Origin of the sequence: Bordetella genomosp. 13 (assembly GCF_007679965.1) — a bacterium.
GTDB lineage: Bacteria > Pseudomonadota > Gammaproteobacteria > Burkholderiales > Burkholderiaceae_B > Bordetella.
On sequence record NZ_VEHL01000009.1, the window covers coordinates 56181 to 112790 of the forward strand.

Genomic DNA, 56610 nt, shown 5'->3' on the forward strand with positions numbered 1-56610 from the left:
AACGTGGACCGCCTGGCGCAGGACCACGCCAACGCTGAGCGCCTGGCCCGCGGCCTGACGGACATCGACGGCGTGCGCATCGCTGCGCAGGACACCAACATGGTGTTCGCGGAGTTCGACGCGGCGAAGTGCGACGGCCTGACCGAGGCCCTGGGCCAACAGGGCATCCTGATGCGGGCCGTCTACAACGGCCCGACCCGACTGGTCACGCACCTGGACATGTCGGAAGCGGACGTGGACCGGGTGGTCGCTGCCGTCCGCGCGCACGTCGCGGGGCGCTAGGCGCCGGGCGCCGGTCGGCGGGGCCCGCGCGGGCTATCGCCGTGCGGGCGCGGACGGCAGCGCGGTGGGCCTGCGCGGGCCAGGCCCCCGAAAAAAACGCCTCCGGCAAAAGCCGTGCCGCGCGCCAGGCGGACCGCGTCAGCTGGCTCGCACCAGCGCCGCATACCCCTCGCGCGAATCCGGCCATTGCAGCGCCAGCCCGCTGGCGCGCAGCCGCGCATTGGACAGCCGCTTGCTGCCCACGCCCGGGGGCGGCGGGCCTTCCGCGGGCGCCGGGGCGCCCAGCAGGTCGGCCAGGTAGCCGTACAGCACGTGCAGCGGCAGCGGCGTGTCGTCGCAGCCGATGTACACGGGTTCGACGTCCGGCGCGTGCAGCAGGTGCGCCACCGCGGCGGCGGCATCCTCGATGTGCATGCGGTTGGCCCAGTGCGGCGGATCGACCGGCGCGCGTGCGTCGCCCGCGCGCAGCCGCTCCAGCAATTGCGCGCGGCCGGGGCCGTACAGTCCCGCCAGCCGCAGCGACGTGGCGGGCAGGCCCTGGCGGGCCAGCCACTGCTCGGCCTGCAGCAGAATCTCGCCGTTGAAGCCCTTGGGCTCGGGCGTGGCGCTTTCGTCGATCCACGCGCCGCCGTGGCCGCCGTATACCGCCGAGGACGAGACGAACACCACGCGCTTCAACACCGCGCGGTCCAGCGCGCCGAACACGTGGGGCAGGGGATCGGTGAAGACGCGCGCATAGGCCTGTGGATCACGCTTGCCCGGCGAAGGCAGCCAGGCCACGCGCGTGATGCCCTCGGGCAGCCGCGCCAGCGTGTCGGGCCGGCCGAGATCGGCCTGGATCCATTGCAGGCCGGCGGGGGCGTCGGCCGGCAATGCCGAGCGGCGCAGCGCCCAGACTTCGTCGCCGCGGGCCAGCAGGCGGCGCGCGGCGCGCATCCCCAGGTCACCGCAACCGACCATCAGCACGCGTTCCATGCGCGACTCCTGTAAGCGTTGGCGCGGCCGCGCAGCGCATGCCATGCAGGGTCATGCCCCATATTGCATGCCGCGCATTGCATGCCGCGCACCGCCATCACATGCCGCTGTAGACCGGGCCCTCGCCGCCTTGCGGCGCCACCCAGACGATGTTCTGGGTCGGGTCCTTGATGTCGCAGGTCTTGCAGTGCACGCAGTTCTGCGCGTTGATCTGCAGCTTGTCGGCGCCGTGGTCGTCCTTGATGAACTCGTACACGCCCGCCGGGCAGTAGCGCGCCTCGGGGCCGCCGTACTGCGCCAGGTTGATCGCCACCGGCACGCTGGGATCCTTCAGCGTCAGGTGCACGGGCTCGTTCTCGTCGTGGTTGGTGTTCGAGATGAACACCGAGCTGAGCTTGTCGAACGTGAGCTTGCCGTCGGGCTTGGGGTAGTCGATGCGCGCGCACTGCGAGGCCGGCTGCAGATAGGTGTGGTCGGCCTTGGTGCGGTGGATGGTCCAGGGAAAATTGCCCTTGAGCAGCCACTGCTCGATGCCGGTCATCAGCGTGGCCACGGTCTGGCCCTTCTTGAACCACTGCTTGAAGTTGCGCGCCTTGTGCAGCTCGGCGTGCAGCCACGAGGCTTCGAACGCGGCGGGGTAGGAGCTCAGCTCGTCCTGCTTGCGGTCGGCGCCCAGGGCCTCGAAGGCGGCCTCGGCGGCCAGCTTGCCGGTCTTGATGGCGGCATGGCTGCCCTTGATGCGCGAGGCGTTCAGGAAGCCCGCTTCGCAGCCGATCATGGCGCCGCCCGGGAACACCAGCTTGGGCAGCGACAGCAGGCCGCCCGCCGTGATGGCACGCGCGCCGTAGGCGATGCGCTTGCCGCCCTCGAACGTGGTGCGGATGGCGGGGTGCGTCTTGTAGCGCTGGAATTCCTCGAAGGGCGACAGCCAGGGGTTGGCGTAGTCCAGGCCCACCACCATGCCGACGGCCACCAGGTTGTTGTCCAGGTGATAGAGGAACGAGCCGCCGTAGGTGTCGCTGTCCAGCGGCCAGCCTGCGGTGTGCGTCACCAGGCCGGGACGCGACTGCGCCGGATCGACTTCCCACATTTCCTTGATGCCGATGCCGTAGGATTGCGGATCGCGGCCATCGTCCAGCTTGTAGCGGGCGATGAGCTGGCGGCCCAGCTGGCCGCGGGAACCTTCCGCGAACATGGTGTAGCGGGCCAGCAGCTCCATGCCCGGCTGGTAGTGGTCGGTGTGCGAGCCATCGCGCGCCACGCCCATGTCGCCCGTGGCCACGCCGCGCACGGCGCCGGCGTCGTCGTACAGCACCTCGACGGCGGCGAAGCCGGGGAACACGTCCACGCCCAGGGCTTCCGCCTGCTCGCCCAGCCACTTCACCACGTCGCCCAGGCGGACGACGTAGTTGCCCTCATTGTGGAAACAGGCCGGCAGCATCCAGTTGGGCGTGCGGCGCGAGCCGGTGCGCGTCAGGAACAGGAACTGGTCCTGCGTGACGGGCACGTTCAGCGGCGCGCCCTTTTCCTTCCAGTCGGGAATCAGCTCGGTCAGGGCCTGGGGGTCCATGACGGCGCCGGACAGGATGTGCGCGCCCAGCTCGGCGCCTTTCTCCAGCACGCAGACGCCGACCTCGCGATTGTTTTCTGCGGCGAGCTGCTTCAGACGGATCGCGGCGGCCAGACCGGCGGGCCCGCCTCCGACCACGACCACGTCATATTCCATCGATTCCCGTTCGGACATTGCAAAGTTCCCCTCTATCGGCTTCGGTATGGCAAGAAGTATCATCGGCGATTGTATTGCAGCCGGCGAGGCTCGTCGGCGCGCGATCCCCACATCAGGAGTACCACGCTTGTCCCCCGACAACCCGACGATGCGCCTCTTGGCCGAAGGCGACGTCCACCAGGTCGATCTGCCCTTGCGCTGGGGCGATTCCGACTCGCTCAACCACCTGAACAACACCGTCTATTTCCGCTTGATGGAAGAGGCGCGCATGCGCATCCTGTACGGCGCCGGCATGCAGTTGCCGGGTCCGGGCGCCGGTGCCATCCTGGCGCATGCCTCGTGCGATTTCATGCGGCCGCTGACCTATCCCGCCGACGTGCGCGTCACGCATAGGGTGGCGCGCATCGGCCGCTCCAGCATCGATTTCGAGCTCACGCTCGAGAAGCTGGGCGACGATGCCGGCGTTTATGCGCGCGGCCGCAACGTGCTGGTGTGCATGGATTTCGCGGCGAACCGCTCGCAGCCCTGGCCCGAGGACCTGCTGGCGAAATTCGGCGCGCAATTCCGGGCCGCGCCCTGAATGGTGCGGCGCGGCATCAGCCGCTACAATCGTCGGCAAAATGAAATACGCGACGCCCGCATCGGCGGGCGCCTTTCGTACGGTTTCGAACTCTAAAGGAGCTGGAGCAATGGACAAGGTTTATGCAAGCGCCGCCGAGGCGCTGGCAGGCGTCGTCAAGGACGGCCAGATGATCGCCGTCGGCGGTTTCGGGCTGTGCGGCATTCCCGAGGCCCTGATCGCCGCGCTGCGCGATTCGGGCGTGAAGGGCCTGACCTGCATCAGCAACAACGCCGGCGTCGACGGGTTCGGCCTGGGCCAGTTGCTGAACACCCGCCAGGTCCGCAAGATGATCGCGTCGTACGTGGGCGAGAACAAGGAATTCGAACGCCAGTACCTGGCCGGCGAACTCGAGCTCGAGTTCACGCCCCAGGGCACGCTGGCCGAGAAGCTGCGCGCCGGCGGCGCCGGCATCCCGGCCTTCTTCACCCGCACCGGCGTGGGCACCATCGTGGCCGACGGCAAGGAAATCCGCGAGTTCGACGGCGAACAATACGTCATGGAGCGCTCGCTGGTGCCCGACGTGTCGCTGGTCAAGGCCTACAAGGCCGACCGCAGCGGCAACCTGCTGTTCCGCAAGACTGCGCGCAACTTCAACCCCAACGTGGCCATGGCCGGCAAGGTCACCATCGTCGAGGTCGAGGAAGTGGTCGACACCGGCGCCTTCGACCCCGACCAGATCCACCTGCCCGGCATCTTCGTGCACCGGATCGTGGTCAACGCCAGCCCGGAAAAACGCATCGAACAACGCACCACGCGTGCCGCCTGAGGAGACGAAACATGGCATGGTCCCGCGATGAAATGGCGGCGCGCGCCGCGCAAGAACTGAAAGACGGTTTCTACGTGAACCTGGGCATCGGCCTGCCCACCCTGGTGGCCAACCACGTGCCCAAGGGCATCGAGGTCTGGCTGCAGTCCGAGAACGGGCTGCTGGGCATCGGCCCGTTCCCCACCGACGCCGAAGTCGATCCCGACCTGATCAACGCCGGCAAGCAGACCGTCACCACGCTGCCTGGCTCGTCCATCTTCTCGTCGGCCGACTCGTTCGGCATGATCCGCGGCGGCAAGATCAACCTGGCCATCCTGGGCGCCATGCAGGTGTCCGAGAAGGGCGACCTGGCCAACTGGATGATCCCCGGCAAGATGGTCAAGGGCATGGGCGGCGCCATGGACCTGGTGGCCGGCGTCAAGCGCGTGGTCGTGCTGATGGAACACGTGGCCAAGAAGAAGGACGGCACCGAGGACATCAAGCTGCTGGCCGAGTGCAACCTGCCGCTGACCGGCGTGGGCGTGGTCGACCTCATCATCACCGACCTGGGCGTGATGGAAGTCACCGAGGACGGCCTGAAGCTGCTGGAAACGGCGCCGGGCGTCACGGTCGACGAAATCAAGTCCAAGACGCACGCCAAGCTGGACGTGTCGCTGGTGGCCTGACGCGAAAATGGCGGATGGGCCGGCCGGCCCACCCGCCATCGTGATGTACCGAACGCCTTGCCCGGTCCTGCCGCGCAAGGCGTTTTCACGTGAGGGGCCAATGGCGCGGCCGGATGCGAAGGCGCCAATGAAAACGCCCTGTCCCGGGGATCCGGGGCAGGGCGTTGCGCATCGTCCCCGCCTGCGGGGGCGCGCCGGGGGTCAATTGCGGTGGCAGATGCCGGCGGGCAGGTCCGAGGATTCCCGGTTGAAACGGGACAGCAGCATGACGCTGGAGGACATCGGCAGCAGCACGCCCGACAGGCGGGGCTCGGGCGCTTCCGCTTCCTCGTCGTTGGGATCGGCAGCGGGCGTCGTCACCAGGGACACCAGGGCCTTGAACGGCACGTTTTCCTCCTCGCTGTTATAGATCTGGTCGTAGTACAGCGTTCCGGTCTGCTGGACGCTGGCGGTGTCGGTAAAGACCAGGTTCGTGGCGCTGATGCTCGCGGTGCCGGCCAATTCGCCCTTCTGGCTGCACGTCCACGAGCCGTCGAGTTCGGTGCCGGCCAGCGTGCGCTGGGTTACCAGGTACGCGACGCCGGCGGAGTCGTCGCCGAAGACGCCGCTCGCCGCCGCCAGGTCCAGCGTCAGCACGGGGCCGAAGTCGCCCGCCTGCACGCGCAGGATGCCGAAATCGATGGCCTCTTCTTCGTCCTCGTACTTGGCCCTCAGGTGATATTCGCCATCGGCCGCGTCGATGGCCAGCTTGCCGGTCAGGCCAGGGTAGGTGTCGTCGTCGAACGGCGTGGTGCACAGGCCTTCCGCGTTGACGCTGTAGCTTTCCGGGCAGATGACCGCGCTGCCGTCGGCGCGCAGCATGACCGCGCCGGGCAGCAGCTGGTGGTACGTCTCTTCGGGTTCTTCGCCCGGCTGGGGTTCGGGCGGAATGTTATGCGCCGCGATCAGCATCGAATACGTGCCGGCGAGCACCGACACGTCGGCGGGCACGGTGTAGCTGGTGCCGGACACCGTCGCCGTCTTGCCGCCCAGGGCCATGGCGCCCGCGATGGTGCGCGTGCGTTCGTCGATCAGCAGGGTGAAGGCGCCGCTGGCGCCCGTGAGCGTGATGAACGATCCGTTGGTCGATTGGGTGAAGGTGCCGCTGGTGTCGGTCAGTCCGTAGACGGTGTGCAGCACCTTCAGCCCGTAGGCGCCGGTGCCCATGTCCAGCGTCAGGCGCCAGGTGTCGCCGATGTCGGCCACGACGTCGTAGACACGGACGTTGCCCGCATTGCCCGCAATGGGCGCCAGGCCGAGACGGGCGGCCGTGTCCAGCGAGGCTTGCGTGACCGCGTCCACGGGAGGGGGGGGATTCTCGGGCGTGGTGGGCGTCTCGGGAGGCGGCGTCTGTTCGTCGTCGTCATCGCCGCCACCGCCGCCGCAGGCGGCCAGGAACAGCGGGAACAGCAGGGTTGCAGCCAGTTTCTTGTTCATCATTCGTAGGGTTCGACAAAGGATTATGGGACAGGCTTTTGTTTCCTGCTGCGGCGCGCGTGATTGCGGTCTTCGCAATACGCTATTTTTTTCGCAGGCTGCGGCGAGGGACGCGGCAGAATAGCGCCCAGAATCTTGCTGCCTGACAACCAAATGTTACCGCGTCTTGCTCCTGGACTGTCATGAAAAAGTAATGGAGCAAAAGGGCCGCCGCTACGCCTTCCGCATGCCGACATGCGCGATGCCGTCTTCCATATAAACGTCGGTGGCCGATACGAACCCATGGCCCGCATAGAACGCCTGCAGACGGTGCTGCGCGCCCAGGTAGATGGGAGCTTCCGGCCATAGCCGCCGCACCGCCTGCAGCGCCTGGCGCATCAATTCGTGGCCCAGCCCGCGGCCGCGCGCCGCGGCGGCGGTGACCACGCGGCCGATCACGGCGTCGCCGTCATGGCCGGCGGGGTCCAGCAGCCGCGCCCCGGCGACCAGCGCGCCGTTCTCCCAGCCCATCAGGTGCCAGGTGTCGCCGGCCAGGTCCTGGCCGTCCAGATCGAGGAAGACGCATTGCTGTTCCACCACGAAGACCTCGCTGCGCAGGCGCAGCAGGGCGTACAGCTCGGTCGTGGTGAGGTCGGCGTGGGGTTTGCAGGTCCAGGTGGGCACGGCGTGAACGGTGTATGTGCCACGCAGGCATCGGGCGCCTGCTTCGATGAAGCAGGCGCCGCGCGCGGGATCAGTTCCCGCTGATGTGGCAGGTCGACATCGTACCGGGATACCGGTAATCGGCCACCAGCAGCAGGCTGGCCGACAGCGGCAGGAGGTACTCGGAATCGAACTCGGGTTCGGTGCCGTCGGTCGGCGTGGCCGTGAAGACGGCGCTGGCCAGGCCGGGCAGCGCCGTGGGGTCGTCATCGCGATAGGCGTGCTGGTTGTATTGCAATGTGGTGCGCCGGGTGGCGCCGTCCGCGTCGGTCCAGGCCAGCGCGGTGCCCGAGATGCTCAAGGTGCCGGTGGGCTTGCCGCTGCTGCTGCACGTCCAGGCGCCGTCCATTTCCGTGCCTTGCAGGGCCTGCTGCCTGACCAGGTAGGTCACGCCGGTGATCGGGAAGATGGCATCGCCCTCGCGCGGCACGTCCAGCGCCAGCACGGGGCCGCGGTCGCCGGCCTGGACGCGGATGGGGCCCAGGTCCAGGGTCTGCTCGTCGGACTGGGTGACGACCGCGTGCAGCAGCCCGTCCGCCTGGTTCAGCGACACTTCTGCCGGGAAGGGCGGGTTCTCGTCCCCATCGGGATCCACGCAGCGTCCCTCGGCATTGAAGGTGCTTTCCACGCACAGCGCCGACGCGCCATCGGCGCCGATCCGCAAGGCGCCGAAGGTCGCCTGGTATTCCACGGGCAGGGGAGGCGTTCCGTCGTCCGACTCGCTCGGCAGGGCGCGGGCGTAGAGGTCGAGCAGATAGGTGCCGGCCAGCACGGCCCGATCGACCGGCGCGGCGTAGGCGGTGCCGCTGACCGAGGCGGTCATGCCGCCCAGCGCCACGGTGCCCGCGATGGTGCGCGTGCGGTCGTCGATCAGCAGCGTGAACACGCCGCCCGCGCCCGTCACCGTGGAGAATGCGCCGTTGGCGGTCCGCGCGAAGGTCCCGCTGGTGCCGGTCAGGTCGTAGGCGGTGTACAGCACGGCCAGCGTGTAGGCGCCGGTATCGAGGTTCAGCGTCAGCCGCCACGAATCGCCCATGTCGGCGACCAGGTCATACACGCGCACCGAGTCGGTGTTGCCGGCGATGGGCGCCAGGCCCAGCTGGGCGGCCGTGGCCAGCGATGCCTGGGTCACGGGGTCGACGGGAGGCGGCGGCGCGGAATCGTCGGGAGGCGGCGTTTCGGTGACGGGGGGCGGCGTGTCGTCATCGTCCGAACCGCCGCCGCCGCCGCACGCGGCCAGGAATACGGGAAAAAGCAAGGTGAGGGCCAGCTTCTTTCTCATGGAATCCGCCTGAGGGATGAGGGAAAAACGTAGGGAGGTCTCGCGGCGTCCGGCAGGGTATGGGGGAGGGGCGCGACGAGGGCAGACGGAGCATAGCCGGCCAGGTTTTGCCGCCTGCCGACATTGTGTTACCGCCTTTTAGTGGGCGCTGAACGAGAGCTGAACCGCCCCGGAGGCGCATGCGGCAGGGCCGTCCTTTCGATGACAACGGAAAGACAGAGGCCACGGGTATACCCTCGGTATGAAAATTTATTTTCTTTAATACAATGTGTGTGTAAACAGATTTACACGCACCGTCGCCAGCCCTCCGCGTTTCTCTCCTTAACCCCCTCGTGTCCCCCTCCAAGGCCAAGGCCGCTCCCTCGATCGCCGACCGCATCGCCCGCGCGCAACCGGAATTCAGTCCGGCCCAGCACGCCATGGCCGAGTACGTCCTGGCGCATCATTTCCGGGCGGCCACCATGACCATCGACGAATTCGCGGCGGCCGCCGGTGTGTCGGTGGCCAGCGCGAACCGGTTCGCGAAGGCGCTCGGCCTGCCGGGTTACCCGCAGTTCCGCGCCGAGCTGGCGCGCGGTTTCGAGGCCGCGCTCGAGCCCGTGGAGAAGCTGCGCACCGAGCTGGCCCAGTCGGCCAGCGCCGCCCAGATCTTCGCCGCGTCGCTGCAGGAAGACATCGCCAACGCGCAGCGCACGCTGCAGTCACTGGACGCCAATGCCTGCGAGCGCGCGGTCGACGCCATCCTGGCGGCGCAGCGCGTGTTCATCATCGGCTTCGGCGCCAGTGGGTTCCTGGCCGGCATGCTGCACCGCGCGCTGTGCATGCACCTGAACATGGTCGAATCGCTGGCCAGCGCGGGCGGGGTGTCCCACGCCGCGCGCCGCATGTCGCGCATGACGCGCGACGACCTGGTCATCGCCATCGCGTTCCCGCGCTACCTGTCCGACACCGTCACGCTGGCCCGCGCGGCGCAGCAGGCCGGCGTGCCGGTGCTGGCGCTGACCGACAAGCCCACTTCGCCGCTGGCGCCCACCGCTTCCGTCGCGCTGTACGCGCACAGCGGCCGCCAGCTCAGTCCCAACTCCGAAAGCGCGGCCCTCGGGCTCATCGAGGCCCTGGCGGCCGCGGTGGCGTACCGCGCCAAGAATTCCGTTGCCGCGGCGGCCGGCGTGACCGAGTCCGTGATGCCGTGGCTCATCCATGGTGTAGGAAAACGATGATTCAACCTGTGATCGCCATTCATGGCGGCGCCGGCGCGATGTCGCGCGCGGCCATGTCCCCCGAGAAGGAACAGGAATACCTGTCCGCGCTGACCCGCATCCTGGCCGCGGGCCAGGCCGTGCTGGCGGCCGGCGGCAGCGCCCTGGACGCCGTCACCGAGGCCGTGCGCCTGCTTGAGGACTGTCCGCTGTTCAACGCGGGTCACGGCGCCGTGTTCACCAGCGCCGGCACCCATGAGCTGGACGCGTCCATCATGGACGGCGCCACGCTGCGCTCGGGCGCCATCGCCAACGTCGATTGCCTGCGCAATCCGGTGCTGGCCGCACGCAAGGTGATGGAAGAAAGCAAGCACGTGTTTTTCGTGGGCGAGGGCGCGGAAGCCTTCGCGCGCGAACACGGCCTGGAAGTCGTCGACCCTTCGTACTTCTCCACCGAGGCCCGCCGTGAGCAGCTGCTGCGCGTGCAGCGCGAGACGCCCGACGCGGCCGTGCTGGACCACGACGGCCAGGCCCTGGTGGCACGCGGCCAGCCCGCCCCGGCCGATCCGCTGGATGCCGACAAGAAGCTGGGCACCGTGGGCGCCGTGGCGGTGGACGCGCAGGGCAACGTGGCTGCGGCCACGTCCACCGGCGGCATCACGAACAAGCAGGTGGGCCGCGTGGGCGACGCGCCGATGATCGGCGCGGGCTGCTACGCCAGCAACCGCACCTGCGCGGTGTCCACCACGGGCACCGGCGAGATGTTCATCCGCATGGTCGCCGCGTACGACGTGGCCGCCCAGATGGAATATTGCGGCACGCCGCTGGCCGAGGCCGCGCGCCGCGTGGTCGAGGACAAGCTGCCCACCATCGGCGGCAAGGGCGGCCTGATCGCCGTCGACGCGCAGGGCAACGTGGCCTTGCCGTTCAACACCGAAGGTATGTACCGTGGCTATGCCCGCGTGGGCGAGCCTCCCGTGGCGTCCATCTATCGATGACCGCCGCCGATTTACGTAGTCTGCAAGATAGGAACAATCAAGATGGTTGAGCGCGCATCCTCCCTGGCGCTGCCCGAGAATCGCGTGGTGCAGGTGGACGACCTGAGCGTGAACTTCGTGTCGTCTGAGCGCACGGTGAACGCCGTGCGCAACCTGTCCTTCCACGTCGACCGGGGCGAGACCCTGGCCATCGTGGGCGAGTCGGGTTCGGGCAAGTCGGTGACCTCGCTGACGCTGATGCGCCTGGTCGAGCACGGCGGCGGCCGCGTCGTCAGCGGCCGCATGGCCCTGCGCCGCCGCAACGGCGCGGTCATCGACCTGGCCGGCGCCAGCCAGCGCGCCATGCGCGGCGTGCGCGGCGCCGACATGGCGATGATCTTCCAGGAGCCGATGACCTCGCTGAACCCGGTGTTCACGGCAGGCGACCAGATCGCCGAATCGATCCGCCTGCACCAGGGCATGGACAGCGCGGCCGCGCGCGCCGAGGCGCTGCGCATGCTGGAACAGGTGCGCATCCCCGAAGCCCGTTCCGTGATGGACCGCCACCCGCACCAGCTCTCGGGCGGCATGCGCCAGCGCGTGATGATCGCCATGGCGCTGGCCTGCAAGCCCGCGCTGCTGATCGCCGACGAACCCACCACCGCGCTGGACGTGACCATCCAGGCGCAGATCCTGCAACTGATCCGCCAGCTGCAGGAAGAGATGCAGATGGGCGTGGTGTTCATCACCCACGACATGGGCGTGGTGGCCGAAGTGGCCGACCGCGTGCTGGTGATGTTCCGCGGCGACAAGGTCGAGGAAGGTCCGTCCGAGCAGATCTTCTCCGCCCCGCAACACCCGTATACCAAGGCCCTGCTGTCGGCCGTGCCGCGCCTGGGCGCCATGCAGGGCACCGACCTGCCGGCGCGCTTTCCGCTGCTGCACGTCGAGGACAAGGTGCAGGTGCCCGAGCCCGCCACGCAGGTGGCGCCGTCGGCCTCCAAGACCCCGGTGCTCAGCGTGCGCGACCTGGTCACGCGCTTCGATCTGCGCGGCGGCATCCTCAGCCGCGTGCAGCGCCGCGTGCATGCCGTCGAGCACGTCAGCTTCGACCTGTATCCCGGCGAAACGCTGTCGCTGGTGGGCGAGTCCGGCTGCGGCAAGTCCACCACCGGCCGCTCGCTGCTGCGCCTGGTCGACAGCCAGTCGGGCAGCATCCAGTTCGGCGGCCGCGACATCGTCAAGCTGCGCCCGGCCGAGCTGCAATCGCTGCGCCGCGACATCCAGTTCGTGTTCCAGGATCCCTTCGCGTCGCTGGACCCGCGCGTCACCGTCGGCTTCTCCATCATGGAGCCGCTGCTGGTGCACGGCGTGGCCAGGGGCCGCGAGGCCGAGCGCCGCGTGGCCGAGCTGCTGGAGCGCGTGGGCCTGCCGCCCGAAGTCGCGGACCGCTATCCGCACGAATTCTCGGGCGGCCAGCGCCAGCGCATCTGCATCGCGCGCGCCCTGGCCCTGAACCCGAAGGTGGTGATCGCCGACGAGTCCGTGTCCGCGCTGGACGTGTCCATCCAGGCGCAGATCGTCAACCTGCTGATCGACCTGCAGCGCGACCTGGGCATCTCGTTCCTGTTCATCTCGCACGACATGGCCGTGGTCGAGCGCGTCAGCCACCGCGTGGCCGTGATGTACCTGGGCCAGATCGTCGAGATCGGCCCGCGCCGCGCCATTTTCGAGAACCCGCAGCACCCCTACACCAAGAAGCTGATGGCGGCGGTGCCCATCGCGGACCCGGCCCGGCGCCATCGCAAGCGCACGCTGTTGTCCGACGAGATCCCCAGCCCCATCCGCAAGCTTGGCGACGACCCGCTGGTGCAGCCGCTGGTGGCCGTGGGTCCCGACCACTTCGTGGCCCGCCACAGCATCGGCGGCGCTTACTGATTTTTCCTAGCAGTCCTCTTCCACCAAAACCGACCTCTCCGAGAAGACAGGAGCCTTACATGAAATTCGTATCGCGCCCGACCAAGATCATGGCCGCCGCAGCGCTGGCCTTTGGCGTGCTGGCGTCGCCCATGGCGATGGCTGCCAAGGACGTTACCCTCGCGGTTGCCATCGCGCTGGAAACGCTGGATCCCTACAACACCAACAGCACCCTGAACCAGGCGGCCGGCAAGGCCTACTACGAAGGCCTGTTCGAGTTCGACAAGGACCTGAAGATCCAGAAGGTGCTGGCCACCGACTACAGCGTCACCGAAGACGGCCTGGAATACACGTTCAAGCTGCGCCAGGGCGTGAAGTTCCAGGACGGCACCGACTTCAACGCCGAAGCGGTCAAGATCAACTTCGACCGTCCTGCCAATCCGGACAACCGCCTGTCGCGCTACATCCAGTTCAGCGTGATCAAGCAGATCGACGTCATCGATCCCTACACCGTCAAGATCACGCTGAAGAAGCCGTTCTCGGCCTTCATCAACGCGCTGGCCCATCCCGCCGCCATGATGATCTCGCCGGCCGCCCTGAAGAAGTGGGGCAAGGACATCGGCTTCCACCCCGTGGGCACCGGCCCCTTCGAATTCGTCGAATGGAAGCCCGCCGAGTACCTGAAGGTCAAGAAGTTCGACGGCTACTGGAAGAAGGGCTACCCGAAGATCGACACCCTGACCTTCCGCACCGTCACCGACAACAACACGCGCGCCGCGGTGGTGCAGACGGGCGAGGCCCATTTCGCCTTCCCGGTGCCGTTCGAGCAGGCCGCCGTGCTGGCCAAGAACGACAAGATCGAACTGGTCGACCACCAGAACTCGATCATGGCGCGCTACCTGTCGATGAACGTGCAGCAGAAGCCGTTCGACAACGTCAAGGTCCGCCAGGCCATCAACTACGCCATCAACAAGCAGGCCCTGGCCAAGGTGGCTTTCGCCGGCTACGCCACCCCGGTGGACGGCGTGGTGCCGCAAGGCGTGGATTTCGCGCACAAGATCGGCCAATGGCCGTACGATCCCAAGAAGGCCAAGGCGCTGCTGGCCGAGGCCGGCTTCCCCAACGGCTTCGAAAGCACGCTGTGGTCCGCCTACAACGACGGCACGTCGGTGAAGGTGGTGCAGTTCCTGCAGCAGCAGCTGGCCCAGGTCGGCGTCAAGGTCTCGGTCGAGGTGCTGGAATCCGGCCAGCGCGTGCAGCGCGTGCAGCAGGTGCAGAAGCCCGAGGAAGCCAAGGTCCGCATGTACTACGCCGGCTGGTCCTCGTCGACCGGCGAGGCCGACTGGGGCCTGCGTCCGCTGCTGACCACCGCCGCGTTCCCGCCGGTGCTGAACAACGTGTCGTACTACTCGAACAAGAAGGTCGACGACGACATCGCCAACGCGCTGGCCACGGTCAACCGCGACGAGAAGACCAAGCTGTACAAGGATGCCCAGGAAACCATCTGGAACGACGCCCCGTGGGCCTTCCTGGTGACCCAGAACAACCTGTACGTGCGTTCGAAGAACCTGTCCGGCATCTACGTCGAGCCCGACACCTCGTTCTGGTTCGGCGATATCGACCTGAAGCAGTAAGCAGCAAGGCAGCAAACCCGCGAGCGTAAACCCGCGAGCTTTCAATCGCGTTATGCCGCATCGGCCGGGAGGCGAGTCCTCCCGGCCTTTGCCGCAGGAATTCTCAATGTTCACCTACATCGTCAAACGTCTATTGGGCATGATCCCCACGCTGCTGCTGGTGGCCGTGGTCGTGTTCCTCTTCGTGCACATGCTGCCGGGCGACCCCGCGCGCCTGGCCGCCGGCCAGGAAGCCGATCAGACCACCGTCGAGCTGGTCCGCAAGGAACTGGGCCTGGACCTGCCCCTGCCGCAGCAGTTCGTGCGCTACTTCAGCCACATGATGCAAGGCGACCTGGGCACCTCGCTGCGCAGCAAGCGACCCGTCGCCACGGAGATCGCCGAGCGCTTCATGCCCACCCTGTGGCTCACGCTGGCCGCGATGGCCTGGTCCGTGACCTTCGGCATGGTCATCGGCATCGTCTCGGCCGTCTGGCGCAACAAGTGGCCCGATCGCCTGGGCATGACGCTGGCGGTGTCCGGCATTTCGTTCCCCGCCTTCGCGCTGGGCATGGTGCTGATGCAGATCTTCTCCGTCGAGCTGGGATGGCTGCCCACGGTGGGCGCCTCCAGCTGGCAGCACTACATCCTGCCGTCCATCACGCTGGGCGCGGCCGTGGCCGCGGTGATGGCCCGCTTCACGCGCGCCTCGTTCGTCGAGGTCATCCAGGAAGACTTCGTGCGCACCGCGCGCGCCAAGGGCCTGTCCGAACGCGTGGTGGTGACCAAGCACACGCTGCGCAACGCGCTGATCCCGGTGGTCACCATGATGGGCCTGCAGTTCGGCTTCCTGCTGGGCGGCTCCATCGTGGTCGAGACCGTGTTCAACTGGCCCGGACTGGGCCGCCTGCTGGTCGACGCCGTCACCCAGCGCGACTATCCGGTGATCCAGGGCCTGGTGCTGCTGTTCTCGCTGGAATTCATCCTGATCAACCTGATTGTCGACGTGCTGTACGGCGTCATCAATCCCAGCATTCGCTACAAGTGAGGGCGGGCATGAGCAATATCGAAACCGCCTCGGCCACCACCGAAGCCGCCGCCGCCGGTCCCGGCGCGGCGCCCGCCGTGGCCGCGCAGGCCGCGGTGCGTACCCCCGCCACCGAATTCTGGCGCAAGTTCCGCAAGCAGAAGCTGGCATTGGCCGCCGGCCTGTTCGTGCTGCTGCTGGTCCTGGCCGCGGTGTTCGCGCCCTGGCTGGTGCCGTTCGACCCGGAAAACTTCTTCGACTACGACGCGCTGAACGCCACGCCCTCGTGGACGCACTGGTTCGGCGTGGATTCGCTGGGCCGCGACATCTTCAGCCGCGTGCTGATGGGCGCGCGCATCTCGCTGGCCGCGGGCTTCCTGTCGGTGGCCATGGGCGCCGTCGTGGGCACGCTGATGGGCCTGATGGCCGGCTACTACGAAGGCTGGTGGGAGCGCATCACCATGCGCATCTCCGACGTGCTGCTGGCCTTCCCGGGCATGCTGCTGGCCATCGGCGTGGTGGCCATCCTGGGTTCCAGCATGGTCAACGTGATCGTGGCCGTGGCCGTATTCAGCGTGCCGGCCTTCGCCCGCCTGGTGCGCGGCAACACGCTGGCCATCAAGCAGATGACCTACGTCGAGGCCGTGCGCAGCGTGGGCGCGTCCGACTGGACCATCATCATGCGCCACATCCTGCCGGGCACCATCTCGCCCATCGTGGTGTACGGCACCATGCGGATCGGCACATCGATCATCACGGCGGCCAGCCTGTCCTTCCTGGGCATGGGTGCGCAACCGCCCACGCCCGAGTGGGGCGCCATGCTGAACGAAGCCCGCGCCGACATGGTCATGGCCCCGCACATCGCGATCTTCCCCGCGCTGGCGATCTTCCTGACCGTGCTGGCCTTCAACCTGCTGGGCGACGGCCTGCGCGACGCGCTGGACCCCAAGATCGACCGCAAGTAAGCGGACCGCGGCGCCCTGGCGGCGCGCGCCGTCCCGCGGCAATCGTGCTGCCGGCCGGCCCCGGTGGGGCCGGCCGATTCTTTTCCAGGAGGCTGTGCGGCCACGCACGGAAGCATTCATGCAGGACTCTACCGCCAACCAGCCGCGCATCGGCATGCTGCCCGCCGGCCCGCGCGACGCGATCAGCGACGTGCCCGGCGTCACCGTCGGCCACTGCACGCTGGCAGAAGGCCCGCTGCAGACCGGCGTCACCGTGGTGCGTCCGCACGCGGGCGATCCCTACCGGGACAAGGTGCCCGCGGCCGCCACCGTGCTGAACGGATTCGGCAAGACCACCGGCCTGGTGCAGGTGGCCGAGCTGGGCGTGCTGGAAACCGACATCGCGCTGACCAACACCTTCGGCGTGGGCACGGTGGCCAACGCGCAGATCCGCCATGCCGTGGCGGCCAACCCCGAGATCGGCCGCCGCCTGCCCACGGTCAATCCGCTGGTGTTCGAGTGCAACGACGGCTACCTGAACGACATCCAGGCGCTGGCCGTGACGGAGGACCATTATCTGCAGGCGCTGGCAGGCGCGTGCGCCGAGTTCGCGCAGGGCGCGGTGGGCGCGGGCCGCGGCATGTCCAGCTTCTCGATGAAGGGCGGCATCGGCTCGGCCTCGCGCCTGGCCGAGGTGCAGCCCGGCGAGCGCTACACGGTGGGCGCGCTGGTGCTGTCCAACTACGGCCGCCTGCCCAACCTGACGGTGGCGGGCCGTCCCTTCGGCCGCCTGCTGGCCGAAAGCATGGACCGGCAGGGTTCGGCGCCGGCGCCCGCCACGGCCGAACCCGAGAAGGGCTCGATCATTCTGCTGGTGGCCACCGACGCGCCGCTGGACGCGCGCCAGCTGCGCCGCCTGTCGCTGCGCGCGGGCGCGGGCCTGGCCCGCACGGGCTCGGTGTTCGGCCACGGCAGCGGCGACATCGCGCTGGCCTTCACCACCGCCTATACCGTGCCGCATTTGGCCGAGCGCGGCATGCCCGCGGTGGCGTTCCTGCACGAGACCCGCATCGACCGCCTGTTCGAGGCGGCGGCCGACGCCACCGAGCAGGCCATCATCGCCGCGCTGTGGCATGCCGAGAGCGTGACCGGCCGCGACGGCCACGCGCGCCGCGCGATCCGCGAGGCGGCGCCGCAATGGCGCCGCTGGCTGGCGGACACGCAGCTCTGACCTTTCACCGCAATCCCTGATACCGACGAGTCCGTCATGAAGATCCTGATTTCCACCGACATCGAGGGCGTGGCCGGCGTGTTTCACGCCGAGCAGATCCGCGCCGGCAACGGCGAATACGAGCGCGCGCGCGCCTGGATGACCGGCGAGGCCAACGCGGCCGTGCAGGGCGCTTTCGCCGGCGGCGCCACCGAGGTGCTGGTCAACGACTCGCACGGCGGTTTCCGCAACCTGCTGCCCGACCAGATCGACGAACGTGCCCGGCTGGTGCTGGGCAAGCCTCGCTACCTCGGCATGATGGGCGGCCTGGAAGAGCAGTGCGACGGCGTGTTCATGATCGGCTATCACAGCCGCGCGCAGGGCCGCGGCGTGCTGGCCCATACCATCAACAGCTTCGCATTCGCGCGCGTGTTCCTGAACGGCATGGAGCTGGGCGAGGCGGGCCTGTACGGTGCGCTGGCGGGCGAACTGGGCGTGCCGGTGCTGCTGGGCACGGGCGACGACGCGTTCCTCGAGGAAACGCAGCCCATCTTTCCCGGCGCGCGCTGGGTGCAGACCAAGGTGGCGCACGGGCAGGGCAGCGGCGTCACGCTGTCGCCCGCCGCATCGCGCCGCGCGATCGCCGAGGCGGCCGAGCAGGCCGTGCGCGCGGCCGTGGGCAAGACCGTCCAGGCGGTTCCGTTCCGGATCCCCGGCCCGATAGAATGCCGGTTGCAGACGCAGAGCTCGGCACTGGCCGACCTGTTCTGCATGTGGCCGACACTGCAGCGCGTGGACGGCGTCACGCTGGGTTTCACGACCGACAGCGTGCAGGCCGCCATCCGTACGCTCAACAGCCTGGCGGCCATGTCCTTCATGTTGCGCTGAGGAACCTCCATGTCACCCATCCCCACCCGTCTTGCCGACCTGCGACTGGCCATGCGCCGCCGCGGGCTGGACGCCTGCATCGTGCCGTCCGCCGATCCGCACCTGTCCGAATACCTGCCAGAGCGTTGGCAGGGACGGCGCTGGCTGTCGGGCTTCACGGGATCGGTGGCCACGCTGGTGGTCACGGCGGATTTCGCGGGCCTGTGGGTAGACAGCCGCTACTGGGTGCAGGCCGAGGCCCAGCTGGCCGGCACCGGCATCACGCTGATGAAGATCGCCGCGGCCAACCAGCCCGGCCACGTCGCCTGGCTGGCGGCCAACCTGCGCGCCGGCCAGGCGGTCGGCGTCGATGGACAGGTGCTGGGCCTGGCGGCCTGGCGCGGACTGTCGGCGGCGCTGTCGCCCGCGGGCATCACGCTGGACATCCTGGCGGACCTGCTGGACGAGGTCTGGGCCGACCGTCCCGGCCTGCCGCAGGCGCCGGTGTACGAGCACCAGCCGCCGCAGGCGGTCGAATCGCGCGTCGAGCGCCTGGCGCGCGTGCGCGACGCCATGGACCAGTACGGCGCCGACGTCCACCTGGTCAGCACGGTGGACGACATCGCCTGGATCTTCAACCTGCGCGGCGCCGACGTCGACTACAACCCGGTGTTCCTGGCGCATGCGCTGATCGGCCATGACTACGCGTCGCTGTTCGTGGGCGCGGGCAAGATCGACGACACGCTGCGCGCCGCGCTGGCGGCCGATGGCGTGGAGGTGCTGCCCTACGAGCAGGCGGCCGAGGCGCTGGGCTCGCTGGAATCCGACCAGACCCTGCTGATCGATCCCGCGCGCGTCACCTGCGGCGTGTTCCAGCAGATGGATCCGGCCGTGCCGCGCGCGGAGGGCATCAACCCCTCCACGCTGTTCAAGTCGCGCAAGAGCGACGAGGAACTGTCCCACGTGCGCGCCGCGATGGAGCAGGACGGCGCCGCGCTGGCCGAATTCTTCGCCTGGTTCGAGGGCGCGCTGGGACACGAGACCATCACCGAAATCACCGTGGACGAACGCATCACCGCCGCGCGCGCGCGCCGTCCTGGCTATGTGTGCCCCAGCTTCGCCACCATCGCCGGCTTCAACGCCAATGGCGCCATGCCGCACTACCGCGCCTTGCCCGAATCGCATGCGGTCATCGAGGGTGACGGCCTGCTGCTGATCGACTCGGGCGGCCAGTACGTGGGCGGCACCACCGACATCACGCGGGTGGTGGCGATCGGCACGCCCAGCGCCGACCAGAAGGCCGACTTCACCGTCGTGTTGAAGGGCATGATCGCGCTGTCGCGCGCGGCCTTTCCGCGCGGCATCGCCTCCCCCATGCTGGACGCCATCGCCCGCGCGCCCATCTGGGCCAGCGGCGCCGACTATGGCCATGGCACCGGCCACGGCGTGGGCTATTTCCTGAATGTGCACGAAGGCCCGCAGGTCATCTCGTACCGGGCCGCACCCGGCCCGCACACCGGCATGCAGCCGGGCATGATCACCTCGAACGAGCCAGGGCTGTACCGTCCGGGCCGCTGGGGCGTGCGCATCGAGAACCTGGTGGCCAACCGTGCCTGGCTGGACGGCGAGTTCGGCGAGTTCCTGTGCTTCGAGACGCTGACGCTGTGCCCGATCGATGCGCGCTGCATCGAGCTGTCGCTGCTGAATGCCGAAGAGCTCGCCTGGCTGAACGACTATCACGCCACCGTGCGTCGCCGGGTGGCGCCGCTGGTCGAGGGCGAAGCGCTGGCCTGGCTCGTCGCGTCCACCGAGCCGCTGGGCGGCTGAGGCGCGCCGCGGTCCGCGCGCGCCCCTTCCCGGGCAGCGTGGTCGCCGTCGAGAGAAGGGTGGGCTCGCGCGCCGGCGCCCCGCCGGTCATCGCATTTTTGTAAGCAACCGTAGCCGGCACGGCCGTGGTTGCCGGCTGGCACGGGAAAACCCGCTGTCCGTCATGCGTCATGGCTATAATCACAATTTCCCGCTAGCACCCGCGGGGACGCAAACCTGCAGGGTGCCCTTCACGATGACCAAATACGTATTTGTCACCGGCGGCGTCGTCTCTTCCCTGGGCAAGGGAATCGCCGCCGCCTCGCTGGCTGCCATCCTGGAATCCCGCGGCCTGCAGGTCACGATGCTCAAGCTGGATCCGTACATCAACGTCGATCCGGGCACCATGAGCCCCTTCCAGCACGGCGAGGTCTTCGTCACCGAAGACGGCGCCGAGACCGACCTGGACCTGGGCCACTACGAGCGCTTCATCTCGGCCAAGATGCGCAAGGTGAACAACTTCACCACCGGCCAGATCTACGAATCGGTGCTGCGCAAGGAGCGCCGCGGCGACTACCTGGGCAAGACCGTCCAGGTCATTCCGCACATCACCAATGAAATCCAGGACTTCGTCGCGCGCGGCGCCGATGCCGCCTGGAACGGCAACACCGACGTGGCCATCGTCGAGATCGGCGGCACCGTGGGCGACATCGAGTCGCTGCCGTTCCTCGAGGCCGCCCGCCAGATGAGCCTGCGCATGGGCCGCAACAGCGCGGCCTTCGTGCACCTGACGCTGGTGCCGTACATCGCCTCGGCCGGCGAACTGAAGACCAAGCCCACCCAGCACTCGGTGCAGAAGCTGCGCGAGATCGGCATCTACCCGAACGCGCTGCTGTGCCGCGCCGACCGACGCATCCCCGACGACGAGCGCGCCAAGATCTCGATGTTCTCGAACGTTCCTCTGGACGCCGTCATCTCGGTGTGGGACGTCGATTCCATCTACAAGATTCCCGCCATGCTGCACCAGCAGGGCGTGGACAACATCGTGTGCGAGGCTCTGGGCCTGACCCCGCCGCCGGCCGACCTGTCCATGTGGGACAACCTGGTCGACGCGCTGGAGCACCCGCAGGACGAAGTGCTGATCGGCATGGTCGGCAAGTACGTCGACCTGACCGAGTCGTACAAGTCGCTGAGCGAAGCCCTGGTGCACGCCGGCATCCACACGCGCTCGAAGGTCCGCATCGAGTACATCGACTCGGAAGACATCGAGACGCGCGGCACCGACCAGTTGAAGCACCTGGACGCCATCCTGGTGCCGGGCGGCTTCGGCAAGCGCGGCACCGAAGGCAAGATCGCCGCCATCCGCTACGCCCGTGAAAACGGCGTGCCTTACCTGGGCATCTGCCTGGGCATGCAGCTGGCCGTGATCGAGTTCGCGCGCCACGTCGCCGGCCTGGGCGGCGCCAACAGTACCGAGTTCGATCCCGCCGCGCCGCATCCGGTCGTGGCCCTGATCAGCGAATGGATGGACCGCGAGGGCAACGTCGAGCGTCGCGACGACAAGTCCGACCTGGGCGGCACCATGCGCAAGGGCGCGCAGCGCTGCCCCGTCAAGGCCGGCACGCGTGCGCAAAGCATCTATGGCAACGAAGTGAACGAGCGCCACCGCCATCGCTACGAAGTCAACAACGTGTACGTGCCGCGCCTGGAAGAGGCCGGCCTGGTCATCAGTGCGCGCACGCCCACCGAGAACCTGCCCGAAATGATGGAGCTGCCGAACCATCCGTGGTTCGTGGGCGTGCAGTTCCACCCCGAGTTCACCTCGACCCCGCGCGACGGCCATCCGCTGTTCTCCAGCTACATCCGGGCAGCGCTTGAAAACAAGTCGCGTCGTACCAAGGAGGCATGATGCAACTGTGCGGATTCGAAGTCGGCCTGGACAAGCCCTTTTTCCTGATCTCCGGTCCGTGCGTGATCGAGTCGCGCGAGATGGCGTTCGACACGGCCGGCCGACTGAAGGAAATCACCGGCAAGCTGGGCATTCCGTTCATCTACAAGAGCTCGTTCGACAAGGCCAACCGCAGTTCGGGGTCGTCCTTCCGCGGGCCCGGCATGGACGAAGGCCTGCGCATCCTGGCCGACGTGCGTGATCAGCTGGGCGTGCCCGTGCTGACCGACGTGCACGACACGCCGCAGGTCGAGCCCGTGGCTGCCGTGGTCGACGTGCTGCAGACGCCGGCCTTCCTGTGCCGGCAGACCGACTTCATCCGCGCCTGCGCCGCGACGCTCAAGCCCGTCAACATCAAGAAGGGCCAGTTCCTGGCGCCGCACGACATGGTGCAGGTGGTGAACAAGGCCCGCGACGCCGCGCGCGAAGCCGGCGGCGATGGCAGCAACATCATGGTGTGCGAGCGCGGCGCGTCGTTCGGCTACAACAACCTGGTGTCCGACATGCGCTCGCTGGCCATCATGCGCGAGACCGACTGTCCGGTGGTATTCGACGCCACGCATTCGGTGCAGCTGCCCGGCGGGCAGGGCACCTCGTCGGGCGGCCAGCGCGAGTTCGTGCCGGTGCTGGCGCGCGCGGCCGTGGCCGTGGGCGTGTCGGGCCTGTTCATGGAAACCCACCCCAATCCGGCCAAGGCCATGTCGGACGGCCCCAATGCCGTCCCGCTGGACCGCATGGCCGACCTGCTCGCGTCGCTGGTCGAGATCGACCGCGTCACCAAGCGCAACGGCTTCCTCGAAAACCAATTCTGAATCCGACCATCGTTCTGGGAACATAAAGACATGAGTGCTATCGTCGACATCATTGGCCGCGAAATTCTCGATTCGCGCGGCAACCCCACCGTCGAATGCGACGTGCTGCTGGAATCGGGCGCCATGGGCCGCGCCGCGGTGCCGTCGGGCGCCTCCACGGGTTCGCGCGAGGCCATCGAACTGCGCGACGGCGACAAGGGCCGCTACCTGGGCAAGGGCGTGCTGCGCGCCGTCGAGAACGTCAACACCGAGATCTCCGAAGCGCTGATGGGCCTGGACGCCCAGGAGCAGACCTTCGTCGACCGCACCCTGATCGAACTGGACGGTACCGACAGCAAGCAGCGCCTGGGCGCCAACGCCATGCTGGCCGCCAGCATGGCCGTGGCCCGCGCCGCCGCCGACGAGTCCGGCCTGTCGCTGTACCGCTACTTCGGCGGCAGCGGCCCCATGAGCATGCCCGTGCCGATGATGAACGTCATCAACGGCGGCGCGCACGCCAACAACACCCTGGACCTGCAGGAACTGATGATCCTGCCGGTGGGCGCATCCAGCTTCCGCGAGTCGCTGCGCTGGGGCGCCGAAGTGTTCCACATGCTGAAGCGCCTGATCCATGACCAGGGCATGTCCACCGCGGTGGGCGACGAGGGCGGCTTCGCGCCCAACGTGGCCAACCACGAAGCGGCCATCCAGCTGATCCTGAAGGCCATCACCGAAGCCGGCTACGAGCCTGGCACGCAGATCGCCCTGGGCCTGGACTGCGCGAGCTCGGAATTCTTCCGCGACGGCAAGTACACGCTGGCCGGCGAGGGCGGCGTGTCGCTGACCTCGCAGGAATTCGCCAACCTGCTGGCCACGTGGTGCGACAAGTACCCGATCATCTCGATCGAGGACGGCATGGCCGAGAACGACTGGGACGGCTGGAAGCTGCTGACCGACCAACTGGGCAAGAAGGTGCAGCTGGTGGGCGACGACCTGTTCGTCACCAACACCCGCATCCTGCGCGAAGGCATCCAGAAGGGCGTGGCCAACTCGATCCTGATCAAGATCAACCAGATCGGCACGCTGACCGAGACCTTCGCCGCCATCGAGATGGCCAAGCGCGCCGGCTACACCGCCGTCGTGTCGCACCGCTCGGGCGAAACCGAGGACTCGACCATCGCCGACATCGCCGTGGCCACCAACGCCATGCAGATCAAGACCGGTTCGCTGTCGCGTTCCGACCGCATGGCCAAGTACAACCAGTTGCTGCGCATCGAGGAAGAACTGGCCGAAGTCGCGTCGTACCCCGGCATCGAGGCGTTCTACAACCTGCGCTGACGTGTGACGGCGCCGCCGCCTGCGCAAGGCGGACGGCGCCCGCCACGCGCTTGCCGCGCTGCCAAGGACACGTATGCGACTGCTGCTGATCGTGCTGGTCGCCCTGGTGGGCCTGATCCAGTATCCGCTGTGGATGGGCAAGGGCGGCTGGTTTCGGGCATGGGAACTGCAGGAGCAGGTTGCCAAGCAGCGCGAAACCAACGACAGCCTGCGCGCCCGCAACGCCGCGCTGCAGGCCGAAGTGAACGACCTGGCCACCGGCACCGAGGCGCTGGAAGAGCGTGCCCGGGGCGAACTGGGCATGATGAAGGACGGCGAGGTGTTCGTGCACATCCTGCCGCCCGGTGCCGCCATTCCCGTCAAGCCGCCCGAAGCGCCCAAGCCGGGCGCCAAGCCGCCCGCGCGCGCCGCCGCGCAGCCCGCCAGGCCCGCCGCGCAACCTACACGCTGATCCGCGTTTCCGGCATCCGGCCCGCGTGCCGCTTGCCCGGCACGCGGCCACGGGACTACCGGGCCGATTCCCGGATCGCCAGGGCCGCGGCTGCCACGGCCCCTGCCGTGCTTGCGCGCCTTTCCCGCCGTCGTCCAGAGCCCCTGGTTCACTGGGCCGGCGTTTTCGTCAACACGCATCGTCGTCCTCGCCGATTTGCGGATGGACGCCCGCCGGCCATTGCACCGGGTGGGATTGCATGTCCATCGTCAGGGTCATGTCCAGGGGCAGCACGCCTGCTGATAGCGCCCGGACCGCGCAGCCGCCGCCCGCGCCGGGCAGCGCGGCCAGCATCCGCGTGGCCAACTGGCCCACGGGCGTGATGGGTTCGACCAGATAGCGCAGCCGCAACCGCAGCGTATTGGCCTGGAAGATGGTGAGGCCCGAACGCGGTCCCTTGCCGTCCGGCCATTTCGACAGATAGGCGGCGTGCTGTTCCGCCTGGTATTCGTTGCGCACTGCGGGCAGCCCCGGCGCGGCGGGCACGCGCAGGCCCGGATGCGCGAAGTCGGCATAGGCAGCAGCGCCGGGCCGCAGCACGGCGATGTGCCAGGCCGGCATGCCCGTGCGTTGGGCCGTGCGCGCCTGCGCGGCGTGTAGCATCAGCGTGGCTTCCAGGGAACCGCCGGGCGAGGCGTAACGCGGCAGCAGGGCCGCTTCAAAGGATTGGGCGATGAGGGCAGGGCGGGCGTTCCCGGTGGCGCCCGCACGCGCGGCCTCGGTCAGGGCGACATAGGCCAGCTGCCGCATGAGCTGCCAGTGCATGGCCTCGATGGCGGCCAGCGCGACCAGCAGTACCGCGCCCAGCGCGGCCGCGGACTCGACCAGCGCCGCACCGCGTTGGCGGGGCGGACGGCGTAAGCCGCAGAAGGAAAGGTGTGCGCAAAGCATGATGCCCGGCAGTGTGCCGGGCATCATGGGGAGCGTCGATTGTGGAATCTACGCCAATCTTTGTAGGACTGAATCGCTTGATTTCGCGCTCAGTCTGGTGGTGTCTGGCCGTGTGGCACACGGCACATTGCAGGTCGCACGTAGCACGCCGTACGCCACGAGCCGTACGCCACAAGGCGCCCAACCGCGAACGGAGCCCAGGCCCCGTCCTGGCTTCAATGCACCGTGGGCGGATTCTGCTGCGGCATCGGCGTGCTGGGCGCGAACAGCCCGGCGCAATCGACCGGATCGAAGGTATAGGGCTTGCCGCAGAAATCGCACGAGACTTCGACCTTGCCCTGTTCCTCGAGGATGTCGCGCACTTCGGCCTCGCCCAGCGAGCGCAGCATGCCGGCCACGCGCTCGCGCGTGCAGGGGCAGAACCAGCGCACCGGCTGGGGGTCGAAGGCGGTGAGGGTCTCTTCCCAGTACAGGCGATGGATGAGGGTGTCCACCTCGGTCTGCAGCAGCTCTTCGCCGGACAGCGTGCCGGCCAGGTGCGTGGCGCGCGCCCAGGTGTCCGAGTCGGCGCCGGCTTGCGCCATGCCACCCTGCTCGGGCAGGCGCTGCACCAGCAGGCCGGCGACGTGCTTGTCGTCGGCCGCCAGCCACAGGCGCGTGTCGAGCTGTTCGGAGGCCTTCATGTAGTGCTGCAGCGCCTCGGCCACCGTGTCGCCTTCGAGCGGCACGATGCCCTGGTAGGCCTGTTGGCCTGGCACCTTGCGCTTGGGGTCGAGGATGACCATGAAGCGGCCTTCGCCGCGGGCATTCAGCAGGCCCTGCATGGTGCCTTCTTCGGGCACTTCATGGCCCTCGCGCACCTTCACGGTGGCCCGCAGGCTGAGATCGGAGCGGCATTCGACCACCACCAGGGCGATCGGGCCATCGCCCTGGATCTGCAGCAGCAGCGAGCCGTCGAACTTGATGTTGGCGGCCAGCAGCGTCGAGGCGGCCACCAGTTCGCCCAGCAGGCGCTTGACGGCCGGCGGGTACCGGTGGTGCGCCTGGGCCTGCTGCCAGGTGTCGTGCAGACGCACGGCCTGCACGCGCACCGTACGGTCTTCGAGCAGGTATTTTTTCAGCGAATCGGTCATGCAGGCATCTTAGCCGATTCCGGGGGCGCCGCCCGCGCAGCGCAGGCTCAGCCGATGCGCTTGAGCGACGTCCGGTACTGCCTGCCGCGTTCGGCGTAGCGGGCGCTGCCCGCGTGCATGCCGGCGATCTCTTCGGCCGACAGTTCGCGCACGATCTTGCCGATGCCGATCACCAGCGAGTTGTCGGGGATGACGCGGCCCTCGGGCACGATGGCCCCCGCGCCGATCAGGCAGTTGCGGCCCACCACGGCGTTGTTCAGCACGATGGCCTGCATGCCGATCAGTGCGCCTTCCAGGATGGTGCAGCCGTGCAGCATGGCCTGGTGGCCGACCGTGACGTTCTCGTGCACGGTCAGCGGACAGCCTTCGTCCACGTGCATCACGGTGGACTCCTGGATGTTGCTGTTGCGGCGGATCACGATGGGGGCGTTGTCGGCCCGGATGGATACGTGCGACCAGATGCTGACGCCGGCTTCCAGGACGACGTTGCCGATCAGGTCGGCGCTGTCGGCCACGTAGGTGTCGGGGTCGATGGACGGCACGAGGTCGTCCAGTTGATAGATGGGCATTGCGGGGGTGTCTCCGTCTGGGCGCGCCGCCCGGCCGTCAGGCCGTGCCGGGATCGGTGCGCGCGCGTTCCGCGCGTTCTTCCTCGCGGCGCCGCAGCACCGCGCGCTGGACCTTGCCGGTGGTGGTCATCGGCAGCTCGTCCAGGTATTCGATTTCCTTGGGATATTCGTACGGCGCCAGGCGCTCGCGCACGTGATCCTGCAGGGACTGGGTGATCTGTTCGGGCGGCTGGCCGGCGTAGTCGGCGGTCAGCACCACGTACGCCTTGACCAGCGCGCCGCGCTCGGCATCGGGCTTGGGCACCACGGCGGCGTTGGCCACCGCCGGGTGGCCCAGCAGACAGTTCTCGATCTCGCCCGGCCCGATGCGGTAGCCGGCCGATTTGAACACGTCGTCGGCGCGGCCGGCATACCAGAGGTAGCCGTCGGCATCCCGGCTGGCCAGGTCGCCGGTGCGGCACCAGTCGCCGGTGAACTTGCCCTCGGTGGCGATGGGATTGCGCCAGTAGCCCAGGAACATGACCGGGTCGGGGTGCCCGTGGGCGTCGGTCCGGTTGACGGCGACCTCGCCGATCTCGCCCGCGGGCGCCTCGTTGCCCAGGTCGTCGATCACCGCCACACGGTGGCCCGGATAGGGACGGCCCATGCTGCCAGGCCGGGCGGGCCAGCGCTTGCTGCTGTTGCCCACCACGTAGTTCATCTCGGTCTGGCCGAACATCTCGTTGGGCGTGACGCCCAGCGCGGACTCGCACCAGGCGAACACGGTGTCGCCCACGCTCTCGCCGGCGCTCATCAGCGCCCGCAGCGCCAGCTTGTAGCGCTCGCGCGGCTGCGGCACCGTCTTCATCATCATCTTGAGGGCGGTGGGGAACAGGAACGCGTTGGTGACCTGGTAGCGCTCCAGCAGCTCGAACGCGCGCTCGGGCGAGAACCGGCCGCGCGTGCCCACGATGGGGTGGCCGAAATACAGGGTCGGCAGCAGGGCGTCCATCATGCCGCCGGTCCAGGCCCAGTCGGCCGGCGACCAGAACACGTCGCCCGGGCGCGGGAACCAGTCCTGCGAGGCCACGAACCCCGGCAGGTTGCCGATGAGCACGCTGTGCGGCAGCAGGGCGCCCTTGGGCGCGCCGGTGGTGCCGGAAGTGTAGAGCAGGATGGCGGGGTCCGACGCGCGCGTCATGACCCGCTTGAATTCGGACGGCTGGCGCGCCAGCAGGCTGCGCCACGGAAGGACGCGCTCGTCGGCGAAGCCGATGCCGATGATCTGCTGCAGTTGCGGGCAGTTGTCGCTGACGCCCAGCAGGTGGGCGCTGGAGGCGTAGTCGACGATGGCCACGCGGGCCTCGGCATCGCACAGCCGGGATTGCAGCGCCTCGGGGCCGAACAGCGAGGACAGGGGCAGCACCACCGCGCCGACGCTGTAGATGGCCATGTGGGCCACGACGGTTTCCGGACGTTGTCCCAAAACCACACCGACCCGGTCGCCGGGCTCCACGCCCATCTTGATCAGGCCGTTGGCCAACTGATTGGCCGCCTCGGCCAGGCGCGCGTAGGTCCAGACCTCGCGGTTGCCCGCCTCGTCCTCGTAGTAGATGGCGATGCGGCGGGATTCCGGCGCGCTGGCGGCCCACCGATGGCAGCAGGCTTCCGCGATGTTGAACTGGGTGGGAACCAGCCAGCGGAATGACTGGTAGAGCGCCTCGTAGTGGTCGTTCATGGCCCTATGTAGTAAGCGCGCGGTTGCTACGAAAGGGGGGGACCGCCGGTCTCCCCAAACGCAAGCATGACCTAGAGGGCCGTGAACTGCAACATGCCCGGGACCCAAACCAGGGACATATACGGGTTATTACGGACGCTTACTCTGCCGGCGTGGGGAACCGCGCGCGGAAGGCGCGGCGCGGGGGCCGCGTGGCTGCCTTATTTGCCGGACCGTCCGATCGCCGAAGGCAGGTCCGGCAGCGCCAGGGAAGGCCGGCCGCGCGCCGGGTTTTCGCGCTGGGCCAGCACACTTGCCCAGTCCAGCAGTTGCAGGCTGCCGTCCTGGGCTTCGGCCAGGGCGGACAGGCTTTCCACCCAGTCGCCGTCGTTGCAGTACAGGATGCCGTCGATGTCGCGCAGTTCGGGCTTGTGGATGTGGCCGCAGACCACGCCGTCCAGGCCGCGGCGGCGGGCCTCGCCGGCCAGCGCTTCCTCGAAGTGGGTGATGAACGAGACCGCGTTCTTCACCTTGTGCTTCAGGTATTGCGACAGGGACCAGTAGTGCAGCCCCATGCGGTGGCGCAGGCGGTTGAAATGATTGTTCAGCCACAGGGCGAACTGGTAGAGCGAGTCGCCCAGGTGCGCCAGCCACTTGCTGTGCTGGATCACGCCGTCGAACTGGTCGCCGTGCAGCACCAGCAGCTTCTGGCCCTTGGCCGTGACGTGGACTTCCTCGTCGAGTATCTCGATGTCGCCGAAGGCATAGCCGATGAACTCGCGGGCGAACTCGTCGTGGTTGCCCGGGATGAACACCACGCGGGTGCCGTTGCGGGCCTTGCGCAGGATGCGCTGGACCACGTCGTTGTGCGCGCGGGGCCAGTGCCAGTGCTTGCGCAACTGCCAGCCGTCGACGATGTCGCCGACCAGGTACAGCGTGTCGGCATCGTTGTGGTCGAGGAAATCAAGCAGGAATTGCGCCTTGCATCCACTGGTGCCCAGGTGGATGTCGGATAGCCATAATGTGCGCCAACGCGTCGGATGGATGTCGTTCACCGTGGTTTTCCGTTCAGCCCGTCTTGCCTAGGCATGAGACCAGCCAGGCATGACGTCAGCATGAAGGTTCGGTGACTGCTATGTGACGGATGTGTCCCTACCCTGTTGCACGGGGCTGGGCTGCCGCTTCGGCGCGGCGTTGCGCAGGCGGGTGCCGGCCAGGCGGTCATGCAGGAACTGGCCCTCGGCATCCACCCAGGTCCACAGGAACGAGGCGAAGGGCGCCACGACCACCAGCATGTCGACCGAGCGCCAGCCGGTCAGGGTGGAGCCCAGCGAGATCAGGCCGATCACGGCCAGCATGGGCGGCCAGATCAGCACGTAGCGCCAGGCCAGGCGTGCCGCGCCGGGCCGCTGGCCGTCGCGGTCGACCAGCCGGATGTGCCAGGTCTTCATGGGCAGCGTCTGCCCGCCGCGCCGCCAGCACAGCACGAAGTAGATGCCGATGACCAGGAACAGCCAGGCCTGACGCTGCGGGCGCAGCGCCAGCGCGTGGCGGCTCTGCGTCAGCGTGTCCAGCAGGTAGTCGGCCAGGAACACGATGCCGAACAACAGCACGCCTTCGTACATCATGCAGGCGAAGCGCCGGGCACGGCTGGGGGTGGCGGTAAGGTCCAGGGCGGTCGTCATGGGCGCACATTATCGCGCGGCGGCGGGCGGCGTAAACAAAAATGCGCGTCCGGCGCCGGGACGGCGACCGCGATGCTTCCGGCGTCCCGGCCCGGGCATGCCCGCCCGGGATCAGAGCCGGCCCTGCGCCAGCAGCTCGCGCGTGCGCGCCAGCGTCGACAGCAGGGCGCTCCTGTAGCCCTTGTCGCCGTCCAGCCACTGCTGTTCGGCCTGTTCCTCCGGTCCGTTCGGCGCCTTGCCGCGCAGGCCCAGGTAGCCATAGAAGCGCAATTGCAGCGCGCCGTCCCCGTCTTGAAAAAGCTCGTTGATGATCGCGCCTTCGCGCGGTCCCGTGGCCTGGAAGAAGGTGATCTTGCTCTGCGGCTCGAAGGTGATGATCTCGCGCAGGTCGCTGCCGCCGATGGTGGCTTCGCGCACGATGTGCGTCGGGCTGTCCTGCACCACGTCGCAGCGGGTGCACAGGCCGGGGGGCAGGAACAGGCGGGCATCGCGCGCCTTCAGCACGAGGCCCTGCCAGGCCTGCTGGCGAGTCAGCGGCGCCTGGCCTTCGGGGTTCACGGGAACGGTGGCGGTCGAATAGATCATGATGGGGTCCTTGGAAAGGTTCGCCTGCACGGCGGCGCGCGGCAGGCCGGTCGTTGGGAAGCAAGCCGTTCGGGGGCGTGCGACATCCATGGCTCCACGATAAGTGTTCCGATATCGAAAGCGAAGACCCTAAAATATAGACATTACGTATCAAAAGTGAGACGGTATGGACCTCAACGCGCTGGCGGACTTCCAACTGGTGGCCGCGCAAGGCGGCTTCGGAAAGGCCAGCCGCGCCAGCGGCCGGTCCAAGGCGACCTTGTCCCGGCGCATCGCCGATCTCGAGGACGCGCTGGGCATCCGGCTGATCGAACGCGGCGCGCGCAGCCTGGCGCTGACCGAGGCCGGTCAGGTACTGCTGGCCCGCACGCAGGGGCCGATGCATGAGATCGCCGAGGCGGTGGCGGCGGCGCGAGACGGGCGGGATACGCCGCGCGGCGTGCTGCGCATCGCGGCGCCGGTCCTGTTCTCGCAACTGGCGCTGGGGCGTCTGGTGGCCCGCTTCCGGGCCCGCCATCCCGACGTGCAGGTCGAGGCGGTGGCCGAGGACCGCTTCGTCGATCTGGTCGAGGAGCATTTCGACGTCGCCATCCGCGTCAATCCGGGCCAGGAAGGCGCGCTGGTGGGCAGGTGCTTCGCCCGGGACAGGCTGGTGCTGGCTGCCGCGCCGTCCATCGCGAGGCCGGCGGCGTCCGGCGGCGTCCGGCTCGTGCAGGCACCCGCCGTCGTCACGCAGGCCCATCGCGAGGGAGACATCTGGTCGGTGGACGGCGGGCAGTTACAGGTCGAGCCCCGTCCCGTCCTGCGCCTGTCGTCGCTGCTGATGGTGCGCGACGCCATCGCGGCCGGTGCGGGGGTGGCGATGCTGCCGCATTCCATCGTCGCCACGCTGCTGCAAAAAGGAACGCTCGTGTCATGGGGCGCCGCCGGCGACGAGGTCGAGCTCTGGGTGCTGCATACGTCCCGGCGCCTGCAAAGTCCCAAGGTGCAAGCGTTCGTGGCCTTCATGTGCAGCCAGTATCCGGGCGGGTCGTTCAGCCTTCCGGCGGATTGAATCGCCGCGGGGCCGGCGCGACACTCGCGCAATGGCGTTGCGCACAACCGTCCGCGGCTGCGCACGAGCGCAGGGCCGCCTTGCGGCGCACAAAAAAAACCCGCCGGTTAGGGCGGGTTGAGAAAGGGGCTATGCAGCCCCCAAGGGGAAATCGGTACTGCGCCGCGAAATCAGGCGGAAGCCGCGGCGGTCTTGACGGGGGCCGGCTGTTCGGCGCGGGCCATCAACTTGCGCAGGCCGGCGAGCAGGGCGCGCAGCGGGTGCGGACGGAATTGCTCTTGCATGGCTTGCACCATCAATTGGCGTTCGAGCTCGTCGCTCATCACGACGCCTTGCGTAATCTTGATCACTTGCTTTACGCCACGATTTTCACAACCGGGCGGTCTTTTGTCTAGGGTTAACCCGGATTTTAGGGTTAACCCTGGATTTGTGCAAGTGCATGGTGCAAGACGCGCGATCCTGGTGCTGATGATGCCCCAATTCCGCGCCGTTGTGGCGCACCAGGGCACGATAGCGGGGCGACATTGCTGCCCTTTTACAACGGCGCGGCACACGCCCGGGCTCGCAGGGCGCCCGGGCAGGCGCTCAGGTCGCGTCGCGGTAGCTGCCGGCGGCCAGTTCGAAGCCGAACAGGCGGCAGTCCAGCGCGCCGTTGTGCAGCGGGATGCGGCGCTGCGGCTTCAGGCGCAGGCGCTGGGGCAGGGTCATGTCGCTGGAGATGACGTGCAGCTGCCAGCCGGCGAAGCGACGCTTCAGGCAGGCCGACCAGTCGCGCCACAGGGTGTCGTCGTGCTCTTCCATGCGCTCGCCGTAGGGCGGGTTGGTGACGATCCAGCCAGACTCGGCCGGGGGCTCGATGTCGCGCGCATCGCCCGTCTCGAAGCGTATGGTCTCGTCGGTCAGCCAGGCACGTTCGGCATTGGCGCGCGCGAAGTCGATGGCCTGCGGGTCCAGGTCGTAGCCCACCAGCGGCGTTTCCAGTTTGGTGAGGATGCGGGCGCGCGCATCGTCCTTCAGGTCGCGCCAGCGGCGCGGGTCGAAGCCGCGCAGGCGCTCGAAACCGAAGGGCCGCGAGACGCCGGCGGGCACGCCCAGCGCGATCCAGGCGGCTTCGATCAGGATGGTGCCGCTGCCGCAGAAGGGGTCCAGCAGCGGGGCGGCCGGATCCCAGCCGGCCAGCGCCAGCATGCCCGCGGCCAGGTTCTCGCGCAGCGGCGCCTCGCCCTTGTCCAGGCGCCAGCCGCGCTTGAACAGCGATTCGCCCGTGGTGTCCAGGTACAGCGTGGCGGTGGTGCCGAACAGGAACAGGTGCACGCGCGCGTCGGGGCGCACGGTGTCGATGTCGGGGCGCGCGCCTTCGCGATCGCGCAGGCGGTCGCAGATGCCGTCCTTGGCGCGCAGGTTGCAGTACTGCAGGCTGCGCACCGGGCTCTTGATGGCAGAGGTGTCCACCCGCAGCGTCTGCTCGGCGCCGAACCAGCGTTCCCAGGGCACGCTGTAGGCCAGATCGAGGATGTCGTCCTCGTGCGAGATCTCGGCCTGCGCCACCTGCGCCAGGATGCGCGTGGCCAGGCGCGAATACAGGTTGGCGCGCTGCACGCCCGACCAGTCGGCGGAAAAGCTGCAGCCGGCGCGGCCCATCTTCGCGTCCTCGAAGCCCAGCGCCTGCATCTCGGCGGTCAGCGCCTCTTCCAGCCCTTGCGGGCACGGCGCGAAGATCTGGAATATCTCGGCGGGCTGGTTGCGGCCATGGGCATGGCGGTCGCGCTGGCGTCCGCGCGGCGCGACGTGTACGGGAACATCCTGCCCGGCGTCGTCATGCCCGGCGTGGTCACGCGCGGGGGCCTCGTCGTCGTCCCACTGCGGCGCGTCCGGCGGCAGGTCGTCCCAGGCGGCGCTGTCGGCGGGCAGGTCGTCCCACGCCGCGCCCGTTGCGGGTTGCGCGGGCTCGTCGCGGCGCGTGTCGCGCATCTCGCGATCCATGTAGCGCCTGGGTTCGGGACGCGGCTGCGCCGGCAGGGACTGCGCGCGCTGCAGGCGATCTTCCTTGTCGCGGCTGCGTTCCAGTTGCGTCGCCTGGCGCGCGCGCGCGCCGCTGCGCTTGCGGCGCGGCGCGTCGTCTTCCGCGGGGCGGGTGGTCTTGTTGACCGAGAGGGTGCGGCGCGGACGGTCTTGATCGTCGGATGACATGCGAGTTTGGAGAGGCTGGGGATTAGAAGGGTTTGACGACGACCAGCACGACTACCAGCACAAGCAGCAGGACAGGAACTTCGTTGAACCAGCGATAGAACGTATGCGGGCGCGTGTTGCGGCCCTGTTCGAATTTGCGCAGCATGACGCCGCAGGCATGATGGTAGCCGACGATCAGCAGCACCAGCAGCAGCTTGCCGTGCATCCAGCCGTTGCCGGGGCCCATGCCGATGCCGTAGCCCACGTACAGCCACAGGCCCAGCAGCACGGCCGGCACGGCCAGGATCGTCATGAAGCGGTAGAGCCGCCGCGCCATGCCCAGCAGACAGGACTGGACGCCTGGATCGGTCTGCTGGGCCAGGTTCACGTAGATACGGGGCAGGTAGAACAGCCCGGCGAACCAGGACGCGATGAAGACGATGTGAAAGGCCTTGATCCACAGCATGGCGCGCGCTCCGTAGGGAATCCGCCATTGTAATGGCGCGGATGCCGGAGGGCCGGGACGCGGTGTCGCAGGCGTGGTGTGCGTCCGCCGCCGCCGCGTCTCAGATCACGTACAGGTCCACGTACTCGTGCACCGGCATGGCTTCCAGCGCCTGCTGGTCCAGCGACACGTCCAGGATGCGCTGCTGCTGGCGCGCCGGGAACACGCGGGCCAGGTTGGTGCGGAACTTGGCTTCCAGCAGGGGAATGCCGTCGGCCCGCCGGCGCTTGTGGCCGATGGGGTATTCGCACACGATCTCGTCGAGCTGCGTGCCGTCCTTGAACCGCACCGTCAGCGCGTTGGCGATCGAGCGCTTGTCGGGATCGTGGTAGTCCTTCGTGAACGCCGGATCCTCCACGCAGACGATGCGGTCGCGCAGCGCGTCGATGCGCGGGTTCCCGGCGATGCCGTCCTCGTAGTCGGCCGCCGTCAGGCGTCCGAACAGCACCGGCACCGCCACCATGTACTGGATGCAGTGGTCGCGGTCCGCGGGGTTGTTCAGCGGACCCTGCTTGTCGATGATTCGGATGCAGGCCTCGTGCGTGCGGATGACGATGCGGTCGATGTCGTCGGCCGTCCTGCCCGCCGCGGCCAGCCTGGCGTGGATGTCCATGGCGCACTCGACCGCCGTTTGCGCGTGGAACTCGGCCGGGTACGAGATCTTGAACAGCACGTTTTCCATCACGTAGCTGCCGTACGGCCGCTGGAACGTGAAGGGCCGCCCCTTGAACAGCACGTCGTAGAAGCCCCAGGTCTTGGCCGTCAGCACCGAGGGATAGCCCATCTCGCCGGTGCGCGCGATCAGCGCCAGGCGCACGGCGCGGCTGGTGGCGTCGCCCGCGGCCCAGCTTTTTCTGCTGCCGGCGTTGGGCGCGTGCCGGTAGGTGCGCAGGCTCTGCCCGTCGACCCAGGCCAGCGACACGGCGTTGACCACTTCCTCGCGCGACAGGCCCAGCATCCGCGCGACCACGGCGGCCGAGGCCACCTTGACCAACACCACGTGATCCAGGCCGACTTTGTTGAACGAGTTCTCCAGCGCGATGCAACCCTGGATCTCGTGCGCCTTGATCATGCCGGTCAGCACGTCGCGCATCGCCAGTGGCGGCTTGCCGGCCGCCACCGCGGTGCGCGACACCCAGTCGGCCACGGCCAGGATGCCGCCCAGGTTGTCAGACGGATGGCCCCATTCGGCGGCCAGCCAGGTGTCGTTGAAGTCCAGCCAGCGGATCATGGCGCCGATGTTGAAGGCGGCCTGCACCGGGTCCAGCTGGAACTGCGTGCCGGGCACCTTGGCGCCGTTGGGCACCACGGTGCCCGGCACGATGGGGCCCAGCAGCTTGCGGCATGCCGGGTACTCCAGGGCCTCCAGGCCGCAGCCCAGCGTGTCGATCAGGCAGTTGCGGGCCGTCTCGTAGGCCAGCGGACTCTGGATTTCATAGGCCAAGACATAGTCGGCGATGTCGGTCAGCACCGCGTCCCAGGCGGGACGCTGGGCGGACGCGGGAGCGGCATGGTGCATGGCGGGGCCTCCTTCACAGCGTGTCGGCCGGCACGCGGATGTGGCCTTCCATCAGCACGCGCGCGCTGCGGCTCATGATGGCCTTGGTGACCTTCCATTGTCCCTCTTCCAGGCGGGCCTGCGCGCCCACGCGCAGCGTGCCCGAGGGGTGGCCGAAGCGCACCGATTCGCGCTCGCCGCCGCCGGCCGCCAGGTTGACCAGCGTGCCCGGCACGGCTGCTGCGGTGCCGATGGCGACGGCCGCCGTGCCCATCATGGCGTGGTGCAGCTTGCCCATGGACATGGCGCGCACGCGTACGTCGATGTCGCCTTCGCCGATCCGCTTGCCGCTGGACGCGGTGTAGGCCGCGGGCGGCGCCACGAAGGCGATTTTTGGCGTGTGCTGGCGCTTGGCCGCTTCCGACACGTCGGCGATCAGGCCCATGCGCACGGCGCCGTGCGCGCGCAGCGTCTCGAACATGGCCAGCGCCTTGGGGTCGCCATTGATGGCGTCCTGCAGCTCGCTGCCGGTGTAGCCGATGGACTCGGCGTTGACGAAGATGGTGGGAATGCCGGCGTTGATCATCGTGGCCTGCAGCGTGCCGATGCCGGGCACCTCCAGCGTGTCCACCACGTTGCCGGTGGGAAACATCGCGCCGCCGTCGCCCTCGCCCTCGTCGGCGGGGTCCAGGAACTCGAGCTGCACTTCGGCGGCCGGGAAGGTGACGCCGTCCAGTTCGAAGTCGCCGGTTTCCTGCACCCGGCCGTCCACCATGGGGATGTGGCCCAGGATGGTCTTGCCGATGTTGGCCTGCCAGATGCGGACGATGGCCGTGCCGTTCTGCGGCACGCGGGCCGGATCGACCAGGCCGTTCTCGATGGCGAAGGCGCCGACCGCCGCGCTGAGGTTGCCGCAGTTGCCGCTCCAGTCGACGAAGGCGGTGTCGATGGAGACCTGGCCGAACAGATAGTCGACGTCGTGGTCCGGGCGCTGGCTGCGGTCCAGGATGACGGTCTTGCTGGTGCTGGAGGTCGCGCCGCCCATGCCGTCGATCTGTTTGCCGTAGGGGTCGGGGCTGCCGATCACGCGCAGCAGCAGCGCGTCGCGCGCGGGGCCGGGCTTCTGCGCCGCGGCCGGCAGGTCCTGCAGGCGGAAGAACACGCCCTTGCTGGTGCCGCCGCGCATGTAGGTGGCGGGGATGCGGAGTTGAGGTAGGGAAGCCATGTTTGTCGATTCCTTGCGGACGGCGGCGCCGCGACGGCGCCGCCGGGTGGAGAGTTCAGGCTGCCTGCGAGGACTCGAGGAAGTCCTGGGCGAAACGCTGCAGCACGCCGCCGGCCTCGTAGATCGAGACCTCCTCGGCGGTGTCCAGGCGACAGGTGACGGGCACGTGCACGTCCTGGCCGTTGCGGCGGTGGATGACCAGCGTGAGCGTGGCGCGCGGCACGCGTTCGCCGATCACGTCGAACGTCTCGGTGCCGTCGATGGCCAGCGTCTTGCGGTCCGTGCCGGGCAGGAACTCCAGCGGCAGCACGCCCATGCCGATCAGGTTGGTGCGGTGGATGCGTTCGAAGCCTTCGGCCACGATGGCCTCCACGCCCGCCAGCCGCACGCCCTTGGCCGCCCAGTCGCGCGACGAGCCCTGGCCGTAGTCGGCGCCGGCGATGATGATCAGCGGCTGCTTGCGGTCCATGTAGGTCTCGATGGCTTCCCACATGCGTGTGACCTGGCCCTCGGGTTCGATCCGCGCCAGCGAGCCCTGTTTGACCTGCCCGTCGACCACGGCCATCTCGTTGATGAGCTTGGGGTTGGCGAAGGTGGCGCGCTGCGCCGTCAGGTGATCGCCGCGATGGGTGGCGTACGAGTTGAAGTCCTCTTCCGGCAGGCCCATCTTCGCCAGGTATTCGCCCGCCGCGCTGTCGGCCATGATGGCGTTGGACGGCGACAGGTGGTCGGTGGTGATGTTGTCGCCCAGCACCGCCAGCGGCCGCATGGCCGACAGCGTGCGCTCGCCGGCCAGCGCGCCTTCCCAGTACGGCGGGCGGCGGATGTAGGTGCTCTGCGCGCGCCAGTCGTACAGCGGGCTGATCTCCGCCTGCTGCTCGACGGCGAAGGTGAACATGGGCTCGTACACCTTGCGGAATTGCTCGGGCTTGACGCTGGCCGCGACCACCGCATCGATCTCCGCATCGCTGGGCCAGATGTCCTTCAGCGTGACGGGCTTGCCCGATGCGTCGGTGCCCAGCGCGTCGCGCTCGATGTCCACGCGCACCGTGCCGGCGATCGCATACGCGATCACCAGCGGCGGCGAGGCCAGGAAGGCCTGCTTGGCGTAGGGATGGATCCGGCCGTCGAAGTTGCGGTTGCCCGACAGCACGGCGGTGGCGTACAGGTTGCGGTCGATGATCTCCTGCTGGATGACGGGATCGAGCGCGCCGCTCATGCCGTTGCAGGTGGTGCACGCGAACGCCACGATGCCGAAGCCCAGCTGTTCCAGGTCTGGCAGCAGGCCGGACTCTTCCAGGTACAGCTGCACCGCCTTGGAGCCGGGCGCCAGCGAGGTCTTCACCCAGGGCTTGCGCGCCAGGCCCGCGCGGTTCGCATTGCGCGCCAGCAGCGCGGCGGCGATGACGTTGCGCGGGTTGCTGGTGTTGGTGCAGCTGGTGATGGCGGCGATGATGACGGCGCCGTCGGGCATCTGGCCCGGCGTCTCTTCCCACGGCCCGGCGATGCCGCGTTCGGCCAGGTCGGTCGTGGCCACGCGCTTGTGCGGGTTGGAAGGGCCGGCCATGTTGCGCACGACCGTGGACAGGTCGAAGCTCAGCATGCGCTCGTATTCGGCGTGCTTCAGGTCGTCGGCCCACAGGCCGGCCTGCTTCGCATAGGTCTCGACCAGGCGCACCTGCTGGTCGTCGCGGCCGGTCAGGCGCAGGTAGTCGATGGTCTGGCCGTCGATGTAGAACATCGCGGCGGTGGCGCCGAACTCCGGCGTCATGTTCGAGATGGTGGCGCGGTCGCCGATGGTCAGCGCGCTGGCGCCCGAGCCCAGGAACTCGATGTAGGCGCCCACGACCTTCTCGCGGCGCAGGAATTCGGTCAGGGCCAGCACGATGTCGGTGCAGGTGATGCCGGGCTGGGGGCGGCCGGTCAGCTCGACGCCGATGATGTCCGGCAGGCGCATCCACGATGCGCGGCCCAGCATCACGTTTTCGGCCTCCAGGCCGCCCACGCCGATGGCGATCACGCCCAGCGCATCGACGTGCGGCGTGTGGCTGTCGGTGCCCACGCAGGTGTCGGGGAAGGCCACGCCATCGCGCACCTGCACGACCGGCGACATCTTCTCCAGGTTGATCTGGTGCATGATGCCGTTGCCCGGCGGGATCACGTCGACGTTCTGGAAGGCTTGCTTGGTCCAGTTGATGAAGTGGAAGCGGTCTTCGTTGCGGCGGTCTTCCACCGCGCGATTCTTCTCGAAGGCGTCGGGGTCGAAGCCGGCATGCTCGACGGCCAGCGAATGGTCGACGATCAGCTGCGTCGGCACCACGGGATTGATCTGCGCGGGGTCGCCGCCGGCGTCGGCGATGGCATCGCGCAGCCCGGCCAGGTCGACCAGCGCGGTCTGGCCCAGGATGTCGTGGCAGACCACGCGGGCCGGATACCAGGGAAAATCCATGTCGCGGCGGCGCTCGATCAGCTGGCGTAGCGAATCGGCCAGCGTGGCGGGATCGCAGCGGCGCACCAGGTTCTCGGCCAGCACGCGCGAGGTGTAGGGCAGGGTGGCCCAGGCGCCGGCCTGGAGGTCTTCGACGGCCTGGCGGGCGTCGAAGTAATCCAGCGAAGTGCCGGGCAGGGGTTTGCGGTAGTTCGTGTTCATGAAAGGCGTGTCTCCATAGCCGTCGGCAGGCCGGAAATGCGCGGGCGCGCCGCGTGCGCGGCGCGCCCGTGCGCGTTCGTTCCGGGGCGCTTACGGGCGCTTGCCGATGGGCACGTACTTCAGATCGTCCGGGCCGGTGTAGTTGGCCGTGGGGCGGATGATCTTGTTGTCGATGCGTTGCTCGATGATGTGGGCGGACCAGCCCGCGGTGCGCGCGATGACGAACAGCGGCGTGAACATCGCGGTGGGCACGCCCATCACGTGGTAGCTGACGGCCGAGAACCAGTCGAGGTTGGGGAACATCTTCTTGATGTCCCACATCACGGTCTCCAGGCGTTCGGCGATGTCGAACAGCTTGGTGCTGCCGGCCTGCTTCGACAGCTTGCGCGACACTTCCTTGATGACCTTGTTGCGCGGGTCCGAGATCGTGTAGACGGGGTGGCCGAAGCCGATGATGACTTCCTTGTTCTCGACGCGGCGGCGGATGTCGGCCTCGGCCTCGTCCGGCGTCTCGTAGCGGCTCTGCACTTCGAACGCCACTTCGTTGGCGCCGCCATGCTTCGGGCCGCGCAGCGCGCCGATGCCGCCGGTGATGGCCGAGTAAATGTCGGATCCGGTGCCGGCGATGACGCGGCTGGTGAACGTGGAGGCGTTGAACTCGTGCTCGGCGTACAGGATCAGCGAGGTGTGCATGGCGCGGACCCAGTCGTCCGAGGGCTTCTTGCCGTGCAGCAGGTGCAGGAAGTGTCCGCCGATGCTGTCGTCGTCGGTCTGCACGTCGATGATGCGGCCGTTGTGGCTGTAGTGGTACCAGTACAGCAGGGCCGAGCCCAGGTTGGCCATCAGGCGGTCGGCGATGTCGCGCGCGCCCGGCAGATTGTGGTCGTCCTTCTCGGGCAGGATGCAGCCCAGCACCGAGACGGCTGTGCGCATCACGTCCATCGGGTGGCTGGCGGCGGGCAGGGCTTCCAGCGCGGTCTGCAACTGGGCGGGCAGGCCGCGCAGCGCGCGCAGCTTTTCCTTGTAGGCCTTCAGTTCGGCCTTGTTGGGCAGCTTCCCGTGCACCAGCAGGTGGGCGATTTCCTCGAACTCGGCGGTGTCGGCGAAATCCAGGATGTCGTAGCCGCGGTAGTGCAGGTCGTTGCCGGTGCGGCCGACGGTACACAGCGCGGTGTTGCCCGCGACCACTCCGGACAGGGCGACCGATTTCTTGGGCTTGAAGCCGGAGGGCGCGGCGTCCGTGGCGGCGGCCGCCGCGGCCGTCGCCGGCGCATCCGCGGCCTGCGGCTTCGCGGCGGACTTCTCGGCTTGCTTGGCGGCTTGCTTCTTCATGGCGGTGCTCATGGTGGTGCGGTCTCCTTATCGGTGATGGCGATGCGGGGCTGGGGGGCGAACCCGTCGCGCGAGGCGGGTCGGGACCGGCGGGCTGGCGTGCGATCGTGCATGCCCAGGCCGGCGCCGGGCCCGCGGTCCAGGTGCCTTCGCAGTCTACGCAACGACGTGGCCACCTGTCACCCGGAATGCGGTGAAGGTTGGTAAAGGGTCGGTTTTTGTTTTGCGAATTTTGCGAATAACATGATGGCTTTCCCATGCATGGCAGGCCACGGCGATGCGCAAGGTTTTCATGGGCGTGCGGCTGCGGCGCCTGCGCGAGGAGCGCAATCTCACGCAGGTGGCGCTGGCGCAGCTGCTGGGCCTGTCTCCCAGCTACCTGAACCAGATCGAACAGAACCAGCGCCCGCTGACCATGCGCGTGCTGTTGCTGCTGAGCAATGCGCTGGGCGTGGATGCCCGCTCGTTCTCCGACGACGAGCAGGCCCGCATGGTGGCCGCCCTGCGCGAGGTCGCGGACACCATGCCGGCCTCGTCGATGGGCGGCCGCGACGAGGCGCGCATCTCCCAGGCCGAGATCCAGGAGATCGCGGCCAGCATGCCGGCCGTGGGGCGCGCCCTGATCCAGCTGCATCGGCGTCATCGCGAGGCGCTGGAGCGCCTGGAGGCGGCCGCCGAGGTCGCCTATCCCGAACAGCACGCCGAACGGCACGCGGAACAGGACGGCCGTTCGCCGCGCGCCGCGGGCATCGCGCTGCCGGCCCAGCCCTACGAGGAAGCGCGCGACTTCTTCTTCACGCACCACAACCATTTCGCCGAACTGGACATCCGCGCGGAGCAATGCCATGCCGCGTGGGGATTGGCCGGCACGGCGCCCGACGACCTGCCGGCCAGCCTGGCACGGCGCCTGCGCGAGCGGCATGGCGTGGCCGTGGTGGTGCCGACCGAGGCCACGCCCTGGCAGCGCCGCTACGACGCGGCCGGCGGGACGCTGGCCCTGTCGCCGCAACTGGAGTCCGGGCAGCGGGCCTTCCAGATGGCGGTGCAACTGGCCTTCCTGGAGCTGCGGCCCACGCTGGACCGCATGGCCGACGCGCCGCGTTTTTCCGACGAGGCCGTGCGCGGGTTGGTGCGCGTCGGCCTGGCCAACCATTTCGCCGCGGCGCTGATCCTGCCGCATGGGCGCTTCCGGGACGCGGCCGAAGCGCTGCGCTACGACATCGAACTGCTGGGACAGCGTTTCGGCGTCAGCTTCGAGACCGTCTGCCATCGCCTGAGCACCATGCAGCGTCCCCAGGACCGCGGCGTGCCGTTCTTCTTCATCCGCGTCGACCGGGCCGGCAATGTCTCGAAGCGGCAGTCGGCCGCCCAGTTCCATTTCTCGCGGGTCGGCGGGACCTGTCCGCTGTGGAGCGTCTACGAGGCGTTCTCCCATCCCGGGCGCATCCGCCGGCAGCTGGCGCGCATGCCGGACGGGCGGGTGTACCTGTGGGTGGCGCGCACGGTATCGCGCCGGCCCGGCGGCTTCGGCCAGCCGGGCAAGCACTTCGCCGTGGCGCTCGGCTGCGACGTCGAGCACGCGCACCGGCTGGTGTATGCGAAGGGGTTGGACTTGAACGATCCCGACGTGCCCACGCCGATCGGCATGGGCTGCCGCGTGTGCGAGCGCCCGGCGTGTCCGCAGCGCGCGTTCCCGTACATCGGCCGGGGGCTGGGCGCCAGCGAGGACGTGACCGGCTTCGTGCCGTACCCGATGGCCGAGCCGCTGTAGCGGGGGTGGTTCCGTCCCGGGCAAAAATGCGCCGGCCCGCTGAAGAGCGGGCGCGGACGCGGGGCACCGCGCCCGTCGCAGGCCTTACTTCGCCTTGCCCTGCTGGAACAGGTTGTCCAGCTGCGATTCGAACGCGTGGTAGCCGATGCGGTCGTACAGCTCGTCGCGCGTCTGCATCAGGTCGACCACGTTCTTCTGGTGGCCGTCGCGGCGGATGGCGGTGTAGACCGCTTCCGCGGCCTTGTTCATGGCGCGGAAGGCCGACAGCGGATACAGCACGATGCCCACGCCCACGCTGCCCAGTTCCTCGACCGAGAACAGCGGCGTCTTGCCGAATTCGGTGATGTTGGCCAGCACCGGCACGTTCACTTCCTTCACGAAGCGCTCGTAGGTGGGCAGGTCGTAGGCGGCCTCGGCGAAGATCGCGTCGGCGCCGGCCGCGACGCAGGCATGCGCGCGCTCGATGGCCGCGTCCACGCCGTGCGACGCGATGGCGTCTGTGCGGGCGATCAGGAAGAAGTCGGAATCGGTGCGCGCGTCGGCGGCGGCCTTCACGCGGTCGGCCATCTCTTCGGTGGAGACGATTTCCTTGCCCGGGCGATGGCCGCAGCGCTTGGCGCCGACCTGGTCCTCGATGTGGCACGCGGCCGCGCCGAACTTGATCAGGCTCTTGACCGTGCGGGCGATGTTGAAGGCCGAGGGGCCGAAGCCGGTGTCGATGTCCACCATCAGGGGCAGGTCGCACACGTCGGTGATGCGGCGCACGTCGGTCAGCACGTCGTCCAGCGTGTTGATGCCCAGGTCCGGCAGGCCCAGCGACCCCGCGGCCACGCCGCCCCCCGACAGGTAGATGGCGCGGTAGCCCGCGCGCCTGGCCAGCAGGGCGTGGTTGGCGTTGATGGCGCCGATGACCTGCAGGGGCTTTTCTTCGGCGAGCGCGCGGCGGAACAGGGCGCCGGGGGATTCGGGTCTGGACATGCGAGGGTCTCCGCTGGATGCGCCGCGCGTCGCGTAGGCGCGCGGTCGTGCCGTGGGCACGCGGAAGAATTTCCGGTGCCGGCAATAAATCTGCCTCTTGCGTCGCACGATGGGTGGGAAGGGGCAGGTTTATTGCCGCCGCGAGGCGGCGGGAAGCGCGCTGCCGAGGGGGCAGTGCGCGAACGGCCGGGCTGCGGGCCCGTGCCGTCCATCGGGCGGGCTGGCGCCCGCCCCGGCCTGCTTACTTCAGCAGGTCTTTCACGCCGTCGCGCTCTTCGAGCAGCTCTTTCAGCGTGAAGTCCAGGCGCTCGCGCGAGAAGGCGTCGATTTCCAGGCCTTCGACGCGCTTGTACTCGCCGTTCTCGGTGGTGACGGGCACGCCGTAGACGATGCCTTCGGGGATGCCGTACGAGCCATCCGAGGGCACGCCCATGGTGACCCACTTGCCGTTGCTGCCCAGGACCCAGTCACGCACGTGGTCGATGGCGGCGTTGGCGGCCGAGGCGGCCGACGACAGGCCGCGCGCTTCGATGATGGCGGCGCCGCGCTTGCCCACGGTGGGGATGAACGTCTCGCGGTTCCACTGCTGGTCGTTGATCAGCTTGTCCAGGCTGTCGCCGCCGACCGTGGCGAAGCGCGTGTCGGGGTACATCGTGGGCGAGTGGTTGCCCCAGACGATCAGCTTCTCGATGTCGCCGACGGCCTTGCCCGACTTGGCGGCCAGTTGCGACAGGGCGCGGTTGTGGTCCAGGCGCAGCATGGCGGTGAAGTTCTTGGCCGGCAGGTCCGGGGCCGACTTCATGGCGATGTAGGCGTTGGTGTTGGCCGGGTTGCCGACCACCAGCACCTTCACGTCGCGGCTGGCGACTTCGTTCAGGGCCTTGCCCTGGGCGGTGAAGATCTGGGCGTTGACGGTCAGCAGGTCCTTGCGCTCCATGCCGGGGCCGCGGGGGCGGGCGCCCACCAGCAGGGCCACGTCGGCGTCCTTGAACGCGGTGCGCGGGTCGCTGTGCGCCGTGACTTCCTGCAGCAGCGGGAAGGCGCAGTCGTCCAGTTCCATGATGACGCCCTTGAGCGCCTTCTGGGCCTTTTCGTCGGGGATTTCCAGCAGTTGCAGGATGACCGGCTGGTCCTTGCCCAGCATTTCGCCGGAGGCGATGCGGAACAGCAGGGCGTAACCAATCTGGCCGGCGGCGCCGGTGACGGCGACTCGCATGGCGGGCTTAGACATGAACATATCTCCGGTAATGGATAGAGCGAAAAATCGCGTCTGTGAGTGTAATCCCTGGACCTGCGATCGCGTGCCGCGCGCGGTCTCCGAATGGACGGCATCCTAGATCGGATTTCCGCAAGCGTCAATTGATCTTATATCTTATATAAGACATAAGACGTTGGACAGGGGTCAGCCGCCTGTGCGACAATGCACCGTTTGTTCGGAACCGCTGTAACCAACCGGCGAACGAACGCGAATTCCACCCGTACACTCATGGCAGACTCCCGGCCCGAACCCCTGTTGCGCGCCGCCAGACCGGCGGCCGAGGGCGCCGCATTCAGCCCGCTTTATCGCCAGATCAAGGCGTTGCTGGTGCAGAGCCTGGATCGCGGCGAATGGAAGCCCGGCGAGCTGATCCCCAGCGAGATCGACCTGGCGGCCCGTTTCCAGGTCAGCCAGGGCACGGTGCGCAAGGCGGTCGACGAACTGGCGGCCGAGCACATGCTGCTGCGCCGCCAGGGCAAGGGCACCTTCGTCGCCACCCACCATGAAGCGCGCGTGCGCTACCGCTTCCTGCGCCTGGCGCCGGACGAGCCCGTCGAGGCCGGCCGCGCGGAAGCCGGCCGTGGCGAATCCGGCGGCGCCGATGCCGGCCGCGCCGAGAGCCGCATCCTCGAGTGTCGTCGCCTGCGCGCGCCCGCCGAGATCGCCCGTGCGCTGGACGTGCGGGCTGGGGAAACCGTCGTCACCATCCGCCGCCTGCTCTGCATGAACCAGTCGCCCACCGTGGTGGACGACATCTGGCTGCCCGGCGGCCCTTTCCGCGGCCTGACGCTCGAACTGCTGTCGGCCAGCAAGGCGCCCATGTATGGCCTGTTCGAGTCCGAATTCGGCGTGAGCATGGTACGTGCTGACGAGAAGCTGCGCGCGGTGGCCGCCGGCGCCGACATCGCGGCGCTGCTGCAGGTCCAGCCGGGCCAGCCGCTGCTGCAGGTCGACCGCATCTCGTACACCTACGGGGACCGCCCCATGGAGGTGCGCCGCGGCCTCTACCTGACCGATCACTATCACTACCGCAATAGCCTCAATTGATGAATATTTTCCGTACCATTTGATACCAAGCCGATCTCTGGGCGAAAATAGCGGGGTTTGCCCGAACAGGCACCCCGTTCTTTCGCCGTCGCGATTTCCCTAGTTCCGAAACATCGAGGCCGTCAATGTCCGACTCAGCTGCTAAGCCGCGTCCGCAGTTTCGCAATATCAGCGTTCCGCAAATCCTGAGCTACCGCCTGCCCCTGGCCGGCAAGCTGTCCATCCTGCACCGCGTCAGCGGCGCGTTGCTGTTCCTCTGTCTGCCCTTGGTCATCGTGCCGCTGTTCGCGGCCAGCGTGACCTCGGCCGAGAGCTTCGCGCAGGTTGCCCGGTACTTCGACAACGTGCTGGTCAAGCTGGTCGTGCTGGTGCTGGTGTGGGGCTACCTGCATCACTTCTGTGCCGGCATCCGCTACCTGATGCTGGACCTGCACATGGGCATCGACAAGGAGTCGGCCAAGAAGAGCGCGGGCGTGGTCTTCGGCGTCAGCCTGGCCCTGACCGTCGTGTTCGCCCTCAAACTGTTCGGAGCGTTCTAAATGGCTGCCAAGAATTACGGTCCCAAGCGCCTGGTCGTCGGCGCCCACTACGGCACCAAGGACTTCCTCATCCAGCGCATCACCGCCATCATCATGGCCGTGTACACGCTGGTGCTGATCGTCGGCGCGTTCGCCATGCCGGCCTTCACCTTCGAACACTGGCAAGCCCTGTTCACGTTCCACGTGTTCGCGCTGCCCGTCGGCCAGATCCTGGCGACGCTCGCTTTCTTTGCGCTGGCCTATCACGCCTGGATCGGCGTGCGGGACATCTGGATGGACTATGTGCAGCCGGTCGGCGTGCGCCTGCTGCTGCAGGTGCTGACCCTTCTGTGGCTGATCGGTTCCGTCGTCTATTTCGCGCAAATCCTCTGGAGAATCTAAGCCGTGGTCGCTGTCACCAAATCCTTGCCGCGCCGCCAGTTTGATGTGGTGGTCGTGGGCGCCGGCGGAGCCGGCATGCGCTGTTCGCTGCAACTGGCCCAGGCGGGCCTGTCCGTCGCCGTCCTGTCCAAAGTGTTCCCCACCCGCTCGCACACCGTCGCGGCGCAGGGCGGCGTGAGCGCCTCGCTGGGCAACATGAGCGAAGACAACTGGTACTGGCACATGTACGACACCGTCAAGGGGTCGGACTGGCTGGGCGACCAGGACGCCATCGAGTTCATGTGCCGCGAAGCGCCCAGCGCCGTGTACGAGATGGAACACTTCGGCATGCCGTTCGACCGCAACCCGGACGGCACCATCTATCAGCGTCCGTTTGGCGGACACACCGCGAATTTCGGTGAAAAGCCGGTGCAGCGCGCCTGTGCCGCCGCCGACCGTACCGGCCACGCGCTGCTGCACACGCTGTATCAGCGCAACGTCTCGGCCCGCACCCAGTTCTTCGTCGAATGGATGGCGCTGGACCTGCTGCGCAACGAGGCGGGCGACGTCGTGGGCGTGACCGCCCTCGAAATGGAAACGGGCGAAATCTACATCCTCGAAGCCAAGACCACCGTGCTGGCCACGGGCGGCGCGGGCCGTATCTGGGCCGCGTCCACCAACGCCTTCATCAACACCGGCGACGGCCTGGGCATGGCGGCGCGCGCCGGCATCCCGCTGCAGGACATGGAGTTCTGGCAGTTCCACCCCACCGGCGTGGCCGGCGCGGGCGTGCTGATCACCGAAGGCGTGCGCGGCGAGGGCGGCATCCTGCTGAACAAGGACGGCGAGCGCTTCATGGAGCGTTATGCCCCCACGCTGAAGGACCTGGCGCCGCGCGACTTCGTGTCGCGCTCGATGGACCAGGAAATCAAGGAAGGCCGCGGCTGCGGTCCGGACGGCAGCTACGTCGTGCTCAAGCTCGACCACCTGGGCGCCGACGTGATCAACAAGCGCCTGCCGTCGATCCGCGAGATCGCCATCAAGTTCGGCAACGTCGATCCCATCAAGGAACCGATCCCCGTCGTTCCCACCATCCACTACCAGATGGGCGGCATCCCGGCCAACTACCATGGCCAGGTGCTGGAGCGCGTCAACGGCGAGAACAAGGTCATCAACGGCCTGTACGCCATCGGCGAATGCGCGGCGGTGTCGGTGCACGGCGCCAACCGCCTGGGCACGAACTCGCTGCTGGACCTGATCGTGTTCGGCCGCGCCACCGGCAACCACATCGTCGCCTCGCACCCCGAGCGCCAGCGTTCGCACCAATCGGTGCCGAAGGAGTCCCTGGACTTCTCGCTGAACCGCGTCGCCGAACTGGAAAGCCGCACCACGGGTGAAAAGACCCAGGACGTGGCCAACTCCATCCGCTTCTCGATGCAGCGCCACTGCGGCGTGTTCCGCACGCTGGAGCTGCTGAACGAGGGCGTGGGCCAGATCGAGGAACTGGCCGAGCAGGCCAAGCACATCGCCTTCAAGGACAAGTCGAAGGTGTTCAACACCGCCCGCGTCGAGGCGCTGGAACTGGCCAACATGACCGAAGTGGCCCGCGCCACCATCAAGTCGGCCGCCGCCCGCACCGAAAGCCGTGGCGCCCATGCGCTGGACGACCACCCGACTCGCGACGACGAGAACTGGCTCAAGCACACGCTCTGGTATTCGGAAGGCAGCCGCCTCGACTACAAGCCGGTGCAGATGAAGCCGATGACGGTCGAGTCCTTCCCGCCCAAGGCGCGTACCTTCTAAGTCCGGATCCGAGCAAAACCATGAGCAACAAGCGTATCGTCAAGTTCGAAATCTACCGCTACGATCCTGACAAGGACGAGCGTCCGTACATGCAGAAGCTGGAAGTCGAACTCCAGCCCACCGACAAGATGCTGCTCGATGCGCTGGTGCGCATCAAGAACGACGTCGATGACAGCCTGGCCCTGCGCCGCTCGTGCCGTGAAGGCGTGTGCGGTTCCGACGCCATGAACATCAACGGCAAGAACGGCCTGGCCTGCACGACCAACCTGCGCGAGCTGAAGGAACCCATCGTCCTGAAGCCGCTGCCGGGCCTGCCCGTGATCCGCGACCTGATCGTGGACATGACGCACTTCTTCAACCAGTACCACTCGATCCGTCCGTACCTCATCAACGACACGCCGCCGCCCGAACGCGAGCGCCTGCAGTCGCCCGAGGCCCGCGAAGAGCTCGATGGCCTGTACGAGTGCATCCTGTGCGCGTGCTGCTCGACGTCCTGCCCGTCGTTCTGGTGGAACCCGGACAAGTTCGTCGGCCCGGCCGGCCTGCTGCAAGCCTACCGCTTCATCGCCGACAGCCGCGACGAAGCCACCGGCTCGCGCCTGGACAACCTGGAAGACCCGTACCGCCTGTTCCGCTGCCACACCATCATGAACTGCGTCGACGTCTGTCCGAAGGGACTGAACCCGACCAAGGCCATCGGCAAGATCAAGGAACTGATGGTCCGCCGGACGGTCTAGTCCAAGGACGTTTTATCCGGTGAGGAGATTTACATGAGCGGCCTGTCCGAATTGCAAAGGGCGCGTTTGCGTTGGCGGGCACGGCGTGGCCTACTCGAGAACGACCTCATCATTACCCGGTATCTGGATACCTACGAGGACCAGCTTACCGATCAAGACGTAGCCGAGCTGACGCAGCTGTTCGAGATGGGCGACAACGACCTGCTCGACGTGCTGCTGGCGCGCAAGGAACTCGAGGGCGTGTACGACACGCCCCAGTTGCGCGTCATCATCGGTCGGATGCGTCAGCTCTGATCCAACTTGAGGATATTTGTGATGAACCTGTCTGACAAAAAAGCCACCCTGTCCTTCTCGGACGGAAGCCCCTCCGTCGAGTTCCCTGTGTACAAGGGCACTGTCGGTCCCGATGTAGTCGATATCCGCAAGTTGTACGGCCAGACGGGCATGTTCACGTTCGACCCGGGCTTCATGTCGACCGCGGCGTGCGAATCGGGCATCACCTATATCGACGGCGACAAGGGCGAACTGCTGTACCGCGGCTTCCCGATCGAGCAACTGGCCGTCAACTGCGACTTCCTGGACATCTGCTACCTGATCCTGAACGGCGAACTGCCCAATGGCGAGCAGAAGAAGGACTTCGACACCCAGGTCACGCACCACACCCTGGTCAACGAACAGCTGCATTTCTTCCTGCGCGGCTTCCGTCGCGACGCGCACCCGATGGCCGTGCTGACCGGCCTGGTGGGCGCGCTGTCGGCCTTCTATCACGACTCGACCGACATCACCAACCCCGAGCATCGCCACATCTCGGCCATCCGCCTGATCGCCAAGATGCCGACCCTGGTCGCCATGGCGTACAAGTACTCGCAAGGCCAGCCGTTCATCTATCCGCGCAACGACCTGTCGTACACCGGCAACTTCCTGCGCATGATGTTCGCCACGCCGTGCGAAGACTACAAGGTGAACGAAGTGGTCGAGCGCGCGCTGGACCGCATCTTCATCCTGCACGCCGACCACGAGCAGAACGCCTCCACCTCGACCGTGCGCCTGTGCGGTTCGTCGGGCACCAACCCGTTCGCCGCCATCTCGGCCGGCGTGGCGTGCCTGTGGGGCCCGGCCCACGGCGGCGCCAACGAGGCGTGCCTGCAGATGCTGGAAGAGCTGCAGGCCAACGGCGGCGTGGCCAAGGTGGGCGAGTTCATGGAGAAGGTCAAGGACAAGAACTCGGGCGTGCGCCTGATGGGCTTTGGCCACCGCGTCTACAAGAACTACGACCCGCGCGCCAAGCTGATGCAGGAAACCTGCAAGGAAGTGCTGGCCGCCCTGGGCCTGGAAAACGACCCGCTGTTCAAGCTGGCCATGGAACTGGAACGCATCGCCCTGGAAGACCCGTACTTCGTGCAGCGCAAGCTGTACCCGAACGTCGACTTCTACTCGGGTATCGTGCAGCGTGCCATCGGCATCCCCACCTCGCTGTTCACGGCCATCTTCGCGCTGGCCCGCACGGTGGGCTGGATCGCCCAGTGGAACGAAATGCTGTCCGATCCGGACTACAAGATCGGCCGCCCGCGCCAACTGTTCACCGGCCACGTCACTCGCGACGTGCCGGAAATGAACAAGCGCTGAGCGCCGCGCCGCCGGGCCCTCGGCCCGGCACGCAAGGCCCCCGACTGTCGGACGTTCGTCTGATTCTCGGGGGTTTTTCTTTGGGCTGCTCATAGCGCCGCGGCAACGCGGCCGGCGAGGGCGGCGCGCATCGGCGGCTATGCGCTCCCTGCTGCAAAGGCACTGGACACGCTGCCCGCTTCGCCTATCATCCCCGGCATGATTCCTGTCGCCATCCCCTCTGCCGCCGGCCTGCTGTTCCTGTCGTTGTCCTTCATGGCTGGGCTGGCGCTGATCGCCTGGCTGCTGTTGCTGGCGTTGAGCAAGGGCGCGCGCCGGTGGCTGATGAGCAAGCCCTGGATCAAGATCCCTTGTCTGCTGGCGCTGGCCGTGCTGTCGGTGCCCGCCTTGCTGATCCAGTATTGGATGTACACCACGAGCCGGGAATCCGAGCGGCGGGAGGCTGCCTTGCGCGTGACGCTGGCGCAGGCGCAGACCATCGACGGCGTGGCCATGCCGACGGGCACGCGGCTGGTGCTGGACCAGGAAGGGCGGCTGGACACCTACGCCCGGGCCGACTTCGATCCGCCCGCGCTGGCCTATGGCGTGCAGGCCACGCAAATCACGCGCTACCTGGCGTCCGACTACGACGAGCACTACAACGTGGTGCATCGTTATCCCCAGGGCATGGAGATCCGCGGCAAGGGCGTGCAGGCCGTGCAGGAATGGGGTTGCGATGCCTCGCAACCCATGAAGTTCGACGTTGAGGACAAGGGCGCGCGCGTCGCGTTCAGCAACTGCGTGTTGGCGGACGGCAACCGGGCGGGCGACGTCGTGCTGCCGGCCGGTGCGCAGGTGCAGGCCCGCGACGGGCTGACCTACGGCGACGGCCACGTCGAACCGCTGCGCTGGGTGGTCAGCGTGGACGGGCCCGAGCCGCTGAAGGTGGCGGGCCTGCTGCTGGGCCATCCGGCGCTGCATCTGGATGCCCGCCGCCAATTCGTGGGCCTGGAATATGGCGTGCTGGCGTGCGCGATGCCGCTGGGCCCGATGCGCTACCCCGCTGGAACGCTGGTGCGCACGCTGGGCTATCCGCTGAACCGCCAGATGCCCGAGGCCTGGGTCTTCACGCCGGACGTCGGCATGCAGGTGCAGCGCGACGACGGCACGATGGTGGCGGAGGGATCGTCGGTGGTGCAGCGCCTGGACGGCACCGTGCTGGCGGTGGCGCCCAATGCCAGGCTGATGATCGAGCTGTTTCCCAAACTGGAAGTGGGCGGCGTGATGGTGCCCGGGCCGGTGGATTGTCCGCGGGCACCCAAGTAGCCGGCGGCGTGGTCAGCGGCTGGCGAGCCGCGCATGCAGCCGCGCCACCAGGCCGATCAGCGCCTGCACGTCCTCGTCCCGCGTACGCCATGACGACACGCTGATGCGCAGCGCCGGACGGCCCTGCCACACCGTGCCGCCGAACCACGTGTCGCCCGACGCCTGGACCGCCGTGCGCAAGGCATGCGTCTGTTCGTCGGTCTCGCAGCGGAACAGCACCTGGTTCAGCTTCACGTCGTTCAGCACGCGCAACCCGGCCTGCGCCAGCCCCTGCGCGATGCGGCGCGCCTGGGCGCAGTGGCGGTCGATCATCTCGGCCACGCCCTGCCTGCCCAGCGTGCGCAGCGCGGCCCACACCGGAATGCCGCGCGGGCGGCGCGAGAATTCCAGCGTCAGGTTCTTCTGCGCGTCGGCGCTGCCGCTCAGGTAGACGGCGTCGCTGTTCATGGCCTGCGCCAGCGCCTGGCCGTCGCGGCAGATCGTCATGGCGCAGTCGTACGGCGTGTTCAACCACTTGTGCGAATCGGTGGTCCAGCTGTCGGCCTGGTCGATGCCGTCGGTCAGGACCGCCCGCGAGCCGGCGCGGGCCCACAGGCCGAAGGCGCCGTCGACGTGCACCCAGGCGCCGGCCTGGCGGGCCGGCGGGATGATCCGCGCAAACGGATCGAACGCGCCGGTGTTCACCTCGCCGGCCTGCAGGCACAGGATGGTGCGCGCGTCCATCGGCGGCAGGCGTTCGGCGTCGACGCGGCCCTGCTCGTCGACGGGCGCATGGACGATGTGATCCAGTCCGAAGCCCAGCACGCGCAGCGCCTTCCTGACCGTGATGTGGGACAGCTCGGAGATGACCACGCGGATCTGGGGCGCACCGGACAGGCCCTGGCGGTCGTAGTCCCAGCCCTGGCGCGCCAGCAGCGTGCGCCGCGCCGCGACCAGCGCGGTCAGCGTGCAGGCGGTGGCGCTGGTGCCGAAGCCCACGGCGCTGTCGCGCGGCAGGTCCAGCGCCTCCAGCACCCAGCGCGCGGCCACGCGTTCCAGCGTGGCCGAGACCGGCGAGTTGTCGAACGTGGAAGCGCATTGGTCCCAGGCCTGCATGAGCCGCTCGGCCGCGGCGGCGGCGGGCAGCGAGGCGCCGATCACGAAGCCGAAATAGCGCGGCCCGTTCGACGCGGTGGTGCCGGGCGAGCCCACGTCGTCCAGCAACGCCAGCGTGTCGGCCGTGGACAGGCCCTGCGCGGGCAGGGGTTCGTCGAAGGCCGACAGCGCGGCGATGGCGTCGGCAGACGGGAAGACCCGGCGCGTGGCGTTGGATTCGACGTAGCGGCGGCCGCGCGCATCGGCATCGGCAAGCAGTTCCAGTTCAGTCATGCCTGTTTCCTCGAGGATCGTTAGAACGTCCGCCGCAAGGGCGAACACCGGAGCGCTCCGCACGAAGGTGTCTAACCTGGCTGCCGGGTCGCCGCCCAGCTTATCAGCGCGGCCAGGCTGACGACAGCCCCCAGCAGGCAGACGCCTGGCCAACCCGCATGGGCGTAGGCATACGTCCCGCCCAGGGCGCCCAGGCCACTGCCGGCCGCATAGAACAGCATGTACAGGCCGATCAGCCGGCTCGGGGCGTCGGGATGGGCGCGCAGGATCAGGCTCTGGTTGGTTACGTGCAGCGCCTGGGCGCCGAGGTCCAGCAGCAGGATGCCCACCGCCAGTGCCCACAGCGACTGGTTCAACAGCGACAGGGGCCACCACGCCAGCAGCAGCACCGCCAGGGCCGCGCCGCTGGTGCGCTGGGCGTGGCCGCGATCGGCCCACTGGCCGGCACGCGCGGCGGCCAGCGCGCCCGCCACGCCGACCAGGCCGAAGGCACCGATGGCGGTATGCGAGAAGGCGAACGGCGCCGCGCTCAACGGCAGCGACAGCGCGCTCCAGAAGATGTTCAGCGTGGCGAACATCAGCAATGCCAGCATGCCGCGGGTCCGCAGGGCCCAGTCGTGCCGCAGCAGCGACAGCATGGATGACAGCAGGCGAGGGTAGCTGGCCGCGACGGGCGGTGTCGCCAGCACGGGCAGCCGCCGCCACAGCGGCAGGGCGATCGCCAGCATCGCGGCGGCCGAGCAGAAATACACCCCGCGCCAGCCGGCCAGGTCGCCCAGCAGGCCGGACCAGACCCGCGCCAGCAGCAGTCCGACGAATACCCCGCTTTGCGCCGCGCCCACCACCCGGCCCTGGTCGTGCGGCGCGGCGGCGCTGGCCGCATAGGCGATCAGGCCCTGCGTCATGGCGGTTCCCAGCAGGCCGACGGCCAGCATGCCGGCCAGCAGCAGCGGGATCGTGGTGGCGCAGCCCACCAGGATCAATGCGGCGGCCAGCGCCAACAGCTGGCCCGCCATCAGCTTCCTGCGGTCCAGGCGGTCGCCCAGGGGAACGAGCAGCAGCAGGGCCGCGGCACAGCCCGCCTGCGTGGCGGTGACGACACCGCCCACCGCGGCCTGATCGATGCCGAAATCCAGCGCCAGCGCGTCCAGCAAGGGCTGCGCGTAGTACACGTTGGCCACGCTCAGCCCACTGGCCATGGCGAACAGCAGCACCATCGCGCGCGGCATGGCGGCGGGGCGAACGACGGGAATCGGCGGAAACGGGGCTGCGCGCGTGGCGTTCATGGGCCTGGGCTTTCTGGTTTCAAAACAAAACCAGTTGAATGCTACGTGCACCGGTTTTAAAATGCAACTGCCTTGGCCGCCGTGCCGACCCTCCCATTTCCGCCGCTGCCGATCCGGCAAGTTGCCTCCGACACGCCATGCCCAGCCGCCAGACTTCGAACGATCAGCCCTGTCCCGTCGCGCGTTCCGTCGACGTCATGGGAGACCGCTGGTCGCTGTTGATCGTGCGCGATGCCTTCGACGGCCTGCGCCGTTTCAGCGAGTTCCAACGCAGCCTGGGCGTGGCGCGAAACATCCTGGCCGATCGGTTGCGCGGGCTGGTGGCGGCGGGAATCCTCGACATGCAGGAGGCTGCCGACGGCAGCGCCTATCAGGCATATGTGCTGACGGCCAAGGGCGAGAGCCTGTTCCCTGTGGTGGTCGCGTTGCGGCAATGGGGCGAGCGGCACCTGTATGCACGCGGCGAACGCCATTCCACGCTGGTGGACAAGCGCTCGGGCAAGCCGGTCGCCCGCATGGTGCCGCGGGATGCGGACGGCGCGCCGCTTCGGCCGGCGGCGACGGAAGTGCGCAAGCTGTCCTAGCAAGCGCCAAGGCCGCGCTGGCGGCATGCGTACGGAGGGTTGCGGATGCCGGTGCCGAGACGCGGACCCTACAGACCCACGCCGCGCGCCATCATCACCGCGCACAGCGGCAGCAGCACGAACAGGTGCGATTCGATCATCACCCAGCGGCGCGCCCGGCGGATGTCCTCGCGCGCGGGCACGAAGGCGGGGTCGTGCCGCGCCTGCTTGCCCCATCGCAGGAAGCGCAGCGTGGGCGGGATCGAACAGAGCCCGATGACCACGAACAGGCCCATCTTGGCGTGGAACCACGGATTTGGCAGATAGAACACCATGCCCTTGGCACCCAGCGTC

52 protein-coding genes (2 of these 52 running past the window's edge) are annotated in these 56610 nt (G+C 68.2%); 28 read left to right on the top strand and 24 right to left on the bottom strand.

Translation table 11 applies throughout. The annotated features are described in order from the left end of the window. Positions 1 to 282, top strand: partial view of a low-specificity L-threonine aldolase gene (gene ltaE, locus FS845_RS20385; protein WP_144638742.1) — the 3' end only. 735 nt of this gene lie to the left of the window's left edge; the window shows 282 of its 1017 coding nt (coding positions 736-1017); the start codon falls outside the window, past its left edge; the stop codon is at positions 280 to 282. Positions 283 to 420: 138 nt separating this feature from the next. Here ltaE and FS845_RS20390 read toward each other — a convergent pair whose 3' ends face one another. Beyond that, positions 421 to 1257 (bottom strand): NAD(P)H-binding protein, encoded by an 837-nt coding sequence (locus FS845_RS20390; protein ID WP_144638744.1) that lies wholly within the window; start codon positions 1255 to 1257, stop codon positions 421 to 423. Positions 1258 to 1354: 97 nt separating this feature from the next. Further along, on the bottom strand, positions 1355 to 3001 hold the full coding sequence (locus FS845_RS20395) for an electron transfer flavoprotein-ubiquinone oxidoreductase (RefSeq protein WP_186332360.1): 1647 nt from the start codon (positions 2999 to 3001) through the stop codon (positions 1355 to 1357). 109 nt (positions 3002 to 3110) lie between these two features. On the opposite strand from FS845_RS20395, the gene FS845_RS20400 reads away from it, so the two are divergent. From FS845_RS20400 to FS845_RS20410, 3 genes are all read left to right on the top strand, one after another. Further along, a complete protein-coding gene (locus FS845_RS20400) occupies positions 3111 to 3563 on the top strand; it encodes an acyl-CoA thioesterase (protein WP_409929319.1) in 453 nt (150 codons plus the stop codon). 109 nt (positions 3564 to 3672) lie between these two features. Next, positions 3673 to 4371, top strand: a complete 699-nt coding sequence (locus tag FS845_RS20405) for a CoA transferase subunit A (RefSeq protein WP_144638746.1) — start codon at positions 3673 to 3675, stop codon at positions 4369 to 4371. A gap of 11 nt (positions 4372 to 4382) precedes the next feature. Further along, positions 4383 to 5036 (top strand): CoA transferase subunit B, encoded by a 654-nt coding sequence (locus FS845_RS20410; RefSeq protein WP_144638748.1) that lies wholly within the window; start codon positions 4383 to 4385, stop codon positions 5034 to 5036. Positions 5037 to 5237: 201 nt separating this feature from the next. On the opposite strand, the gene FS845_RS20415 is transcribed toward FS845_RS20410, so the two are convergent. The 3 genes from FS845_RS20415 to FS845_RS26730 form a co-directional block, all read right to left on the bottom strand. Beyond that, complete coding sequence (locus tag FS845_RS20415) at positions 5238 to 6515, bottom strand: hypothetical protein (protein ID WP_144638750.1); 1278 nt, start codon at positions 6513 to 6515, stop codon at positions 5238 to 5240. A 210-nt stretch (positions 6516 to 6725) separates the two neighbouring features. Continuing rightward, entirely contained in the window at positions 6726 to 7175 is a 450-nt protein-coding gene (locus tag FS845_RS26725; protein WP_144638752.1) for a GNAT family N-acetyltransferase, read from the bottom strand. Positions 7176 to 7245: 70 nt separating this feature from the next. After that, positions 7246 to 8496, bottom strand: coding sequence for a hypothetical protein (locus FS845_RS26730; protein WP_144638754.1), 1251 nt, complete (start codon positions 8494 to 8496; stop codon positions 7246 to 7248). 332 nt (positions 8497 to 8828) lie between these two features. On the opposite strand from FS845_RS26730, the gene FS845_RS20430 reads away from it, so the two are divergent. The 13 genes from FS845_RS20430 to ftsB all read left to right on the top strand — a co-directional run bounded on the left by FS845_RS20430 (position 8829) and on the right by ftsB (position 24584). Then, a complete protein-coding gene (locus FS845_RS20430; RefSeq protein ID WP_144638756.1) occupies positions 8829 to 9716 on the top strand; it encodes a MurR/RpiR family transcriptional regulator in 888 nt (295 codons plus the stop codon). After that, positions 9713 to 10693, top strand: a complete 981-nt coding sequence (locus FS845_RS20435) for an isoaspartyl peptidase/L-asparaginase family protein (protein WP_144638758.1) — start codon at positions 9713 to 9715, stop codon at positions 10691 to 10693. Before FS845_RS20430 ends, FS845_RS20435 begins: the two co-directional genes overlap by 4 nt. Positions 10694 to 10735: 42 nt before the next feature. Then, positions 10736 to 12610, top strand: a complete 1875-nt coding sequence (locus FS845_RS20440) for a dipeptide ABC transporter ATP-binding protein (protein ID WP_144638759.1) — start codon at positions 10736 to 10738, stop codon at positions 12608 to 12610. A gap of 59 nt (positions 12611 to 12669) precedes the next feature. Beyond that, positions 12670 to 14223, top strand: a complete 1554-nt coding sequence (gsiB, locus tag FS845_RS20445) for a glutathione ABC transporter substrate-binding protein GsiB (RefSeq protein ID WP_144638762.1) — start codon at positions 12670 to 12672, stop codon at positions 14221 to 14223. A gap of 106 nt (positions 14224 to 14329) precedes the next feature. Further along, positions 14330 to 15250 carry a glutathione ABC transporter permease GsiC gene (gsiC, locus tag FS845_RS20450; protein ID WP_144638764.1) on the top strand — a complete coding sequence of 307 codons (921 nt, stop codon included), beginning with the start codon at positions 14330 to 14332 and terminating at the stop codon, positions 15248 to 15250. A gap of 8 nt (positions 15251 to 15258) precedes the next feature. Further along, the gene (gsiD, locus tag FS845_RS20455; RefSeq protein WP_260986376.1) at positions 15259 to 16194 is read left to right on the top strand and encodes a glutathione ABC transporter permease GsiD; all 936 of its coding nucleotides are present in this window, start codon (positions 15259 to 15261) and stop codon (positions 16192 to 16194) included. A gap of 118 nt (positions 16195 to 16312) precedes the next feature. Then, entirely contained in the window at positions 16313 to 17404 is a 1092-nt protein-coding gene (locus FS845_RS20460) for a P1 family peptidase (RefSeq protein ID WP_260986377.1), read from the top strand. 36 nt (positions 17405 to 17440) lie between these two features. Further along, positions 17441 to 18271 (top strand): M55 family metallopeptidase, encoded by an 831-nt coding sequence (locus FS845_RS20465; protein ID WP_144638768.1) that lies wholly within the window; start codon positions 17441 to 17443, stop codon positions 18269 to 18271. Positions 18272 to 18280: 9 nt separating this feature from the next. Next, the gene (locus tag FS845_RS20470; protein WP_144638770.1) at positions 18281 to 20077 is read left to right on the top strand and encodes an aminopeptidase P family protein; all 1797 of its coding nucleotides are present in this window, start codon (positions 18281 to 18283) and stop codon (positions 20075 to 20077) included. 235 nt (positions 20078 to 20312) lie between these two features. Further along, complete coding sequence (locus FS845_RS20475) at positions 20313 to 21965, top strand: CTP synthase (protein ID WP_144638772.1); 1653 nt, start codon at positions 20313 to 20315, stop codon at positions 21963 to 21965. Continuing rightward, positions 21962 to 22816: a 3-deoxy-8-phosphooctulonate synthase gene (gene kdsA / locus FS845_RS20480; protein WP_144638774.1), complete on the top strand. Its 855-nt coding sequence runs from the start codon at positions 21962 to 21964 to the stop codon at positions 22814 to 22816. Before FS845_RS20475 ends, kdsA begins: the two co-directional genes overlap by 4 nt. Positions 22817 to 22846: 30 nt before the next feature. Next, complete coding sequence (gene eno / locus FS845_RS20485; RefSeq protein WP_144638776.1) at positions 22847 to 24133, top strand: phosphopyruvate hydratase; 1287 nt, start codon at positions 22847 to 22849, stop codon at positions 24131 to 24133. Between the two features lie 73 nt (positions 24134 to 24206). Next, a complete protein-coding gene (gene ftsB / locus FS845_RS20490; protein ID WP_144638778.1) occupies positions 24207 to 24584 on the top strand; it encodes a cell division protein FtsB in 378 nt (125 codons plus the stop codon). 168 nt (positions 24585 to 24752) lie between these two features. On the opposite strand, the gene FS845_RS20495 is transcribed toward ftsB, so the two are convergent. The 7 genes from FS845_RS20495 to FS845_RS20525 form a co-directional block, all read right to left on the bottom strand. Continuing rightward, positions 24753 to 25541, bottom strand: a complete 789-nt coding sequence (locus tag FS845_RS20495) for a TadE/TadG family type IV pilus assembly protein (protein ID WP_144638780.1) — start codon at positions 25539 to 25541, stop codon at positions 24753 to 24755. A gap of 188 nt (positions 25542 to 25729) precedes the next feature. Beyond that, positions 25730 to 26647: an Hsp33 family molecular chaperone HslO gene (gene hslO / locus FS845_RS20500; RefSeq protein ID WP_144638782.1), complete on the bottom strand. Its 918-nt coding sequence runs from the start codon at positions 26645 to 26647 to the stop codon at positions 25730 to 25732. 47 nt (positions 26648 to 26694) lie between these two features. Next, complete coding sequence (locus tag FS845_RS20505) at positions 26695 to 27216, bottom strand: gamma carbonic anhydrase family protein (RefSeq protein ID WP_144638783.1); 522 nt, start codon at positions 27214 to 27216, stop codon at positions 26695 to 26697. A 37-nt stretch (positions 27217 to 27253) separates the two neighbouring features. Next, a complete protein-coding gene (locus tag FS845_RS20510) occupies positions 27254 to 28933 on the bottom strand; it encodes an acyl-CoA synthetase (protein WP_144638785.1) in 1680 nt (559 codons plus the stop codon). A gap of 200 nt (positions 28934 to 29133) precedes the next feature. Continuing rightward, entirely contained in the window at positions 29134 to 29967 is an 834-nt protein-coding gene (locus tag FS845_RS20515; protein ID WP_144638787.1) for a UDP-2,3-diacylglucosamine diphosphatase, read from the bottom strand. 78 nt (positions 29968 to 30045) lie between these two features. After that, positions 30046 to 30597 carry an RDD family protein gene (locus FS845_RS20520; RefSeq protein WP_144638789.1) on the bottom strand — a complete coding sequence of 184 codons (552 nt, stop codon included), beginning with the start codon at positions 30595 to 30597 and terminating at the stop codon, positions 30046 to 30048. Positions 30598 to 30708: 111 nt separating this feature from the next. Further along, positions 30709 to 31182, bottom strand: coding sequence for an AtaL-like protein (locus FS845_RS20525; protein WP_144638791.1), 474 nt, complete (start codon positions 31180 to 31182; stop codon positions 30709 to 30711). 166 nt (positions 31183 to 31348) lie between these two features. On the opposite strand from FS845_RS20525, the gene FS845_RS20530 reads away from it, so the two are divergent. Beyond that, positions 31349 to 32236 carry a LysR family transcriptional regulator gene (locus tag FS845_RS20530; protein ID WP_144638793.1) on the top strand — a complete coding sequence of 296 codons (888 nt, stop codon included), beginning with the start codon at positions 31349 to 31351 and terminating at the stop codon, positions 32234 to 32236. A gap of 170 nt (positions 32237 to 32406) precedes the next feature. Here the strand turns inward: FS845_RS20530 and FS845_RS20535 are convergent, their stop codons facing one another. The 7 genes from FS845_RS20535 to prpC form a co-directional block, all read right to left on the bottom strand. Then, a complete protein-coding gene (locus FS845_RS20535; protein ID WP_144638794.1) occupies positions 32407 to 32586 on the bottom strand; it encodes a hypothetical protein in 180 nt (59 codons plus the stop codon). 235 nt (positions 32587 to 32821) lie between these two features. Further along, positions 32822 to 34426 (bottom strand): THUMP domain-containing protein, encoded by a 1605-nt coding sequence (locus FS845_RS20540; protein WP_144638795.1) that lies wholly within the window; start codon positions 34424 to 34426, stop codon positions 32822 to 32824. Between the two features lie 22 nt (positions 34427 to 34448). Then, positions 34449 to 34871: a CopD family protein gene (locus FS845_RS20545; RefSeq protein ID WP_144638796.1), complete on the bottom strand. Its 423-nt coding sequence runs from the start codon at positions 34869 to 34871 to the stop codon at positions 34449 to 34451. 100 nt (positions 34872 to 34971) lie between these two features. Beyond that, complete coding sequence (locus FS845_RS20550) at positions 34972 to 36429, bottom strand: bifunctional 2-methylcitrate dehydratase/aconitate hydratase (protein ID WP_144638797.1); 1458 nt, start codon at positions 36427 to 36429, stop codon at positions 34972 to 34974. A gap of 13 nt (positions 36430 to 36442) precedes the next feature. Beyond that, positions 36443 to 37633 carry a 2-methylaconitate cis-trans isomerase PrpF gene (gene prpF / locus FS845_RS20555; protein WP_144638799.1) on the bottom strand — a complete coding sequence of 397 codons (1191 nt, stop codon included), beginning with the start codon at positions 37631 to 37633 and terminating at the stop codon, positions 36443 to 36445. A gap of 55 nt (positions 37634 to 37688) precedes the next feature. After that, positions 37689 to 40283 carry a Fe/S-dependent 2-methylisocitrate dehydratase AcnD gene (gene acnD, locus FS845_RS20560; protein WP_144638801.1) on the bottom strand — a complete coding sequence of 865 codons (2595 nt, stop codon included), beginning with the start codon at positions 40281 to 40283 and terminating at the stop codon, positions 37689 to 37691. Positions 40284 to 40373: 90 nt separating this feature from the next. Then, the gene (gene prpC, locus FS845_RS20565) at positions 40374 to 41627 is read right to left on the bottom strand and encodes a 2-methylcitrate synthase (RefSeq protein WP_144638803.1); all 1254 of its coding nucleotides are present in this window, start codon (positions 41625 to 41627) and stop codon (positions 40374 to 40376) included. A gap of 265 nt (positions 41628 to 41892) precedes the next feature. Here prpC and FS845_RS20570 point away from each other — a divergent pair, with 265 nt between their 5' ends. Next, positions 41893 to 43386, top strand: a complete 1494-nt coding sequence (locus FS845_RS20570; RefSeq protein ID WP_144638804.1) for a short-chain fatty acyl-CoA regulator family protein — start codon at positions 41893 to 41895, stop codon at positions 43384 to 43386. Between the two features lie 84 nt (positions 43387 to 43470). Here FS845_RS20570 and prpB read toward each other — a convergent pair whose 3' ends face one another. Both prpB and FS845_RS20580 read right to left on the bottom strand, forming a co-directional pair. Beyond that, the gene (prpB, locus tag FS845_RS20575; protein WP_144638806.1) at positions 43471 to 44364 is read right to left on the bottom strand and encodes a methylisocitrate lyase; all 894 of its coding nucleotides are present in this window, start codon (positions 44362 to 44364) and stop codon (positions 43471 to 43473) included. Positions 44365 to 44605: 241 nt separating this feature from the next. Beyond that, positions 44606 to 45595: a malate dehydrogenase gene (locus FS845_RS20580; protein WP_144638808.1), complete on the bottom strand. Its 990-nt coding sequence runs from the start codon at positions 45593 to 45595 to the stop codon at positions 44606 to 44608. Between the two features lie 255 nt (positions 45596 to 45850). On the opposite strand from FS845_RS20580, the gene FS845_RS20585 reads away from it, so the two are divergent. The 8 genes from FS845_RS20585 to FS845_RS20620 all read left to right on the top strand — a co-directional run bounded on the left by FS845_RS20585 (position 45851) and on the right by FS845_RS20620 (position 53039). Then, positions 45851 to 46669, top strand: a complete 819-nt coding sequence (locus tag FS845_RS20585) for a GntR family transcriptional regulator (protein ID WP_144638810.1) — start codon at positions 45851 to 45853, stop codon at positions 46667 to 46669. 125 nt (positions 46670 to 46794) lie between these two features. Next, positions 46795 to 47208 carry a succinate dehydrogenase, cytochrome b556 subunit gene (sdhC, locus tag FS845_RS20590; RefSeq protein ID WP_144638812.1) on the top strand — a complete coding sequence of 138 codons (414 nt, stop codon included), beginning with the start codon at positions 46795 to 46797 and terminating at the stop codon, positions 47206 to 47208. Next, entirely contained in the window at positions 47209 to 47589 is a 381-nt protein-coding gene (gene sdhD, locus FS845_RS20595) for a succinate dehydrogenase, hydrophobic membrane anchor protein (protein ID WP_144638814.1), read from the top strand. Between the two features lie 3 nt (positions 47590 to 47592). Further along, on the top strand, positions 47593 to 49371 hold the full coding sequence (gene sdhA, locus FS845_RS20600) for a succinate dehydrogenase flavoprotein subunit (protein ID WP_144638816.1): 1779 nt from the start codon (positions 47593 to 47595) through the stop codon (positions 49369 to 49371). Positions 49372 to 49391: 20 nt separating this feature from the next. Beyond that, on the top strand, positions 49392 to 50108 hold the full coding sequence (locus FS845_RS20605) for a succinate dehydrogenase iron-sulfur subunit (protein ID WP_066410238.1): 717 nt from the start codon (positions 49392 to 49394) through the stop codon (positions 50106 to 50108). Positions 50109 to 50141: 33 nt separating this feature from the next. After that, positions 50142 to 50402, top strand: a complete 261-nt coding sequence (locus FS845_RS20610) for a succinate dehydrogenase assembly factor 2 (RefSeq protein WP_144638818.1) — start codon at positions 50142 to 50144, stop codon at positions 50400 to 50402. Positions 50403 to 50423: 21 nt separating this feature from the next. After that, the gene (locus tag FS845_RS20615) at positions 50424 to 51734 is read left to right on the top strand and encodes a citrate synthase (protein ID WP_144638820.1); all 1311 of its coding nucleotides are present in this window, start codon (positions 50424 to 50426) and stop codon (positions 51732 to 51734) included. Positions 51735 to 51932: 198 nt separating this feature from the next. Continuing rightward, positions 51933 to 53039, top strand: a complete 1107-nt coding sequence (locus tag FS845_RS20620) for a hypothetical protein (RefSeq protein WP_144638822.1) — start codon at positions 51933 to 51935, stop codon at positions 53037 to 53039. Between the two features lie 12 nt (positions 53040 to 53051). Here the strand turns inward: FS845_RS20620 and FS845_RS20625 are convergent, their stop codons facing one another. Further along, positions 53052 to 54407, bottom strand: a complete 1356-nt coding sequence (locus tag FS845_RS20625; protein ID WP_144638824.1) for a pyridoxal phosphate-dependent decarboxylase family protein — start codon at positions 54405 to 54407, stop codon at positions 53052 to 53054. Between the two features lie 71 nt (positions 54408 to 54478). Next, positions 54479 to 55693, bottom strand: a complete 1215-nt coding sequence (locus FS845_RS20630; RefSeq protein WP_144638826.1) for an MFS transporter — start codon at positions 55691 to 55693, stop codon at positions 54479 to 54481. Positions 55694 to 55830: 137 nt separating this feature from the next. Between FS845_RS20630 and FS845_RS20635 the strand changes: the two genes are divergently transcribed. Then, complete coding sequence (locus FS845_RS20635) at positions 55831 to 56277, top strand: winged helix-turn-helix transcriptional regulator (RefSeq protein ID WP_144638828.1); 447 nt, start codon at positions 55831 to 55833, stop codon at positions 56275 to 56277. A gap of 68 nt (positions 56278 to 56345) precedes the next feature. Here the strand turns inward: FS845_RS20635 and FS845_RS20640 are convergent, their stop codons facing one another. Beyond that, on the bottom strand, positions 56346 to 56610 hold the 3' portion of the coding sequence (locus FS845_RS20640) for a DUF2214 family protein (RefSeq protein WP_144638830.1). The gene runs 188 nt beyond the window's last position; the window shows 265 of its 453 coding nt (coding positions 189-453); its start codon lies beyond the right edge, outside the window — the gene reads right to left on this strand; it ends in the stop codon at positions 56346 to 56348.

Bases quoted from the DNA above. Each gene is read 5' to 3' on its own strand.
- FS845_RS20390 (WP_144638744.1), bottom strand. From the start codon at position 1,257: ATGGAACGCGTGCTGATGGTCGGTTGCGGTGACCTGGGGATGCGCGCC.
- FS845_RS20395 (WP_186332360.1), bottom strand. From the start codon at position 3,001: ATGTCCGAACGGGAATCGATGGAATATGACGTGGTCGTGGTCGGAGGC.
- FS845_RS20405 (WP_144638746.1), top strand. From the start codon at position 3,673: ATGGACAAGGTTTATGCAAGCGCCGCCGAGGCGCTGGCAGGCGTCGTC.
- FS845_RS20410 (WP_144638748.1), top strand. From the start codon at position 4,383: ATGGCATGGTCCCGCGATGAAATGGCGGCGCGCGCCGCGCAAGAACTG.
- FS845_RS20415 (WP_144638750.1), bottom strand. From the start codon at position 6,515: ATGATGAACAAGAAACTGGCTGCAACCCTGCTGTTCCCGCTGTTCCTG.
- FS845_RS26730 (WP_144638754.1), bottom strand. From the start codon at position 8,496: ATGAGAAAGAAGCTGGCCCTCACCTTGCTTTTTCCCGTATTCCTGGCC.
- FS845_RS20435 (WP_144638758.1), top strand. From the start codon at position 9,713: ATGATTCAACCTGTGATCGCCATTCATGGCGGCGCCGGCGCGATGTCG.
- FS845_RS20440 (WP_144638759.1), top strand. From the start codon at position 10,736: ATGGTTGAGCGCGCATCCTCCCTGGCGCTGCCCGAGAATCGCGTGGTG.
- gsiB (WP_144638762.1), top strand. From the start codon at position 12,670: ATGAAATTCGTATCGCGCCCGACCAAGATCATGGCCGCCGCAGCGCTG.
- gsiC (WP_144638764.1), top strand. From the start codon at position 14,330: ATGTTCACCTACATCGTCAAACGTCTATTGGGCATGATCCCCACGCTG.
- gsiD (WP_260986376.1), top strand. From the start codon at position 15,259: ATGAGCAATATCGAAACCGCCTCGGCCACCACCGAAGCCGCCGCCGCC.
- FS845_RS20460 (WP_260986377.1), top strand. From the start codon at position 16,313: ATGCAGGACTCTACCGCCAACCAGCCGCGCATCGGCATGCTGCCCGCC.
- FS845_RS20465 (WP_144638768.1), top strand. From the start codon at position 17,441: ATGAAGATCCTGATTTCCACCGACATCGAGGGCGTGGCCGGCGTGTTT.
- FS845_RS20470 (WP_144638770.1), top strand. From the start codon at position 18,281: ATGTCACCCATCCCCACCCGTCTTGCCGACCTGCGACTGGCCATGCGC.
- FS845_RS20475 (WP_144638772.1), top strand. From the start codon at position 20,313: ATGACCAAATACGTATTTGTCACCGGCGGCGTCGTCTCTTCCCTGGGC.
- kdsA (WP_144638774.1), top strand. From the start codon at position 21,962: ATGATGCAACTGTGCGGATTCGAAGTCGGCCTGGACAAGCCCTTTTTC.
- eno (WP_144638776.1), top strand. From the start codon at position 22,847: ATGAGTGCTATCGTCGACATCATTGGCCGCGAAATTCTCGATTCGCGC.
- ftsB (WP_144638778.1), top strand. From the start codon at position 24,207: ATGCGACTGCTGCTGATCGTGCTGGTCGCCCTGGTGGGCCTGATCCAG.
- FS845_RS20495 (WP_144638780.1), bottom strand. From the start codon at position 25,541: ATGATGCCCGGCACACTGCCGGGCATCATGCTTTGCGCACACCTTTCC.
- hslO (WP_144638782.1), bottom strand. From the start codon at position 26,647: ATGACCGATTCGCTGAAAAAATACCTGCTCGAAGACCGTACGGTGCGC.
- FS845_RS20505 (WP_144638783.1), bottom strand. From the start codon at position 27,216: ATGCCCATCTATCAACTGGACGACCTCGTGCCGTCCATCGACCCCGAC.
- FS845_RS20510 (WP_144638785.1), bottom strand. From the start codon at position 28,933: ATGAACGACCACTACGAGGCGCTCTACCAGTCATTCCGCTGGCTGGTT.
- FS845_RS20520 (WP_144638789.1), bottom strand. From the start codon at position 30,597: ATGACGACCGCCCTGGACCTTACCGCCACCCCCAGCCGTGCCCGGCGC.
- FS845_RS20525 (WP_144638791.1), bottom strand. From the start codon at position 31,182: ATGATCTATTCGACCGCCACCGTTCCCGTGAACCCCGAAGGCCAGGCG.
- FS845_RS20530 (WP_144638793.1), top strand. From the start codon at position 31,349: ATGGACCTCAACGCGCTGGCGGACTTCCAACTGGTGGCCGCGCAAGGC.
- FS845_RS20540 (WP_144638795.1), bottom strand. From the start codon at position 34,426: ATGTCATCCGACGATCAAGACCGTCCGCGCCGCACCCTCTCGGTCAAC.
- FS845_RS20545 (WP_144638796.1), bottom strand. From the start codon at position 34,871: ATGCTGTGGATCAAGGCCTTTCACATCGTCTTCATCGCGTCCTGGTTC.
- FS845_RS20550 (WP_144638797.1), bottom strand. From the start codon at position 36,429: ATGCACCATGCCGCTCCCGCGTCCGCCCAGCGTCCCGCCTGGGACGCG.
- prpF (WP_144638799.1), bottom strand. From the start codon at position 37,633: ATGGCTTCCCTACCTCAACTCCGCATCCCCGCCACCTACATGCGCGGC.
- acnD (WP_144638801.1), bottom strand. From the start codon at position 40,283: ATGAACACGAACTACCGCAAACCCCTGCCCGGCACTTCGCTGGATTAC.
- prpC (WP_144638803.1), bottom strand. From the start codon at position 41,627: ATGAGCACCGCCATGAAGAAGCAAGCCGCCAAGCAAGCCGAGAAGTCC.
- FS845_RS20570 (WP_144638804.1), top strand. From the start codon at position 41,893: ATGCGCAAGGTTTTCATGGGCGTGCGGCTGCGGCGCCTGCGCGAGGAG.
- prpB (WP_144638806.1), bottom strand. From the start codon at position 44,364: ATGTCCAGACCCGAATCCCCCGGCGCCCTGTTCCGCCGCGCGCTCGCC.
- FS845_RS20580 (WP_144638808.1), bottom strand. From the start codon at position 45,595: ATGTCTAAGCCCGCCATGCGAGTCGCCGTCACCGGCGCCGCCGGCCAG.
- FS845_RS20585 (WP_144638810.1), top strand. From the start codon at position 45,851: ATGGCAGACTCCCGGCCCGAACCCCTGTTGCGCGCCGCCAGACCGGCG.
- sdhC (WP_144638812.1), top strand. From the start codon at position 46,795: ATGTCCGACTCAGCTGCTAAGCCGCGTCCGCAGTTTCGCAATATCAGC.
- sdhD (WP_144638814.1), top strand. From the start codon at position 47,209: ATGGCTGCCAAGAATTACGGTCCCAAGCGCCTGGTCGTCGGCGCCCAC.
- FS845_RS20605 (WP_066410238.1), top strand. From the start codon at position 49,392: ATGAGCAACAAGCGTATCGTCAAGTTCGAAATCTACCGCTACGATCCT.
- FS845_RS20610 (WP_144638818.1), top strand. From the start codon at position 50,142: ATGAGCGGCCTGTCCGAATTGCAAAGGGCGCGTTTGCGTTGGCGGGCA.
- FS845_RS20615 (WP_144638820.1), top strand. From the start codon at position 50,424: ATGAACCTGTCTGACAAAAAAGCCACCCTGTCCTTCTCGGACGGAAGC.
- FS845_RS20620 (WP_144638822.1), top strand. From the start codon at position 51,933: ATGATTCCTGTCGCCATCCCCTCTGCCGCCGGCCTGCTGTTCCTGTCG.
- FS845_RS20625 (WP_144638824.1), bottom strand. From the start codon at position 54,407: ATGACTGAACTGGAACTGCTTGCCGATGCCGATGCGCGCGGCCGCCGC.
- FS845_RS20630 (WP_144638826.1), bottom strand. From the start codon at position 55,693: ATGAACGCCACGCGCGCAGCCCCGTTTCCGCCGATTCCCGTCGTTCGC.
- FS845_RS20635 (WP_144638828.1), top strand. From the start codon at position 55,831: ATGCCCAGCCGCCAGACTTCGAACGATCAGCCCTGTCCCGTCGCGCGT.